Genomic DNA, 57,671 nt, shown 5'->3' with positions numbered 1-57,671 from the left:
AGACCTTTATTGGCAATATTGTATTCAGTATCAAATGAACCAAAGGTTGAGTAGTTCGAAATTGGATCTTTATTATCAATCTTGAGCTGCCCACCAGTAAGTGTAATCCCTAAATTCTGATAATTAATGGTATTGAATAAAGACCATGCTTTTCGACTACCATCTTGATTGTTCCGCTTGTTATCAATAGATGAATACCAATAGCTTCCCCCAACTGCCATTTTTAAATCATCATTGTTTATAAAATCGAGATCTTGTATTACTCGCGCTACAAACATATTTTTTTCTTTAAGGCTCGTCATCGTTGGATCATCTGTTTTCACAGCATTTGCTGAATAACGCGCTGTATCGTTATCTGCTGTCCCAGTATAGTTACCGCCATCTCGTGCAAAATAGGCTAAGTCAAACTTGGTAGCCGATGGTAATTCTGCATGATAATTAACACCAAGATTAAGCGTATCTTGCAAACCTAGTGTGTAATTCATACCTGCATAGAAACTACTATCCCAAAAACGGCTGGGACCAAATGGAACGGGTTGTAAACCTAGCGTGATATTGTCTGTTTCATTTAAGCGATAGCCTGCATAAGCCGAAACCAAGGTTGAAAAATCACAAAGGTCTGACCATTGATAACAGCGCCATTGAGCACTACCAAAAACTTTAGATGACTCATACCCAAAATTTAAAATAGCAGCATCAAACTTAATACTATTATCTGGATCAATATCTTTTCCATAATCTTTATAATTATATTTAGCACGTAAAGTTGCCGAAACGGTTAATGCTCCTGTATCTGCTTTTGGATTCCCAAATGTAATTCCAGCAAATGAAGGTGCCGCTAAACTGAAGATAAATAAGCCCGTTGCAACATCACGATAAAATTTTGTATTCATTTACAATTCCTTGTTTAAATAAAAGTATTAAGAAACTTCGCCCTGTTTCTTATTGCACTGTTGTATCAAAAACTTTTCCAGCAGATTTTTGACTCGTGTTTGTTGTTGTTTATGTGCAAATTTCTATTTAATTCAACGCAAAACTTGCACACTGCATCAATTTATGATTAAAAAAAATTAAGAAATACCGTGAATTTCTTTCCAATTACCAGGATGTACGACATAACCAAATAATGCATGACCGCCATAAATGAGTTCTGTACCTTCAGGTATCCATAGCATTTGACCTGGATGAACTTCATATTTTTGACCATTTGCAGTTAATTCAAAGCAGCCTTCAATTACAAAAACCACTTCGTCATAAAGCAAAGTCCAAGAAACTTCTGCACCTTCCCAACGAGCAAAACCAATCCCCATATTTGGAGAAACGTCAGCACCTATCGCTCTAGCCACATAAGCCATTAGTGTACGACTGGGAAATTTCCTCATTACTTTGCTGATTATTTATTCAGCTCTATTAGGATTCCTTTTTGTGAATGAACCTTGTTTTGTTAAGATGCTACGAGTTGGGAACGCATTACAACTGCTTTCATTTTGTTGATTCACTTACGACAACCAAGATCGTTATACTTTCCCATTGTTTTATTTGTATTGGCTTTCTAATAAACCAAATACTTTCAAGTTTCATCAATACCTAAGGATTTAACACGCATGAAAAGTGACACAGTTATGGCTGATCTTTCATCTCTTACGCCGATGATGCAGCAATACACCACGGTCAAAATGGATTATCCACATGCACTATTGTTCTACCGTATGGGTGATTTTTATGAATTATTCTTTGATGATGCACACCAAGCAGCAAAACTTTTAGGCATTACTCTCACCCATCGTGGTAAAGCAAATGGTGAGCCTATCCCTATGGCAGGTGTTCCCTATCATGCCGCCGAAGGCTACTTAGCTCGTTTAGTAAAAGCAGGTCGTACCGTTGCAATTTGTGAACAAGTGGGTGAAGTGACTGGAAAAGGTCCAGTTGAACGTAAAGTTGTTCGTATCCTAACACCTGGCACACTCACAGATGATGCCCTGTTAACAAGTTATCAATCATCAAACTTAGTCGCACTTTGCATTCAGCAAAATCAAATCGGTTTTGCACTGCTTGATCTCAGTGCAGGTATTTTTAAAGTTCAACAACAAAACTATAAACCAGAGCAACTTTCGATTGAACTGGCTCGTTTAATGCCGAGCGAAATCTTGATCGATGAAGATTTAGTTGATCAAAATATTATTGAACAAATTAAGAAAAATCTTGATTGCCCTGTAACTAAGCGTCCAAATGTTGATTTCAATTTAAATAATGCTCAAAAAACCTTATGTGATCAGCTCTCTGTGTCAACTTTATCTGGTTTTGGTTTAGACCCTTATCCTTTGGCAAAAGCAGCCGCGGCAGCTTTAATCCATTATGCCAAAGAAACTCAAAAAACGGCATTACCCCATATTCGTTCGATTCAGATTGAGCAAAGCACCGACTTTATTGCACTTGATCCGATTACTCGTCGTAATTTAGAAATTATCGAGCCTTTATTTGAACACGGAACGTCATTATTTCAATTGATTAATGACTGTCAGACTGCGATGGGTGGACGTTTGCTTAGTCGCACACTAATGCAACCTCTTCGTGATACCGCAATTTTAGATGCTCGACTGGATGCTACAGAACAATTATTAAAAGGTTATCATGAAGCACCAGTCCGTCTGGTGCTTAAAGAAATCGGTGATATAGAACGTGTACTCAGCCGAGTTGCATTAGGTAGTGCCCGTCCGCGTGATTTAGTACAACTCCGCCAAGCCTGTGCACAAATTCCATTTTTAAGACATGCTTTAGCACCTGTCTTAAAAACGCAAAACTCTAAGCTATTGATGCAATTAGATCATGAATTAGGTGATTTTAAGAGTTTGCATCAACATCTCATGGATGCAATTGTTGAAAATCCACCTGTATTATTACGTGATGGCAATGTAATTGCAGAAGGCTATGATGACGAATTAGATGAATTAAGAAAAATTCGTGACCATGCTGGACAATTCTTGATTGATTTAGAAATTAAAGAGCGTGAACGTACAGGGATTAATACCTTAAAAATCGGTTACAACCGTGTCAGTGGCTATTATATCGAACTCACTCGCGCACAGGCTGAACAAGCTCCTGCCGACTATATACGCCGTCAAACGCTTAAAAATGCTGAGCGTTATATCACACCCGAACTCAAAAGTTTTGAAGACAAAGTGCTTTCAAGTGAATCTCGTGCCCTCGCCCGTGAGAAACTTTTATTTGAATCACTTCTAGATGAGTTACGCCAAAATATTGCGCATTTACAAATGATGAGCGCAGCTATTGCAAATATCGACATATTAGCCAACTTCGCACATCAAGCTCGACTCAACAATTGGGCACGACCAGAATTCACGCCAGAGACAGGGATTAAAATTCAAGCTGGTCGCCATCCTGTAGTTGAAGCTTTGAATAAAGCACCATTCACCCCAAATGATACGTTCTTAGATAGTCAGCATCGTATGGCGATTATCACTGGCCCCAATATGGGCGGTAAATCAACCTTTATGCGTCAAACTGCATTGATCAGTTTACTTGCTTATTGCGGAAGCTTTGTTCCTGCAAAATCAGCCAAGCTTGGTTCAATTGACCGAATCTTTACTCGTATTGGTTCAGCCGATGATTTATCTACAGGTAAATCAACTTTTATGGTGGAAATGACTGAAACCTCTCAAATTCTTCATCATGCAACCAGTCAGTCTCTGGTACTGATGGATGAAGTTGGACGTGGTACCAGTACTTATGACGGTCTTTCTTTAGCTTGGGCATGTGTTGTTGATCTAACAAAGCGTGTGAAATGCTTATGTCTATTTGCGACGCATTATTTTGAGCTGACAGAGCTTGGAAGTGAAGCCGGAATTGATAACTATCATGTGACTGCACAAGAGTTAAATGGCAATCTAATTCTACTACATAAGGTTCAACATGGGCCTGCAAGTCAAAGTCATGGTTTGCAAGTTGCTAAGTTGGCAGGTATTCCAGCCAATGTCATTAAAGAGGCGCAGAAACGGTTAAAAATTCTAGAAAAGCAGCAACACCAGCATTTACAGAGTAGTGTTCAAAATGATTTATTCAGTGCCGTTGAACATGAAATTGAAACACAAGTTGTTGAACGAATAGTTGAAATAGAGGCTCAATCACCTGCTCTTGAATTATTGCAGCAAATTGATGTCGATGATTTAACACCACGCCAAGCCTTAGAACAGCTTTACTCGTTAAAAGCTGCACTAAAATCTTAAATCTTATTTTTATTAGGACAAGTCGATGTATTCGGCTTGTTCTGAATTTCACTAGACTAACTCTTAATGAAAATAAATATCAATAAAATCACTAGACAGCACATTTAAGGAATATAGACATCAAGCTCCAATTTAAAAAATTAGAAATCACAGAACTCGATTTAATTTGGCAACACATCAGTCGGCGCGAACTAATCACACAAATGTACCGACAACAAAAACAACAATTAGAACTCATCGATTGTTTTTATGATGTCAAAAATTGGGATGCATATCATTTAGAAAATGATCCGCCATTATTAAAAATGCTGCATCAACATGGCGCTTTATGTGTCGGCGCATTTGATAGTTCACATCAGTTGATTGCGATTCAAGTCGTCTCAAACCAATATATTGCTGATTATCCAGAAGCCAAACTACTTCAATATTTTTATGTGGATGCCAACCATCAAAACTTAGGGATTGGCATACAGCTGATGCAATCCTCAATCATTTCAGCGAAGCAACTTGGTGCTAAGCAACTGTATATTTCAGCAACACCAAGTAAACGTACTGTTGATTTTTATCTTAAACAAGGTGCGACACTTTTAGAAAAACCTGACCAGCATTTATTTGAATTAGAACCAGAGGATATCCATATGCTCTATACCTTATAGTTGCTTAGCTATCTAAAAAATTAAACATTTATGATTTAACCTAGCTCATCCTATTAACTTCAGCACATATATGAATATACAGTTTTAACTGAAAATAGAAATAAGATTCACTTTCAACTATTTGCCTAATTGACGATCTAACTTATTTATTTTTCTGGCAAAATCTAACCAAGCAAGACAACATCTGCTTTATTATCAAGAAATTAACTTATTTTTCACATGTATAAATAAACAATATCAATAAAAGCAATTGTTTGTTTACCCCTTTTTTGCCTACAATAGCTCATTCCAAACAAAAAACCGTATTTTTAGGTAGCTGTCGCCATGACCTTCGTTGTCACTGAAAATTGTATTAAATGTAAATATCAAGATTGTGTTGAAGTTTGCCCTGTAGACTGTTTCTATGAAGGTCCTAATTTCCTTGTGATCAATCCAGATGAATGTATCGACTGTGCATTGTGTGAACCTGAATGCCCAGCAAATGCAATTTTCTCTGAAGATGAGTTACCTGAGGGCCAAGAAGTCTTTATCGAACTCAATGCTGAGTTATCTGAAAAGTGGGCTGGCAACAACATCACACAAATTGGCGAACAACCTGCTGATCGTGAAGAATGGAACGGCAAGCCAAACAAATTACAATATTTAGAAAAATAATATTGTGTAAAAAAGGCCAGTTTTTACTGGTCTTTTTTATACCTGAATCACACATTTCTTTGCAATTGCATCATTATTAGTGCGTTATTTTGCATTAAAATAAGACGCCTCCAAATCAAGAACTGCCTTTTTATGATGCGAAACAAATTACAGGGTCTATTATCATTATTTATCATCCCTGTGATGATAGTGGGTTGTACCAGTTCGTCAACTAAAATGAATCAAAATCAAGGTAAAAGAATCTACATCCCACAAGAACAAGTAACCTTTACCCGCCCTATTCCAAACAAAGTAGAGCCCGCATCTTATCGTCAATGGTTAGGGCAAGGTGAAAACTACGCACGCGTCCGCGAATACGAACAATTTTTAATGCGCAATAATGTTGCACATATCATCCCAAGTTTTGAACTTTTAAGATCGGCAAGAGATTGGCAAAAATGTGGTCGGTCAGAATACATGGTGCCAAATCGTGAGTTATGGGGTAATTCTCTATCAACTTTACGTGTTTTTAAATATCTAATTGCAGCAAAGATTTTGACTGATTTTGAAGTCACCTCAGTTTATCGTGACTTACCTCTTAATCAATGTGCAGGCGGTGCAAGTTCATCTAAGCACTTATTTAACTCAGCAATTGACTTCCGTATTGGGCCTGAGTACCCACAACCTCAGGACTATGCATATATTGAACAAACCAAATTCAAGCTATGCCAATTCTGGATACAACATGGTCAAAGTTTAGATTTAGGTATTGGCTTATATAGTTCAGGTCAAATTCATCTAGACACTCAGGGCTATCGTACTTGGGGTCCTGATTTGACCCGTAACAGTTCAATGTGTAACTTCTAAAGCGTAGCGTGTAGAAAACTTATCTAAAAAGAGATCATCGAGATCTCTTTTTTGTTTCGATGAACATGAATAATTGGTCAATCAAATTGCACTCTGATTATAAATGTTTAAAATGCAGCTAACAGATTCATAGGTAAACTTGATTATGCAACAAATGTGGACCGACATTGATGAATATATCAATTCACATTTAATTCCCACAGATCCAAGACTTCAACATGCGTTAGACAATACCGATACCCAAGGTTTTTCTAACCATCTGGCTGTTGCGCCTAATCAAGGCATGTTCTTACAAATGTTGATTCAGATGAATCAATGTAAACGTGTATTGGAACTTGGAACTTTTGGTGCTTACAGCACAATTTGGTTAGCCAAAGCACTTCCTAGAGATGGTTATCTTTTGACAGTTGAAGGTCGTGATACCCATGTGATCATTGCTCAAGAAAATATTGACTATGCCAATATGCCAACTAATATCGAGCTTAAAAAAGGTCGTGGCGCAGATATCATGAAGCAATTGATCGCTGATGGCGCTGAACCATTCGATCTGATTTTTATTGATGCGGATAAACAAAGTTATCGTGAATATTTTGAGTTGAGTTTAAAACTTACACACTCAGGCAGCATTATTGTCCTTGATAATGTGATTCGTGCTGGTGCAATTTTGGATGAAAATAATAAAAAACCAAGTATTGAAGGTATTCGCGATGCTTTCAGTGCACTTAAAGATCATCCACAACTTTTGTCATGTACTGCACTGCAAACAGTCGGCTCAAAGGGTCATGATGGCTTTGCAATTGCCATTGTAAAATAGCGATCAAAAAATAATCTTTTATTTTTAGTCTTTTAATATCAAATAATTATATATATCTGCATTGCTTTTCCATATAGTTATCCACAGTTATTGCGGATAACTATATGGAATAAAATGAATCACTTAGCGACTAATAATGGAACATTTGCATTCCTGAAGATTGTAGTCGTAATACTGCCTAAGAAAAATTGATGAATCTTACTATGGCTAAATGCACCAAGTACAATCAACTGAATATCATGTTCCCTTTGATATTCAAGAATATTTTGAGCGACATCACCGTAACGATAAATCGTCACGACCTCTAGTCCTGCATCTTTTAAGTACTTTTCTGGTTCAGTCAACATTTCAGGATGATCACCAACATAGAGCAAATGACATTGCAATTGTTTTAGCAAATCACTTTGGGTAATCCGTTGCAGCATCTTTTGGCAGGTTGGAGAATACTCATAAGCGAAGATAAATCGTCTAGGAGGAGAGAAATGCTCACCAACCGTAATCACAGTACAGTTTGCACCTCGAATAAAGTTTTCTACATTACTCCCAATCGGTTTATTCTTTTCAGCAGCGCGCTCCCCTACACGCCCAATAATCACAACATCATTTTCATTTAGAATATTAAAGCTTTGTTCAAGAAAATCCCCTTTTTCTTGGATTTTGGTACTTGTTAAACCGTACTGCTTTTCAATTTGCTCTGAAATATGCTTCAGTAAATTATTACTATAATCTAGTGCTAACTCACTTTGCTTCTGCTCTAGCTCTGCTAACTCTTTGAGTAGCATTGCATTACTCTCAAAGCCAATCACACCACTAATTTCACCTAAATGATAACTTGCAGGGTAATAGTCCAGAATTTGCAACAGTACTAATTCTCTTTGAGTTTGCCTTGCCACCCATACAGCAGCCTCGGCCACTGCATCAATACAGGGTGAAGAATCAATACATGCAATTACGCGGTTCATATTCGCCTCTCTTTAGGTTTAATACCTTAGGTCTTCTACTTATTTTTAACTTAACACAGATAAAAGCATGGTGGGTTAAATTTATGTATAGAATCTCTTGAGACTTTTTTAATGATTATTCCTATTTACGATAACGAATTAATCGTGCTGGATTTCCAGCAACAATAGAATATTCTTCAACATTTTTTGTGACCATACTATTCATTCCAACAACCGCATGATCACCAACCTTCACACCATCCTTAATGCCCACATGAGCGCCTAACCATACATCACGCCCAATCTCAATTCCTTTAGAGGTGACGGGTTGTTGGTAAATCGGGCGATCTAGTTCCACACCATGATCAAATGCATATAAATGACTATATGCAGCTATACGAACTTGATCATGTAACTTAATTCCAGTCCGTCCACCATCTAAAATACAGTGATGATTAATTGCAACTTCGTTACCAATCTCTAAAGGGCCATGTAAGGTACAATCGGCAGCAATAAAGGTATTATCACCAATCGTTATTTTTCTCCCACGTTCAGCAAAAATATGTGCGAGCGGTGAGATAAAACAGTTATGACCAATTTCTACTGTTTCCATTTCCATTAAATAGGCTTGATACTCGGCTTGCCAAGCTTCTGCCCATTCACGATGTTTGGGTTTTAAGGTCCAATACAACCACGGCATATAATTCAAGCGGTGTTTATGCTGTTCACGATATTTTAAAAGTGGATCATGCGTCATGTGTTTGATCCTCTACAACTTTGATTTCTTCTCGTCCGCGAGTCACATCTTGAAGTTTCAATTTCAAAGGATCAATTTGATGTACCTGAACCCTTGCCTCAACCATAACACCAGTCTCTGTATAATGTTCTTGAAACTCAATTTGTTGCTGCGTAAGCTCGTATTGGATAATCGCCCACTCATTAAATAAGCAGCTAAATACAATTTCCTTTTTCTGAATCAGTTCAATTTTTTCAGCCAACATTAAACATTGACCTGCACAACCACCATAGGCACGAACCAGTCCACCAGTGCCGAGCTTTACACCACCATACCACCGATTAACCAACACAATTACATTAGTCAGTTCATTGCCTTCGATCGTCGCTAGAATTGGTCTTCCTGCTGTTCCAGAGGGTTCACCATCATCATTAAAACGAACATGATGGCCAATCTTCCATGCCCAGCACTGATGCGTAGTCGAGATATCTTTGGTTTTTTCTAAAAAAGCTTTCACTTGTTGTTCATTTTCAACAATCTCAGCAATTGCCTGAAAACGACTCTTTTTAATTTCTTCTTCAAAGGTAACCGTGTTCGCTATGGTGAAAGGCATAAAATAAAAAAATAAGTATAAAAAGATAATTATAACTTTATCGACTGAAATAAAAAATCCTCGCATCATGCGAGGATTTTTTTCATAAGCAAAATTAACGCTCTCGGAGTGCTTCTTTCGCCTTATTAAATGGTTTAAGTAAATAATCCATCACGGTTTTTTCACCAGTACGAATATCAACTGTAGCAACCATACCCGGTGTAATACCGAATGCTTTACCTGATTTATTAAACAATTTATCAGAGTCTGTACGGATATATACACGGTAATAAAACTGATCTTGCTTTACTTCATCTCGAATCGTATCTGGGGATATAACCGTTACCTTCCCGTTTAAACCACCATAAATCGAATAGTCATAAGCAGTTACTTTCACTAAGGCTTCTTGACCCGGACGAATGAATGCAATATCACGCGGAGAAATTCGTGCCTCAATAAGTAGCTTGTCTTCTAGCGGTACAATGGTCATTAACTTACCATTTTGGGGAATTACACCACCAAGGGTTGTTACATCAATTTCCTTAATAACCCCTCTTACAGGCGCTTTGAAAACTGCACGTTGTAGACTGTCACTACGCCCCATAACCACTTGTTGTTGCGTTTGAATATCTGTATTCGCCTTAGACAATTCTTCACGAGCTTTTACATAATATTGGTTACGCGTGTCGTTCATTTTATTTTGTAAATCATTTGCTTCACGTTTTAAACGTAAAACTTCAACTTCACTCGCAGCACCTTTAGCAACAAGAGGTTCTGTCATCACTAACTCTTGTTGAACCAATTGCAAAGCTTGTCGATAACCTTCTAATGATTGCTCTAAATTTTCACGGCGTGAGTGATAAAGTGCCGTTTCTTCTTTAACCAATTTTGGTTCTTTTAATACATCATCAGGAAAAACCAAAGGTGTTCCATTCACTTCTGCACGTAAACGAGCTGCTGTAGCTTGTGCTGAAACCAATAAAGACTTCGACTCACCGACATTAGAAGCAAAACGCGTTTGATCGAGCTGAGCTAAAACTTGACCTTTCTGAACAATATCGCCTTCCTGCACATCGAGCTTTGTTAAAATACCACCTTCTAAAGACTGAATAATCTGTTCTTTGGAAGATGGAATCACCTTCCCTGTACCTGTAGAAACTTCTTCTAAATTAAAAAACCATGCCCATGCCAAGAAAATTGCCAAACCAATACACACAATCCAAATGACAAGTGTTGCACGCGGTAAAGCAGGTTCTCTATAGGTCACATTCATTGAACGGTTATTGACTGGTTGTTCGCTCATGAATCTTCCCCTTTAATAATTTGTTTTTGTTGACCTGCTGATTGATTTAATACTTGTTCACGCGGTCCATCCATGACGACTTTCCCGTCATTCATTACAATAATGCGATCAACTAACTCTAAAACGGCACGACGATGTGTTGCCACAACCAACGTACGATGAGATAACCAACCTTTTAAATGATCAATTAATTGTTTTTCGGCAATATCATCAATTGCAGCAGTAGGCTCATCCAATAACAAAATATTTGGTTGACGAATCAAAAGACGTGCTAAAAGTAATGCTTGCTTTTGACCACCAGAAAAACCAACACCCCCTTCAAGTACTAAGTGGTCTAAGCCCTCTTTTTTCTCCTGTACAAATCCTAAAGCACCTGTCACTTTCAACGCTTTTAAAATATCTTCGTCACGCGCGAGCGGAGCGCCTAAGGTTAGGTTTTCACGAATTGTGCCATAGAACATATGCGCATTTTGGTTTAACAAAGCCGCATCACGACGTACATCCGCAGGATCAATTAAACTAATATCTAAATTATCTAAATGTACAGAACCATTTGCTGGTGATTGCATACCTGCCAAGAGCTGCAACAAGGTTGACTTACCTGCTCCATTACGCCCTAAGATTGCTATTTTCTCACCAGCTTTAATTTTCAGCTGACGAATTGCCAAGATCGGACGAGAGTCCTCTTCCGTATATTGGAACATCACATTCTTAAGTTCATAGTCGCCATTGAGGACTTCTTTATGTACGAGATGTGCTTGATCGGGTTGATCAACTGGCTTTTGCATTAACTCATCAAGACTTTTCTTCGCGACCTTCGCTTGCTGTAAACGTCCTAAAATCCCAGTGATTTGAGAAATCGGCGATAACATACGTGATGACAAAATCGAACAAGCAACTAAAGCACCCGTTGTCATTTCACCTTCCATTACAGCAAAACACCCAACTAAAACGACTGCTGCATAAGTCAAACCTTGAATTTTTTGTGTCCATGCTGTCAATATGCCAACGATCTTACGTTGCTGCATACTAATATCAGCAGATACTTCATTCATGTGATTCCATTGGTTTTGGAAACGAGATTCAGCTCTTAATAACTTAATGTCTTCAATGCCTTGAACAGCTTCAACCAAGATCGCATTACGAATCGAAGATTCGCGCATCCCTTCTTGTGCAAGTTCCGCTAGCTTTTTCTGTACCAAAATACCCGGCAAGATCATGAGTGGTACAACCAGTAACATTACCCAAAATAAGTTGCCGCCAATAATGGCGAATATTACTAAGAATAGGAAGAAGAACGGTAAATCAGCAATTGCACCCATCGTTGTTGAAGTCACAAGATCACGTACACCTTCTAACTCACGGATCTGAGAAATAAAAGTTCCTGTAGACTTTGAACGTTCGCTATTTTTAATTCTCAACGCATGACCAAAAACCCGATCTGAAATTCTTAGATCAGCACGTTTACCAATAATGTCTGAAAGATAAACACGAGCAACACGCAACACGAACTCAAATACAGCTGCAATTAATACACCACCAGCCAGTACCCAAAGCGTCGGTACTGATTGTGAAGGTACAACTCGGTCATACACTTGCATCGAGAAAATAATCGTTGCCAGAGCTAAAATATTTGCCATTAATGAGGCAAACATAATATCGACATAGCGCTTCCAATCTTGTAACACAATTGACCAGAACCAACTCGGTTCATACGGTTTGATGTATTCATCAATACGTGCATCTGGAACTGACTTTTCAGGACGCAGAATATATACATCTTTAACAATATGCTTGAGTGCACCAACCGCAAATTTCTGCGATAAACCCTGATCACCACTTAATTGGACACTAACATTTCCATCTGAGTCAGCTTTATCAATAACACCGACTTGCCCATCTTTAAGCTCGATAATGACTGGCAAACGCCAAGGATTAATCACGTCATTTGTAAACTGAACCTTACAAACATTCAAACCTACCTGCTTGCTCATTAGCAGCAAGATGTCGTCTAAGTTTTGATTTTGATTCCAATCCAACTGTAATCGAACACGTTCTTCTGAAGGTTCTATTCGATAATGTTTGGCAATAGTTAATACCGCTTGTAACCACGGCTGATAGTTTATTTTTGTCATCATGGCTGAACTTCAAACCCCTGAATTGAAATATTATTTAAGTCGTAGGCTTGACGCGAACGTCCTGTGGTCGCAATGTATTGAGCAATACTGTTGTAAATATCATAACGTGCTGATTCTAATTCTGAATTTGCACCGTGAATTGCTTGTTCCGCATTTAATAAATCAACAAGTGAGCGTGTTCCTAATTTATATTGTTCCTGATAAAGCTCTCTCGTTCTTACAGTTGTGGCTTGACGGCTAATCAGCACCTGCATTTGTCGTTGTTTATTTTCGATCTGTTCCCGACTAGTCCGAATCTGATCGAGTACTTGTAAATACACCGCATTTACCTGTGCTTTAGCAGCTTCTTCAGCAAAACTAGCGGCACGAATTTGGGATGATGTTGCTCCTCCTTGATAAAATTGGCTACTTGCTTCAAGCATAATGGCACTATCAAATCCTCCATCTTTATTGTTGTTTGGATTTACACCATGCAATGCCTGACTTAACTCACCTTTAACAGATAATGTTGGATATCGGCTTAATTGAGTCTGTTGTTTTTGTGAACGTGCAACAATGATACCAGCCTGTGCTGCGATCATTTGAGGAATGATATTGAATTGTGGTGCAGCGTAAAGATCTGATTGCTGAACTAAATCCTCAGGAATTGTCCATTTCACATTGCTGGCATCGAACCCAAGCAACGTCGTTAAATGCTGCTGATATTGACCCAGTAAAGATTGTTGAGCAATTAATGCGGATTGTGCAGATTGTAAATAAGATTGAGCTTGTACTGGATCGGCTTGGCTACTAATCCCAGCATTGGCTCGTAAATTGGCCATTTCTTGAATGCGTTTAATCCCAATAATTTGCTGATCTGCAATTTGAATGAGCTTTTTATAACGTTGAATATTAATGATAGTCTGAGCAACATCTAAGGAAATATCATCAATCTTGACTAAAACATTGGCTTGCTCAACTGCCAATTTGGCTTGCTCTGTATTTACCCCAGATTTAACTTTGCCAAAATCATAAAGCATTTGAGTGGCATTTAAGGCGAGAACTTGTTGCCCCCGTGAGGTTTTCTGAGTTAGATCGCCAGTATTTACTCCCCCTGTTATTTGAGGATAATACCCTGCTTTGGCAACATCGATATTGGCATTTTGAGCAGCTAAAGTTGCAAGTGTTTGAGAGATTTCTGGGTTGCGTTGTACAGCAATTTGTACAGCATCTTTCAACAACTTGCGCTGGCTCTGCCATAGTGCAGCAGGAACAACCTCAACTGGACGACCACTTCCAACAACAGGTAAAGCATTCGTTGATGGATTGACCGAAAAATTGCTTAATTGCTGCATATTCGCAGTTTTAAAATCATCACTACTTTTCGGAGCAATCAACTGAGATAAGTTGTTTTTTAAGGAATGGTATTTTTCACTCGGTGTTGCAGCATGTGTGATCGGGACTGAAAACGTTACTGCGTATATCACCCATTTGAAATCTATACATAACTTCCGTGTTCCATCATCTATATCTAAATCTTTTTTAATGCTCATATTCTTTTCAAATTGTTATGTTTTAAAAGCACATTCATTCTACTCATTTTTAAAAGAAAAACACTATGCTCTAAGGACTAATTCCCACTTACTTAACTGTTTGTTTTTTGTAAAATAGTTCACACTTTTTAGTTTATTTTTGATCCAAAATTGAAGTGTTATTTATTTCTAATTAAATTAAAATCAAATAGATAGGTTAAAACCCACTAGTTAAAAAGAATTATAAATCATGTATCTATACGATATCCCATTCATTTGTATAAATAAAAAAAGAACCCGAAGGTTCTTTTAAAAATCATGTCAAAGTTTAGACAACGAAATCATCACCAAGATAAACCTTACGTACTTGCTCATTATCCAAGATCTCTTGAGGCGTCCCTTCTGCAATAACAGAACCTTCACTCACGATGTAAGCCTTTTCACAGATTGCTAATGTTTCACGAACATTGTGATCTGTAATCAAGACACCAATTCCACGATCTTTTAAGGTCTGGATAATATCTTTAATATCGCCGACTGAAATAGGATCGACACCAGCAAAAGGCTCATCAAGCAACATAAACTTAGGGTCTGCCGCTAAAGCGCGTGCAATCTCTGCACGACGACGCTCACCACCAGAAACACTCATGCCTAATGAATCTTTAATATGATTAATTTTAAAATCATTTAATAATTCAGTCAGTCGATCCTGACGTTGTTGCTTATTTAAATCTTTGCGTGTTTCCAAAATCGCCATGATATTTTCAGAAATCGTTAACTTTCTAAAAATAGAAGCTTCTTGAGGTAAATAACCAATCCCCTTGCGTGCACGCTCATGCATCGCAAGGTCAGATAAATCTAAGTTATCTAAATGAATCTCACCCTTGTCCATGCGAACCAGTCCAACGACCATATAGAAACTTGTCGTTTTCCCCGCACCATTAGGACCAAGTAATCCTACAATTTGACCACTTTGCATCGTAAACGAAACGTCTTTAACAACCCAACGTTTACTATAATTTTTCGCTAAATGTTTAATACATAGCGTTTGAGGTTGCTGCGCTGATTGATCCATTAATCACGTGCCCCTGGGAAACTTTTCGAGCTTGATGGTGGAATAATGATTTGAACACGATTTGATGAAGAACCTTGAGCTTCTACATCACCTTTATTCATACTGTATTTCAAACTATTACCACGAATGCTTGATCCATCTTGGGATAAATAAGCTTTCCCAGTCAATGTAATAATGCCTGAATCAGCGTTATAGACGATCGTTTGGGCCTCGCCACGCGCTAAACCTTTATTCGAATCAACTTGTTGCTGGAATTTAGCAAGCTGACCTTTAGCCGTAATCGTCTGAATTTCTTTTTTGCTATTCAACGTTGCAACAATCGAGTCAGCCTGTAGCTTCATCGTCCCTTGTTCAATCACAACATTACCCGTATAAGTCGTTATACCAGTGCGATCATTATATGTTGCACGATCTGCGACTAAAGAAAGCTGTTGGTTACGATCAGACGGTAAAGCGAAGCTAGAAGCAGAAGATAATGCAATCGCTGCAAGGCATGTTGCTTGTTTTAGGAAAGTTAAACGATTTTTAGAATTAAGAATTTGGCGCATACTTTCCTCGAACTTTGAAAAATTCATATTGACCATTATTTAAATTTGCTTTGAGACCTTGGCTCACAAACTCAGAGTTTGGAGACTGAACAGTGACTTGATGCTGTGTTTCGAGTTGACCAGTTTTCGGATAACCCGTTAATTCATAAGTACGAAACTCTAATTTGTTGCCCTGTTCAGATAACTTAGTTGCAATCACATCACCTAAAAGCACAATCTTTGAACTGTCATCATAACCATTTGCTTGCTTAGAATAGAAAGTCGCATCTGGTTTACCTTGCTTATACATCACAGCATTTAATTGATCTAAACGCGAAGTCTTTTGCTGCATGTCTTGCTGTAATTGTTTTATCTCAGCACGGATATATAAATTACCCTGCTCATCAGTTTGTGTAAGATGAACACCCTGAGCCGAATAAGTCATATTTTTTGCTGAATCTACATCCAGTTTTTTTGCTTTGCCACTGTAATAATAATAGCCGCCACTCAACGCAGCGACTAATACAGCGACAACATATAAAACTTTGGTATCCATAAACAGGGTTACCTAACCTTTGGGCAATTTATTCTATATTAATGTGGTGCAGCAACGTATTTTGCAAGTAGCTCTTGGTAAACACCTTTCGCCATTAACAACATATCGCATACTTCTCGGACCGCGCCACGACCACCCATTGCTTGAGTTACTAAATGCGCACGACGACGAACTTCTTCGTGTCCATTTGGTACGGTAATGCTCATACCCGCAATTGCAAAAGCTGAAAGATCAGGCCAATCATCACCCATATATAGGCAGTCTTCAGGCAAAATATTCAACTGTGCGCATGCTTCTTTCAAAGCGACACCTTTGTCTTCACGACCTTGGAAAACGAGGTCTACACCTAAGTCTGACATACGTTTTTCAACAATATTACTTTTACGCCCAGTGATAATAATCACCTTCATACCAGCTCGTTGAGCCAACTTCATGCCCAAACCATCACGAATATCAAATGATTTAATTTCATCACCAGAGTTCGTTAGTGTTACAAAGCCATCGCTTAAGATTCCATCCACATCAAGCACTAAAGCTTGTAAATGACGTGCTTGTTCTTGTAAAGCATATGATGCCATGGCTTAATTTACTCCCGCCTGAATTAGATCATGCATACTAATGACACCAATGACTCTATTGGTCTCATCAACAACAACGAATTGATTAATTTTTCTCTCATGCATTTTTTCCAATGCTTCAACCGCACGGGCTTCAGGAGAAATCGTCAATGGATTTTTAGTCATCACCTCAGAAACAGGCAAGTTCACATCAAAACCTTGCTGATGATCAATCATTCGGCGTAAATCACCATCAGTAAAAATACCCAATAACTGATCTTCATCGTTCACAATCGTCGTTAAACCGAGACGTTTATCAGAAATTTCATATAACACCTTATTCATCGGGGTTTCAGGTTTTACTTTAGGTAACTCTGCCCCTGTATGCATTAAATGCTTCACATGTAAAAGCAAGCGTTTCCCTAATGCACCAGCAGGATGCGAACGAGCAAAATCATCAGCAGTAAATCCACGAGCTTCCAACAAGGAAACAGCAAGTGCATCACCCAGAACTAATGTGGCTGTGGTACTAGAAGTCGGTGCTAAACCTAAAGGGCAAGCTTCATCTGCCGAGCCCAATGTTAATGCAACATCCGCGTTTTGTGGCATTGGCCCTTTATCATCACGACTAATCGTAATTAACGGCACGCCTAAATGCTTAATAAGCGGCATCAACATCATGATTTCATCACTCTTGCCTGAGTTTGAAATTGCAATCAGGACGTCACCACGCACCAGCATACCTAAATCACCATGCCCTGCTTCACCAGGATGCATGAAAAAAGATGGTGTTCCAGTTGAAGCAAATGTAGCCGCCATTTTACGGCCAATATGACCAGATTTGCCCATACCTGTTACAACGACACGACCTTTGCACTGCAATAAAATTTCACATGCACGATCAAACCGCTCATCAATCTGTGTTGCAAGCACTTCTATAGCTTGTTGCTCAATACGCAAAGTTTCCAATGCACTTTTCTGAAAATTTATAGCTTGTGACATGTGAGTTTGACTCAAAATAATGCTCAACCTACTTAAGCGTAGATGATTTTAATCAAAAGAATTGCGGAGATTCTAGCATAAGTGTGCGTTATCCACGTTTCTAAATGTATAAGATTTCGTAGAAAATGGACGAACATTGAGCATCATTAGAAAGGTGAAATTATTCATTGACAACGATTACTCACATCTTTTTTTTATTGATAACTTTATGAAATATGGTGCATACGTTATGATATAACGCTAATTTTGTAGAGTGTTTAAAACCCTTATGCAACCTTTTGTTCTATATAACTCTGAGCAACGAAAAAAAGTTGAATTTGTCCCACGTAAAGAAGGTCAAATCGATATCTATGTCTGTGGTATGACCGTATACGATTACTGTCACATTGGACATGCTCGCGTTATGGTTGCATTTGACTACATTATTCGTTTTTTACGTAGCCAAGGCTGGAAAGTACGTTACATCCGCAACATCACAGATATTGATGACAAAATCATCGCACGTGCAAATGAAAACGGCGAAACGATTCAACAACTCACTGCACGCTTCATTGATGCTATGAATGAAGATGCCTCTAATTTAGGCTGTGTTGCACCAGATGAAGCCCCAAAAGCAACTGAATATATTGATCAAATGCAAAATATGATCAGCACTTTAGTTGATAAAGGCGCTGCATACCCTGCAACAAATGGCGATGTATATTTTGAAGTGACTAAATTTGATAAATATGGTCGCTTATCTGGTCGTAAACTTGACGATATGCAAGCAGGCGCATCTGAGCGTGTTGATGTCGAAGTAGAAAAGAAACATCCTTTTGACTTTGTACTTTGGAAACATGCAAAAGAAAATGAGCCTGCTTGGGCTTCACCTTGGGGTAATGGTCGCCCAGGTTGGCATATTGAATGTTCTGCGATGTCAACTTGCTGCTTAGGTAATCACTTTGACATTCATGGCGGTGGCTCAGATCTTATGTTCCCTCACCATGAAAATGAAATTGCACAAAGTGAGGCATCGACTGGTGAACAGTATGTAAATTACTGGATGCATGTTGGTTTCATCAATGTAGATGGTGAGAAAATGTCTAAATCACTAGGCAACTTCTTCACTATTCGTGATGTGATGGAAAAATTCCATCCTGAAGTCATCCGCTACTTTATTGTTTCATCGCATTACCGTAGTCCTGTGAACTTTTCTGATGTCGCTTTAAAAGAAGCTAAAACTGCATTGAGCCGCTTCTATCATTCATTTAAAGCCTATCAGCAAGTGTACGGACAAAAAACTGTTGAAACTTTAGAGCAGAGTTTTGTTGAACGTTTCAATAACGCAATGCGCGATGATTTTAATACGGCTGAAGCAATGGCTGTGTTATTTGAATTGAACAAAGAATTAAATCGTGCAGTAAAAGAAGAACAAGCTGAGCAGGCAACTGCTCTCTATTCAACTTTACGCCAACTGACTAACATTCTAGGTTTGGTTCAGCATGATGTAGATGAGTTTCTCAAATCAGATATTGGTCAAGAGGCACTCACACTTTCTGATACGGAAATTGAAGATTTCATTCAACAACGTGTTGATGCAAAAAAAGCTAAAGACTTTGCAAAGGCAGACGGTATTCGTCAATCTTTGTTAGACCAAGGTGTGGTTTTAGAAGATACTCGCCAAGGAACAATTTGGAGACGTGCTGATTAATTCAGCATTTAGCATATTAGAGAGTTGACAGTTTTATGAAACTCTCTATAATGCACATCCATATTGCGGGAATAGCTCAGTTGGTAGAGCATAACCTTGCCAAGGTTGGGGTCGCGAGTTCGAGTCTCGTTTCCCGCTCCAAAATTTTAAAAAGCCACTTAAGAAATTAAGTGGCTTTTTATTTTCAAATATTTATAGATCTCTAGTATTCAGCTAGCGCCTCTTTTGCTGTTGCAGGATCATCTACAAACACACCATCTATACCAGCATCAAAAAACATTTTAAGCTGTTTTTTCAATCCCGATGGGCATCTCTCTGAAAGCACGCTGCTACATCTAAATGCCGTAGGTAAATTATTATTTTCAGGTGCAAATGACCACGGCTGCACTTCAAGTCCAACCCCATGCGCTATACTGACAAAGTTGCTCGCCTTCGTTGAATTGTCTCTAAAAATAGCATTCTTGTTCGGCCCAACTACATCAGCATATACTGCATAGGCAGGCAAACTTGCAAGATTTACAGCATCATACAGCGGGCCTAAATCATTAAGTAATTGTAATAACTTCACCCTCTTGAGTGAGCTATGCGTTGTATTAAGTTTAGTACGTACCAATTTCAAACTGATTGGATCAAACGCCTCAATATAAATAGGTGCAATGTCTCTGGTATATTTGTACCTTGCAAGAGTATTTAAAACTTTACTCTCCACTGGAAGTCCCACTGCTGTAAAATACGCAGGAGTTTTCATTTCAATATAAATCCCGGTGATTTTCCCTGTTCTATTATAGTTTTGCTCGGCTATATTAATCACTTCATCCAGTGTAGCTACATTATATAAACCATCATAAGCTGTATTTTCAGGCCGTGTATTTGGGCCACGTTCATGTACTTTTAACATTTTGATTTCACTGAGCGTAAAATCCTCACTAAACCAACCTGTGTAATACTTTGCACCAACGAGCTTACTGGTTTTTCTATTTGCAAATTGGCTAAAGCTGCTCACATTGGTTGTTAAACTTAGCTCATTTTCATGTATGGAAATCAGCGCTCCGTCTTTGGTGGGAACAATATCAGTTTCGATGAAATCAGCCCCATCATTAATGGCTCTTTGATATGAAGGCAATGTATTTGCAATAGCAAATGAAGGCGCACCTGCATGGCCGATCACCGTAATTTCTTTGGCTTGGCTAAATACGCTATACCCACAGAGTACACCTATTAAAAATAGTCGATTTAAAACATTAATACTCATAATTTACCTTCTTTATTTTCTTTATTGAGTAGATAGATTTAGTTCTTTTCAAATACTTCTCGAATATAAAATTACCAAGAAATAATTACAAATGTATGAACATTATTAAGCTAATATTTATATTGATTTTTTCATAATTTACTAAAGATTAAATAACTCTTACATTCCGTCACTACCCTTTTCTTTTTAAATTTCATAACTTAGGAGACGAGTATTTTTTAATAGGTTAAATCCAAAATGAAAAAATCAATTATTGCACTATCTCTCGCTTCTGTATTTTTAGTAGCTTGTAGTAAAACAGACAACAAAAATAATCAAGAGCAAACTCCAACAGCAGCGAGTGAAGCAGTTGCCGTTGATAGCGCTCACACTGCCGAAAACTCTTTAGACTGGAATGGCACTTATAAAGGTGTTCTACCATGTGCAGATTGTGAAGGTATTGAAACAGAGCTTGAACTTAACGCTGATAAAACCTATGAGTTAAAAGAAACATATCTTGGCAAAGGTGACGGTAAAGCATTTGAAAGCAAAGGTAGCTTCCAATTCGATGCGAACAACACATCTGTTATCGAATTAGATAAAACTGGCGATAACCGCAAATATTTCGTTGCTGAAGGTTATTTAAAAGTACTTGATATGGAAGGAAATGAAATTACGGGTGATTTAGCAGATAAATATGAGCTTAAAAAAGAAGCTGAATAAAGTTTAATAGAAAGCTCACCTAAATAAAGGTGAGCTTTTTTATTGCTTAGTAGAAATAAAAAACCCTGCATAAGCAGGGTTTTTTTGAATCAATCGAAGCTTAGTGAGCAGCGAATTGGTTCATTGTGTTTTTAGCATCATCGTGCGCTTTAAGAGCGTTGTCACCAGAGAAGATTTCTTTGTGATCATCACCGATGTCAGAACCAGCCATTGCTTGGTGTTTAACACAAGCGATACCACCGCGGATTTCTTTACGTTGTACGCCAGCAACATAAGCCAACATACCTTCAGAACCGAAGTAACCTTGTGCAAGCTCATGAGTAGAAAGAGCAGCAGTGTGGTAAGTAGGAAGTGTGATCAAGTGATGGAACACACCCGCTTCACGAGAAGCATCTGCTTGGAATGTACGTACTTTCTCATCAGCATCAGCAGCTAATTCAGTGTTGTCATACTCAGCGCTCATTAATTTAGCACGGTCATAAGCAGAAACATCTTTACCTTCAGCAACCCAACGATCGTAAGCTTGTTGACGGAAGTTTAACGTCCAGTTGAATGATGGGCTGTTGTTGTAAACTAGCTTAGCATTTGGAACTGTTTCACGTACACGGTTAACCATGTGAGCGATTTCTTCAACGTTTGGAGTTGCAGTTTCGATCCAAAGAAGATCAGCACCATTTTGAAGGCTAGATACACAGTCAAGTACAACACGGTCAATTTGAGTGTCTGGACGGAACTGATATAAACCAGAAGCTAAACGCTTAGGACGGTGTAATTTACCATTACGTTTGATCAAGATTTCGTCTTCTTGAGCATCAGCAATGTCAATTTCAACTGTGTCTAAGTAGCTGATGTATTGAGAAGCGATGTCACCTGGCTCTTTAACCACTGGGATTTTTTGAGTCAAGTCAGCGCCTTCAGAGTCAGTACGTGCAACGATGATACCGTCGTCAAGACCCATTTCTAAGAATGCATAACGTAATGCATGGATTTTAGCGATGAAGTCTTCGTGCGGAACAGTTACTTTACCAGCTTGGTGACCACATTGCTTCGCGTCAGATACTTGGTTTTCGATTTGAAGCGCACAAGCACCAGCTTCGATCATTTTCTTAGCAAGTAAGTAAGTCGCTTCTTCGTTACCGAAACCAGCGTCGATGTCAGCAATAATTGGCACAACGTGAGTTTGGAAACCATCGATTTGAGCAGTGATTTCAGCAGCTTTAGCAGTATCACCAGCTTCTTGAGCTTTTTTAAGAGCGCGGAATAAATCGTTTAATTCTTTCGCGTCAGCTTGACGTAAGAAAGTATAGATTTCTTCGATTAATGCAGGAACAGAAGTTTTTTCATGCATAGATTGGTCAGGAAGTGGACCAAATTCTGAACGAAGTGCAGCAACCATCCAACCTGAAAGGTAGATATAACGACGTTCAGTAGTACCGAAGTATTTTTTGTTCGCAATCATTTTTTGTTGTGCGATGAAACCGTGCCAGCAACCTAATGATTGAGTATATTTGCTAGAGTCAGCATCATAAGCAGCCATATCACGACGCATAATCGCAGCTGTATATTTAGCAATATCTAAACCAGTTTTGAAACGGTTTTGCATTTGCATACGAGCAGCATCTTCTGGGCTAATATCGCGCCAAGTGTTGCCGAATTTTGCTTTTAATTCGCGAATTGCATCAATCGCTGTTAAATATGTAGACATGATATATTCCTTTTGAGGATTGGCATCGAACGATTGCAATAAAACCATGCTTTTTTATAGGCTAGATTTCAAGCACTTCATCAATATGTTGCACAGCTTAGTCTTTGCCAAGGGATTAATCCAATATCCTAAGGTAATTTTCAGTATTTTTTTTTGAAATACATATAAAAAGATGATGTTATATAAAAAATAAATACCCATAAGATATTGTTACTTATAAACTATTATTAAAAATAAAATCACAACACAGAATCATCCATCAAAGATTTTGTATTAATTTTAAACAGTAAATTCTTTTGTCAGCATCGATGTTAACGATCTAAATTGACACTTTTTGCCATATTCTCACTCATTATTTTTATTGTTTACTGCTGTTCAGATTACGGTTAAGTGCATTCAAAACCAAACGAGTTAGCACAAAACGGAATAGCTTTATTGGTCGGTGTTTTAGGGCTTATTTAATAGGATTTAAGTTATACAAATGCCTTGAGATATGTCATAATTCAACACAATTTAAATATTTTATTTTCGGTATTTTTTTTATGAATCTGGAGCGGGTTGATCTCAATTTATTAATTTATCTTGATGTACTTCTTCGGGAAAAAAATGTCACACGCGCAGCAGAACAATTAGGGGTTACTCAACCCGCGATGAGTAATATCTTACGCCGCTTGCGTAATTTGTTTAATGACCCCCTGCTCATTCGATCATCAGAAGGTATGACGCCAACTGAACGTGCACTTGAATTACAACCTCGTATTCGTGATGCATTGTCAGACCTTTCCATGATTTTGGAACCACGTACCGAATTTAGACCTTATACCAGTACTCGTGTGTTTCGTATCATGACTTCGGATTATGCCGAAGCTACCTTAGTGCCTCGCCTTGTCAAGGCATTGCGCTCGGAAGCACCTAATGTTGTACTCGACTTCCTTACTCCAAGTGACGTGTCATATCGAGATATGGAACAAGGTAAAGTTGATCTCGCCATTAACCGCTTTAATGAAATTCCGCAAAGTTTTCATCAAGTTCTAGTTTGGCGTGATAGCTTTAGTTGTATTTTGAATGACAAACATCCAGCAGTTACTCACTTAAATTTGAAAAGCTATTTAGATGCTCAACACATTTGGGTCTCTAAAACAGGTATGGGTGTTGGATTTGGTGTAAATCCAGATAAACAAGCAGGTTTAGGTTGGATTGATCAAGCACTAGAACGTATTGGTCAACGTCGTAAAATCTCTGTATTTACACGCCATTATCAAATGCCAGCGCTGTTGGCTCAAAATGTTGATTTGATTGCAACATTACCTACCCGAATGGCACGCTTACAAACACAGAATCCAAAACTTGTGATTAAAGATCCTCCATTTTATATTCCAGAATTTGAATTAAAAATGGCATGGTGTCCGTTGCTCCATCATCATCCTGCACATCGTTGGTTAAGACAATTAATCCTCTTTGTTGCAAGACAAATGATCGAAGAAGAGAATCGTGAGTTTTTTATAAATAATTCTCAATTTTCACAATACTAAAATATCCAATTGTAAAAACCCTTAGAATTTGTTGAAATATCAGCAAATTCTACCCCCTTCCGAATAGATTGTTACACTGCGGTAAGGATTTAGTTACCTCCGTACTTTTTTGTGTTACAACATATTCATAATAATGATGAACCACAGGTGATGTGTGAGTCTCTTCCAAAATATTATAGTAATTATTCTGCTGATTTCAGCGGCAGGCTTTTTATCACTTACAGAAATTGCATTAGCTGGCGCTCGTAAAGTTAAATTAAAAATTTTAGCGGAATCTGGTGAAACGCGTGCTCAAAAAGTTTTAGATCTACAAGAGCAATCTGCTGATTTTTTCGCAGCATCTCAAATTGGTTTAAATGCTGTCGCAATCTTGGGTGGTATCCTCGGTGAGGCTGCGTTCCGTCCGTTTTTCGTTGAAATGATCAAACAGTTTTATGCAGGCCCTTGGCTAGAAACCATTGGTTTTGCACTGTCATTTACATTGGTAACATCGCTTTTCATTTTATTTGCTGATCTCATGCCAAAACGCTTGGCAATGATCGCCCCTGAAAAAATTGCTATTAGTGTCATTGAACCTATTCAAGTTTTTATCAAAATTTGTAAGCCCCTTGCATGGGGAATTAATGCAATTGCGAATCTGTTGTTTCGCTTGTTTAAGGTTAATACAATTCGTGATGACAATATTACCTTTGATGATATTTCAGCGGTGATGGATGCAGGTGCTCAAGCTGGTGTTCTGCAAAAACAAGAACATCATTTTATTGAAAATGTATTTGAGCTTGAAGAAAGAACTGTTCCATCTAGTATGACAACACGCGAAAATGTTGTGTTCTTTACCTTGACCGAACCCGAGGAAAGCATCCGTCAAAAGCTTGCCGAATATCCTTATTCAAAGTTTTTAGTCTGTAACGAACATATTGATCAAGTGATTGGCTATGTCGATGCCAAAGATATTTTAATTCGTATTTTAAATAATCAATCATTTACCCAGCTAAATGAATCAACAATTCGCAATGTTCTGATTATTCCAGATACGTTAACTTTATCCGAGTTACTGGATCGTTTCCGTTCAACTAAAGAGAAATTCGCTGTTGTTATCAATGAATACGCTTTAGTTGTCGGTGTAATTACGCTGAGTGACATCATGATTACCGTGATGGGTGACTGGGTCACACCAATGGATGAAGAGCAACAGATCATTAAACGTGATAATCATTCATGGCTAATTGATGGTAGTACACCTATCGAAGATGTAAAACATGTTTTAGAAATCGAAGAATTCCCTGAAAATGAAAACTATGAAACCATCGCAGGTTTTATCATGTATCGTCTTCGCAAAATTCCACGCCCAGCCGATGCTGTAGAATATGCAGGCTTTAAATTTGAAGTTGTCGATATTGATCATTATAAAATTGACCAATTGCTTGTTACTCAGATTTTACCGAGTCAAGAAACCGAAACGACAACCTCATCTGAATAAATAAAAAGCCCAATTTAATTGGGCTTTTTATTACTTCCATATCATCCAAGCGATAATCGCAATCAACAAGAACATAAACACAGCGAACTTAAGCCCACCCCGACTACGTTGCGCCAATTGTTCTTGTAAATGTGATTGTTCATTAGGATGATCATTTAAATATTGATCAACTAAATCTTTTGACTCTTTTAAACCAAGTCCTGTTTTTTCACGAGTTATTTTAATTGCCTCTATCAACTGCCCCGATCGCAATGCTTGTAACGCCTCTTGCGGTAATTCTAATTGTTGATTCATAAAGCCAACATCCTTGTTATTTTAATGATTTGATTTACATCATTCTAAACTTGAATAGAAATTAATTTCCACCATATAAAGCAATAAGCTGATCTAAAGTTGCTTGGTAGTGGATCGAAATGTCTTCAGCCAAGATTTTATAAGCATTGTCAAATTGTACCATCGGCCATCCTTCTTTCCAAAATGGAAAAATATTGTGTAAGCCTTCTGTCACAATTGCATCCTCACGGGTAATTGCCTGTGCAATTTGAGATAATACTTGTGCTGTTTCCGCACCATCAATCGCAAGATAATCAATACCACGTACTTTCAAGATACGAACACGATCTTTCTTATAACGTATTTTTTTCGCCTGCCCCGCATTTAATCCCAAAGCAAGTGTCACAGCTTCAACAAATTTTTCTTCAAAACTTGTATTTAGCGCTACTAAAGCTTGTTTGTGTGATTCTTGACGCCCAGCTTTCCCACCATTACGAATTATCTCTTTTGCTTCACTATCAAGCACATCTTTTTTCATAGACTGTAAAATGTCTAAAACTTCGATATCGCTTAAAGATTCTGGAGAATAATCAGTCATGGGAGTCCAAATACAAAAAATATGAAAGGATATTGTCTCATAAAAGCCATATCAAAGCAGAATAAAAATTTAAAATTGCATCGTTCGCTTACTAATTTTCAATCTGTTCATTTACTCCATCCATCATTAAAAAAATAATATGAATGACACCTATCCTACAGTAAGATTTGCAAAAATATTTTTACCCTGATAATATTGTTTTACCCGTATAAAATTAGTTTTTTAGAATATGAATAGTTCAACAACCTATACCGCTTTTTCAGGTGATCACTATCTTGCAAGTGGTGAAATGATGGAACTCATCTTAAAGATTAAACAACTTCAAGAAACGACTGAGAATATTTTGATTTTTAATGATCAAAATGGCAGGCAAATTGATTTTGATTACACTGGCTCTGAACAAGAAATTCGTGAGCGATATGCTGAACCTGAACCCACTAAAAAAGTTGGACGTCCGAAACTTGGGGTAATTTCTCGAGAAATCACCTTACAGAAAAAGCATTGGGATTGGCTAGACCAGCAGAGTGCCAGTGCTTCTGCGACTATTCGCAAATTGATTGATAAAGAACTGGATGATCCAAACTCTGAAAGCAATAAAATGCTGGCAAAACAGGCAACTGATCGCTTTATGTTAGCGATGTTAGGCAATATGCCAAATTATGAAGAAGCAACTCGTGCTTTGTATCAAGGGGATAAACAAATGCTTATCGCTTTAATCCACAACTATCCAAAAGATATTCAAGAATATATTTTTAAATTATCTAAAAATGCATTCTAAAATGTCTAATTCAAAAATAAAAAACCCGCCTAAGCGGGTTTTTTCAATTGACTCAATCCATTAAAGACGGACCAATTCCACCACTTTTTCAGCGGCTTCATCAACCGTTTCAGCGGTAATTTCCGTATCTGTACCGTCAACAGCCGTAGTGATAATTACAATACCTGTTTCACGTAACAATGCAATTTGCTCAGCCGTTAAATTGGCTTTCGCAATCGCAACCACACCTTGTTGAATCAATAAGCTTTCTAAAGCTTGAGCTTTCTCGATCAACGATGCTGACACACCAATCACCGCAGGCTTTTGCCCTAAACGAGCAGCACGATCTTCCGCGGTCACAGGATTGCTATGCGCTGTCCATTCAACTGCCGCTTCAACCATACCAGCACCGACAGTCACGTTGCTTAAACGATCAATAAAGATAAATGAGCCTGTGTAACGACTGTCTTGATATTGGTCAAAGACCACTGGCGCATCGAACTCAACCACTACATCAGCAATCGCATTCAGCTCAAGCTCTTCAACCTGTGTGTGCTCAAGTGTATTAACATTTACACGGAAATTAATTGCAGTGACTTTGGCAGGAACTGTTTGCGTACCAATTTTTACGTTGTACAACTTCCCTTTTACTAAAGGATGCTCATTCATCCAAACCACTGAAGCACGCACACTACGTGAAATCAAAGGTTGCTCACCAGCACGCACAAGTACGTTGCCGCGAGAAATATCAATTTCATCATTGAGCGTTAAGGTAACAGCTTGACCCGCAGCAGCTTGTTCAAGATTTCCATCAAAAGTAACAATTTCTTTTACTGTTGATTTCTTGCCCGATGGTAATGCAACGATTTCATCGCCAACACGAATTTCGCCTAGTGCAATTGTTCCAGCAAAACCACGGAAATCAAGGTTAGGACGGTTCACATATTGAACAGGGAAACGGAATTCCTGTTTGTTCGATTCACGCTTAATTTCCACTGATTCAAGAATGCTCATCAAGGTTTCACCCTTGTACCACGGCGTACTTGCTGATGGATTAACGACGTTATCACCATTCAGTGCAGAAATTGGAACAAATAAAATATTTTCAGGACGACGATCGCCAAGTTGATTCACAAATGCATCATATTCAACTTGAATTTCATTGAAACGCGCTTCTGAGAACTCGACCAAATCCATTTTATTGATCGCAACAACGATATTTTTAATACCTAACAAGCTTGCAATAAATGAATGACGACGTGTTTGTGTTTGGACACCATAACGCGCATCAATCAAGATAATCGCAAGATCAGCAGTCGATGCGCCTGTTGCCATGTTACGCGTGTACTGCTCATGCCCTGGTGTATCAGCAATAATGAACTTACGTTTTTCAGTTGAGAAATAACGATAAGCAACATCAATGGTAATACCTTGCTCACGTTCAGCTTGTAAACCATCTACAAGTAAAGCAAGGTCAGGTGCATCACCAGTGGTACCGACCTTCTTACTGTCGCGGGTAACCGCTTGCAATTGATCTTCATAAATCAGTTTAGAATCATAAAGAAGACGACCAATTAAAGTACTTTTACCATCATCTACATTACCGCATGTTAAAAAGCGCAATAAGTCTTTATTTTCATGCTGGTTTAAATACGCCAAGATGTCTTGGCTAATAAGATCTGATTGATGAGACATTGCTCAAAACTCCACATATTCTTTAGAAATCGGTTTTCATCTCCCTAAATCCCTCTCTTTAAAGAGGGATTCGCTTAAGGAAATTAGAAATAACCTTCCTGCTTTTTCTTTTCCATTGAGCCAGCCTCATCATGATCAATCATTCGACCCTGACGCTCTGAACTTGTTGCTAAAAGCATTTCTTGGATAATTTCAGGTAATGTATCCGCTTCAGACTCAACTGCACCTGTTAACGGGTAGCAACCAAGTGTACGGAAACGTACTGATTTCATTTGTGGAACTTCACCCTCTTTCAAACGCATACGTTCATCATCTACCATGATCAACGTACCACTACGCTCAACTACTGGACGTACAGCAGAGAAATAAAGAGGAACAATTTGAATATTTTCTAAATAGATATACTGCCAAATATCTAACTCAGTCCAGTTAGACAAAGGGAACACACGAATACTTTCGCCTTTGTTTACTTTACCGTTGTAAAGATTCCAAAGTTCTGGACGCTGATTTTTAGGATCCCAACGGTGTTTGCTATCACGGAATGAATAAACACGTTCTTTAGCACGTGATTTTTCTTCATCACGACGCGCACCACCAAATGCAGCATCAAACTGATATTTGTCCAAAGCTTGCTTTAAGCCTTGTGTTTTCATGATATCTGTATATTTTGAACTACCATGATCAAATGGATTAATACCCGCTTCGCGGCCTTCAACATTTTGATGTACGATCAAATCAAAGCCATGTGTTTTTGCCATGTTGTCACGAAATGCAATCATGTCTTTGAACTTCCAACCTGTATCAACATGCAATAAAGGAAATGGAAGTTTTGCTGGATAGAATGCTTTTAATGCAAGATGTAACATAACCGCAGAATCTTTACCGATTGAGTAAAGCATTACAGGATTTTCAAACTCAGCCGCTACTTCACGAATGATGTGAATACTTTCCGCCTCAAGTTGTTTGAGGTGAGTTAATCTATTTTCAGTCATGTAGGCTTCCTCCTTTATTCATGTTGCCCATAAAATCTATAAGTGGTCTTACACCACCACTTGGAAGACCGTGTGGAGGAACGAGTGCCATAACAACTCCAATTTTTCGTGATATCAAGGTTCTTACTAGAAGTTAATGAATAATCCAGTAAAGGTTATTCATTATAATAATTTAGACGGACTTCTTTAGCTTGTTTTTTCATATAAATATGCAAAATTATGATATGCATCTTTATGATGAGATAAAATTTACATCTTATTTCACATGATTTAAGACAATAAAAAAGAAGCCTTCAGGCTTCTTTTTTATTCATATCTTAGAATCGGAACATATTACGTTCTAATGGAATTTCAACACCGACAGAAACACCGCCATCATTGCCATTTACATCCGAGTCACTTACCCAACCATTAATTTTCAATGGAATCGTAGGTTTTAAATAATGTGTCCACGTAACATCTAAACCTTTAATTGTATCTGCTTGTGGGAATGCAGCATTATTATCTTCAACTCGTTGAGTCTGACTTACTTTTGCATACATCACTCTTCCGCTAAGACGATTCATTACATCAAAACGAATATCACCACCAACAGAATACATCTGACCATCACCACCCATCGCATGTCCTAACGGGAAACCATGCTGATAATAACCATCTTTATAAGTGGTATGGCTATACGAAATCCCTTGAGCTTTTCCGTTAGTACGTGTATCAGCCCACTCAGCATAAAGTTGATATGGCATATTTTTATAGCTAGAAGAAAAATCTGCACCACCAAGATACATATATTTAGCAGGTAATCCACCTGCTTCATCTTCACCTACAAATTGAGTATATAAACTTACAGGAACATCAAATAAAGGCTGTAAGAATAATCGACCATCAAATCCTGCAATTTGATTTGATGGATCAGCTTTACCTGTACCACCGTTATCCTTAGTACCCGTAAATGCATCCCATAACGAGCTTAAGCTTTCAGGACGCCCCTCACCACCCCATTGAATTGCTCGAGAAGCACCTAACTCTAATGCTGGGAACGGACGTGCTGTTAAACGTAAACCTATTAACTTTGTATCAGGAACAGCTTTGTAGTCATCTAATTGACCAGCAAATGCTTGGTACTGCCATGGTCCAATCCAAGACAACCACTTTGTTTCAAAGGCATTTTGTACAGCACGCTGAACTGTCACACCATAAACAGGACGACTTGCATCACCACGAATCAAGCTACCATCATGCCCAGGACCCCAGTAAGTTGGGATTTGACCAGCAACAACCCACTGATTCCAAAGTTTTCCAGCGATATATGAACCTTCAACATTGACATCATGCCCATTGTCAATTAGCGGGTCTTTTTCACCATTGACACGAATCTTAGCATCCCAATTCTCACCACCCGCATTGAATTCAACTGCTGCTTGGTATTGAGATTTTTGATTATCGCCAAATGCTTGAGGTACTGTTTTTAGATCAGTTCCAGCATGTAACCCTACTTTCACAGTTGCGTTATCCGCTTGCAAGGTATTGAGCACTGAATTCACAACCTTTTGTTGCGTGTTATTGCTCACTTGTGCTTGAGACAATGCTCTTTGGATTTCATCACCACTTAAAGGCCAAGTCGAAGTACTGATTTGAATCACACCTTGTTGATTTAACCAGTTTAAATCGGTACGTAAATTTTCATCATTGAGCACTAAACCTTGCGCAAATATCGTCGATGAAAAAGAAGCAAATAATGCGATGCAAAGCGATTTTTTTAGAAACATATCCAAACTGTTCTCAAGTTTATTTATGAGCACATAATCGTTTTTTTGAACATGAATTTCAATCCTCAAACCAAACAATTACATTTCTTAACCTAAGAAACAAAAAAGCCACTTCTAAAAAGTGGCTTTTCAACATTAAACAACGGCAAATTAGTCTTTACGACGCATATGAGGGAATAACAATACATCACGAATACTTGGTGCATTGGCAAAAAGCATCACTAAACGATCAATACCAATACCCTCACCCGCCGTTGGTGGTAAACCATATTCAAGTGCTTCAATAAAGTCAGCATCATAATGCATTGCTTCATCGTCGCCTGCATCTTTTTCTGCGACTTGAGCTTGGAATCGTTCAGCTTGATCAATTGGATCATTTAATTCCGAGAAGCCATTTGCCAACTCACGGCCACCAATGAAGAATTCAAAACGATCCGTAATGTGCGGATTATCATCATTACGACGTGCAAGTGGTGAAGTTTCCGCAGGGTATTCAGTAATGAATGTTGGTTGACGAAGTTTCGTCTCAACTGTTTCTTCAAACACGATCGTTTGTAATTTACCTAAACCAAAGCCCGGCTTAACCTGCTCTTTTAATACGTCTTGAGTAAATTTAGCTAAGAACTCACGATCATTTACATTTTCAGGTGTGAAGTCAGGGTTATGTTCAAGAATTGCATCAAACATCGAGATCTTCTTGAATGGGCCTTTGAAGCTATAAACTTCATCACCATAAGGTACATCTGTTGAACCTAAGATATCTACAGCAAGTTTCTCAAGCATATTTTCAGTCAATGCCATCAAATCTTTATAATCAGCATACGCTTGGTAGAATTCAATCATCGTAAATTCAGGGTTATGGCGCGTTGAAACACCTTCATTACGGAAGTTACGGTTAATTTCAAAAACACGCTCAAAACCACCAACCACTAAACGCTTCAAATAAAGCTCAGGTGCAATACGTAAGTAAAGCTCCATATCTAATGCATTGTGATGGGTTACGAATGGTTTTGCGGAAGCACCACCAGGAATCACATGCATCATTGGCGTTTCAACTTCCATGAAACGTTCATTACTTAAAAATGCACGAATACCTGCAACCACTTGGGCACGAATTTCAAATGTCTTTCTTGTTTCTTCGTTTACGATTAAATCTAAATAACGTTTACGGTACTTCGCTTCAGTATCCGTTAAACCATGAAACTTATCTGGTAAAGGACGTAGAGACTTTGTCAAAAGTTCAAAGCCTTCAAGGTGAACATATAAGTCACCTTTACCTGAACGGCCAATATAACCCTCAGCAGCAATAATATCACCAAGGTCTAAACTTTTGATCGTTTCTAAAACATCTACTGGTAAACCTTTACGGTCTACATAAAGTTGAATACGACCTGTCATATCTTGGATCACAATAAATGACCCGCGGTTTAACATGACACGACCAGCAACTTTTACATAAACTTTTTCAGCACCTTCGATTTGTGCTTTGTCTTGATCTTTAAATTGTTCTTGTAGGTCAGCAGTATAATGCTCACGCTTAAATGTATTTGGCCAAGGACTCTTGCCGTTTTGTTTGGCAGTCTCTTGGATTTGCTTTAATTTGGCATGACGCTGTGCGATTAAATCGTTTTCGGAAAGAGTTTGTTCAGAAGTCGATTGAGCGTTTTGTTGCGTCATCTCTGCCTCGAGCTAAGTAAAAATGAAGTCGCATAGGATAGCAGATAACAACCGATTTTCGTATCGTTTCAGCTAGACAATTGAGAAAAAAACAAATCATTATCAATTCCCAAGCGTGATAGGCTCGTTTTACTCCATCAAAAATTAACAGACTCTTTATTATTTTTCAGCCAAATGCTTAACCATGGCAAGCCCTTGATCAAAGCCTTTATTTATAAATTCTGCATATTCAGGCTGTATATCAACTTCAACATGAAGTTGTGTAATACCATCCAAATCGAATAATAAATACTTTTCCAAAGCTCCTGACCAAGCTTTAACCTCATCACTTTCAGTATCCTCTTTACCGTCTTTGATCATTCCCAAATGTTTGAATATCACTTCTTGTGGTTCGTTTAAGCTTTCTATCGTCGAAATCATCCCATCACCTTCTCCACTATAGAAATAAGTTATTCCACCTTCTTTCCAGTCTGATTGCATCGTCGAGTTACAAGCAAAAAATTTTGTCCAAGTTTGATAACTTTCAGGTGTCCATAAAACATCCCAAACTTTCTGTCTGGAGGCATAGATTTTTATATTAAAAGATAAAGTTTCCATGTATTACTCTCCTTAATTATTCTAATACCCCATGATAATACAGTTTCAAATGTTTATTTTTTATTCATACTATATCTATACGTTTACTGATTTTTTTAAGATATAACAAAAATTATTTTACAAAAAATTAGAGTAATTGCTCAAATAACAAGAGTTTCAGCTGAAATTGCCATATCACTTTTTACATAAATGATTAAACTCTTGCATTTGCTTTACTTAAATGTCGTTCTGCGTAAAAATCTAACTCCTGATCAACACAAGTTAGTTCTATTGCTGCGATCATAACGACATTATGGAATAGTTTTACTGAAAGGCAACTTGAGCATACCTATCAGTTTGGAGAGTCACATGAAAAAATATCAATGTATCGTTTGTGGGTGGATTTACGACGAAGCAGAAGGTTGGCCACAAGACGGCATTGCAGCAGGTACTAAATGGGAAGATATCCCTGATGATTGGACTTGCCCAGATTGCGGCGTTTCAAAAGCTGATTTTGAAATGGTCGAAATCTAAATCATTCTAAAAGGCCATGATAATGATCATGGTCTTTTTTCTTATCATTTGTTTTACTAATGGAAAAATATTGGAGAATATCATGCATCCTATCGTCATTATCGGATCAGGTATGGCTGGTTATACCGTTGCAAGAGAATTTCGCAAACTCAGCCCTGAACAAGAACTTGTTATGATCTGTGCGGATGATGCGGTAAATTATGCAAAACCAACATTATCCAATGCTTTTGCCGGAAATAAAGCGCCTGAACAAATTGCTTTAGGTGACTCAGCAAAAATGGCAACCCAGTTAAATATGCGTATCGAAGCAGAAACGTGGGTAAAAGAAATCAAAGCTGAAAGCCATGAGCTAATATTAGAAAAAAATGGTGAGACAATCACTCAACCCTATTCAAAACTTGTTTTGGCTGTAGGCGCTAACCCAATTCGTCTTGCGATTGCGGGTGATGGCAGTGATGATATTCATGTTGTGAACTCATTGATTGACTATCGTGCTTTCCGAGAAAATCTTGCAAAACGTAAAGATAAGCGTGTCGTTATTTTAGGTGCTGGTTTAATTGGTTGTGAATTTGCCAATGATTTATTGCATAGTGACTATGATGTGACTGTCATTGATCTAGCGCCACAACCATTAGGTCGTTTATTACCAAACCACGTTGCAGAGGCATTTCAAACCAACTTAGAACAAGCAGGCATTAAATTTGCCCTTTCTACAACAGTTGAAAAAGTAACTAAAATTAATGATGGTGAAGACTACGCTGTAACATTGGCAAACGGTCAAACTTTAGTTGCAGATATCGTACTTTCAGCCATTGGTTTACAACCAAATACAGCATTAGCAAAATCAGCAGATATTCAAACTAGCCGCGGCATCATTACTAATACGCTATTAGAAACCAATCAACCTGATATCTATGCAGTTGGTGACTGTGCTGAAGTCAATGGAACATTACTTCCATTTGTGATGCCAATCATGCAACAAGCACGAGCATTAGCAAAAACACTTAGCGGACAAAGTACCGCTGTACACTACCCTGCTATGCCAGTCGCAGTGAAAACACCTGCTGCTCCATTAACCGTTCTACCAGCACCATTAGATGTAGATGTTAGCTGGGAAACTGAAGAATTTGATGATGGTATGATTGCGAAAGCGGCTGATGCTGCTGGCACATTGAGAGGTTTTGTTCTGTTAGGGGCAACGGCAGGGAAACAACGTTTAACGTTGACCAAACTTGTACCTGACTTGATTCCTGCTCAAATTTAAGGTTTAAATACGAGAGTTTATTGTAAAATGACTTCCAATAAACTCTCTAAATATTGTTTATAAAAATAATTCAATTTGGAATGAATGCCATGAACAGTGCCCTACAATTCAACGTGTCACCATATGCTCCATTTATGCAAGAAACTAAAGTTACCTTGGGTAATGGCATTGAATTACATGTAGAAATGGGTGGAAATCCTGAACATCCAACAATCTTATTGATTATGGGTTTAGGTGCTCAGATGCTGTTTTGGCCAGATTTCTTTTGTAAATCCTTAATTGATCAAGGTTTTCGCGTTATTCGATTTGATAACCGTGATATTGGCTTATCTTCAAAAGTTCGCCATAAAGGTCAAAGACTCAATACCATGAAATTAATGAGTCGCTTTATGTTTGGTCTTGCGAATCAAGGTGCACCTTATACACTGTATGACATGGCAGATGATGTTGCCATGTTAATTGATCAGCTTGGCCTAGAAAAAACCTATATTCTAGGTGCTTCAATGGGTGGGATGATTTCTCAAATCGTTGCTGCAAAATATCCAGAAAAAGTAGAAAAAATCGGACTACTATTTACGAGCAACAACCAACCCTTACTCCCTCCTCCGTTTCCTAAGCAGTTATTTAGCTTATTGGGTAAGCCTGAAGCGCATGATGAAGATTCAATTGTAAATCATAGTTTAAAAGTATTTCACATCATTGGCTCTCCTGGTTATGTGAACCAAGTAGAAGCAATTCAAACTATTCGCAAATTATATCGCCGTAGTTTTTATCCAGCGGGTGTACTTCAACAGTTTTTAGCAATATTATGTACAGGTTCATTATTACCATTGAACAAGAATATTATTCAACCGACCTTGGTGGTACATGGCTCTAAAGACCGATTGTTACCGCCGAGTCACGGGAAAGCGGTTGCAAAAGCGATTTCTGGTGCTAAGTTTGAATTAATTCAAGGAATGGGGCATGATATTCCTGCTCATTTCATTCCACAACTTAGCGGTTTGTTTGCTCATCATTTTAGATCATCACACTAGGACACTATGGCTGCATTACCCTCATTAAGACAGCTATCATATTTAGTTACGTTGTCAGAAACTTTACATTTTACTGAAGCAGCGCGCCGTTCATTTGTCACCCAATCGACGTTATCGGGCGGCATTATGGAGTTAGAGCGTCTATTGGGTGGCGTCCTAGTTGAACGTGATCGTCAAAACGTCCGCTTAACCCCACTCGGTGAGCAAGTTGTAGCTCGAGCACGCGTATTACTTGCGGACGCTCAAGACTTAATGCGCTTGAGTCGAGAGATGAGCGAACCTCTCACAGGTGATTTGCATCTTGGGATTATTCCAACGATTGCACCATTTATTCTGACTCAGCTTCTTGATGAAGTTCATCAACAGTTACCTAAAATTCAATTACATCTACATGAAGCACAAAGTGAAAAGATTGTAGAAAAGCTTGAACATGGTAATTTAGATATGATCGTTCTTGCGCTCCCTTTTGATACACGTAGTTTGAAAGTTGAAGAAATTGCCAAAGAACATCTATTTCTTGTTTACAATAAAAAAGACACGAATGCAGCAAATGCCAATTCGCTCGATGATCTTGATTTGACGCGTTTAATGTTACTTGAAGAAGGTCATTGTTTACGTGACCACGCTTTAAGCGCATGTCCTGTTGGCGAACGTAAAAATGATCACCGCTTGAAAGCAAGTTCGCTTCCAACACTCGTTGAAATGGTGTCTTCTGATTTAGGCTTTACCCTACTTCCAGAAATTGCACTAAAAAACAGTATGATTCATTTCAATGAAGATATTGCTGTGAAATCTATTGAAGATGCGCCAAGCCGTACATTGGCATTGGTAACACGGAAAAGTACCCCACTCCAAAGTGAGTTTGATGTGATCCTGCAAATTTTGCAGAAAATTACCTCTCACTTAGAGTAAGAAAAAGCCTGCAATCAAAATTGCAGGCTTTTTTAATGATAAACAAAAATAGATTATTTAATTTCTAATAAGTTGACTTGTTCAACTTGCACATCACTCATACGTTGACCTTGATCAAGCAACTGATCAAAGTAAGCCTCAACAACTTTAGCTTGATCGACTGTGCTCTCAACTTTATACATACTTTGGCGAAACTCATTGCTAGAACGCAAGCCTTTGGTGTACCAAGCAATATGTTTACGTGCAATACGACATCCAGAATATTCACCATAAAACTGATATAACTCAGCCAAATGGCCTAACAAAACATCTTTCACTTCAGCAATATCTGGTGCAGCTAAATGCTCACCTGTTTTCAAATAATGTGCAATTTCTCGGAAAATCCAAGGTCGTCCTTGTGCTGCACGCCCAATCATAATGGCATCTGCACCCGTGTAATCTAAAACATATTTAGCTTTTTCAGGACTATCAATATCGCCATTCGCAATTAAAGGAATATGAATCGTTTCTTTAACTTGTTTGATTAACTCGTAACGCGCGGTATTTAAATACATGTCTTCACGAGTACGACCATGCAAAGCTAATGCGGCAATACCTGCCTGTTCTGCACGCTTTGCGACTCGTAGAATATTTTCATGTCCGTTTAAAAAACCTAACCGCGTTTTTAACGTTACAGGGACATCAACAGCAGCAACAACCGTATCTAAAATTCGAGCGACTAAATCTTCATCTTGTAACAACGCAGATCCTGCAAGCTTATTACAAACTTTCTTGGCAGGACATCCCATATTGATATCAACAATTTGGGCGCCATTTGCAACTTGATAACGTGCGGCTTCAGCAAGTTGTTCAGGATCAGAACCCGCTATTTGTGCTGATATAGGTGCAAGTTCACCATCAAAATTTGCCCGATATAGGCTCTTTTTACTCATACGCAAGGTTTTGTCCGCAGTCATCATTTCACTAACCGCATGACCAGCACCAAAGTATTTACATAACGAGCGAAATGGACGGTCAGTAACACCTGCCATTGGAGCAACAATCAAATTATTTGACAGTTGATATGAACCAATATACATATATTTTCTTACAAATTCTGATCAACATAGTATACTTCATTCGCCCATTCAGCTCATCTTTTTATGCGGTGCTGTCCAGATTATGAATAAACCCTCTTCTGCTCGTCCATTCATCAAAACACTTAGCATGCTTACTGCTTGTATCAGTTTAGTGGCTTGTGGAGATAGTTCATGGTGGTCAAATAATAAAGAACCTGAAATGGAAGCTGAACAAATTCAGAAAGTCATTCCACCTCGCGTTCATGGTCGTCAGTCTTGGTCACAGGACATCTTCGACATTATGGAACAACTCAAAATTCCAAAAACCAAACAAAATGTATGCAGTATTGTTGCTGTGGTTGACCAAGAGTCGAACTTTGTTGCTGATCCAACAGTTCCAGGTTTAGGTGAAAAAGCTGTTCAAGAGATCAACACACGCTTAAATGAAAAGTTTGAAGCAAAATTAGGCGAAATGATTGGGGGAACTGTTGCTGGTTATTTTGAAGATGTTCTCAAAAACCAACCAACACCAGAAAATAATTACATGAGCCAAATGCGTAAAGTAAAAACTGAGCGCGAACTTGATCTACTTTATCGTGAAATTTTTGACTACATGTCTCAGCACTATCATGTGAGTGCACTCACAGGTGCAGCTAAGCTGGTTGGTCAAGACATTGGCGAAAAGATGAATCCAATTACCACTCTGGGTTCTATGCAAGTCCATATTAACTACGCAAAAGAACATAAACGCCAAAGTGGAAACATCGCTGAATTGCGTAATGATCTTTATACCCAATATGGCGGCTTATATTATGGTATTCATCGCTTGATGGAATACCCTGCGGATTATGACAAAGCAATCTATCGTTTTGCTGACTATAACTCAGGCATGTATTCCAGCCGTAACGCTGCGTTTCAGTCTATGTTAAATGCGCTCACGGATACTGAAATTAGTTTGGATGGTGATTTATTACTGTACAACAAAGATGGCGGCATCAAAGCAACACAAAGCCAAACTGAAAAAGAGCTAATCGCTGCATTTGCACAAAATAACGTGCTCGTTACACCAAGACAAATTCGCTCTGACTTGAAAAAAGAAAAGGAAAAGAAATTTGAAGATACGCAAACTTATTTAGCTCTACAAAAACTTTATCAGAATAAAACCAATAAAGAACCAATGTATGCGGTGATGCCGCAAGTCGTCATTTCTGGGCCTAAATTAAGCCGTGACTACAATACAAATTGGTTTGCTAGCCGTGTAAATGGAAGATATGAATCATGCATGCAAAGAGCGAAACGAATAAAACTATAAATCTTGCTTTATTTGATTTCGATGGAACACTTTATCCCAAAGACAGCTTTACTGGGTTTATTTTCTATACCCTTTCAAAACGTCATATTGTAAAAAATGGGCTGAAAATCCTCCCTTGGATTCAAGCCTATTATTTAAAGCTATATCCAGCACATGCAATGAGACCACGTTTATATCAAAGCATGTTTAAAGATATACCTTTAGATTTTGTGGATAAACTAGCCCAAGAATATGCGCAAAAACTAATTAAAAAACTTGATCCTGATTTGCTGCATCAGCTAAAACTCCACCAACAGCGTGGGGATCGAGTTGTGTTAGTTTCAGCCTCAATTGATCTGTATTTAACCTATATCTGCAAGTATTTAAATATTGAATTAATTTGCACTGAAACAGAATATAAAAATGGATTATTAACAGGCTTTTATCGATCAGAAGATTGTAGCTGTGAGCAAAAAAAATTTCGAATTATGCAGCAATATCAACTATCTGATTATCAATTTATCTATGCATATGGCAATAGCGAAGAAGATTTAGAAATGTTATCGATTGCAGATTATGCATATATGGTAGGCGAAGAAAAAGCTTTACCAAAATTAAAACCACAGGCACCCAAGATTTGCGAAAACATGAGTGAAATATAAAAAAAGCTCGCTGAATACGAGCTTTTTTTCTTTTCATCAATTTAATAAATCGCCATATGATCGCGATGAATCATTTCTAAAGAACGTGCTTCACCTAAAACTTGATAGACTTTTTCAGAAGATAAACCTTTGATTCGCTCGGCTGAAGTTGAACTAAAATTAACTCGACCAACAGCGACACGACTGCCACGCTGATCAATACATTCAACCACGTCACCACGCGCAAAATGCCCTTGAATGTCTTTCACACCGACAGGCAATAAACTACGATGTTTGAGCTTAATTGCCTCAACTGCCCCATCGTCGATCACTAAGCGGCCAGCTGTTTGTAGATGTGCTGCTAACCATTGCTGATGCGCTGTGACACGATCATTATCCGTAGTAAATAAAGTGCCTAACATTTCACCCGCCATTAAACGAGCCAAAACATTATCACTTTCACCGCTTGCGATTAGCGTCGGGCAGCCAGACTTTGCAGCCAATCTTGCAGCACGAACTTTGGTTACCATACCGCCACGACCAAGCACACCACCACCACCCGCCATTTCAAACAGAGTGTCATCTAAAGCGCGAACAGCGGAGAACAACTTCGCATTTGGATTACTTCTTGGGTCAGAATCAAACATACCTTGTTGATCAGTTAAGATAATCAACAACTCTGCATGAACTTGACCCGCAACCATGGCTGCTAACGTATCATTATCACCAAATCGAATTTCATCTGTAGAAACAGTATCATTTTCATTTATGACAGGAATAACACGCCAATCAATCAAATTTTGTAAGGCATCACATGAGTTCAGATAACGACGACGATCAGCAAGATCATCGTGCGTCAATAAGACTTGTGCTGTTTGGATACCATGCTGCTCTAATACACTAGACCAAGTATGAATCAAACCCATCTGTCCGATGGCTGCACAAGCTTGCAAACTGGGTAGATCGGTGGGTCGACTCGCAAGCTTCATGCGTACCATCCCTTCTGCTACTGCGCCTGAAGACACTAAAATAATCTCATGTCCAGCATTGTGTAGATCAGCAATTTGTTTCGCCCAATGCGAAATTGCATTTAGATCTAGACCTTGCCCATTTGCAGTAAGTAAAGATGATCCGATTTTAACAACGATTCGTTTACACGCATTGAGCTGACGTTGCCCATCGACCACTTCTATCATTTCTTCCTCGGTTTACTAGTCACGAACGTAGATGCTTTCTACGCCGCCATCATCTTCATCGTCATCAAAGTCTTCATCATCGTCAAAGTCAGCTTCACGCTGAGCTTTACGCATTGCACGATATGCTTCTTTTGCTGCGATGGTTTGTTCACGTGTCTCAGCTTCAAGCTGCTCACGGAATGCTTTAATCTCTGCCGCGTACTCTGGATCTTCAACTTCGCGTTCACGTTGTTGTTCAATTTGATCCATTAAGTAATAAACCACATCCTTGGTTCCTTCTGACATAAGACCAGAAGTTTTGAATACTGGACCAGTCCATTGCAACTCATCAAGAATGTGCTGACACCACTCTTCTCTTGACTCTTCAGGAATTTGATCAAGCTTATTTAATACAAGAACCACAGGAAGTTTTGCCAATGTCGGAGAGAATTTTAATAACTCACCTAAAATTGCTCTTGCATTGTGTGCTGGGTCAGAACCATCAATTGGTTGAACATCAACAATATGCAAAAGAATACGTGTACGAGCCAAGTGTTTAAGGAAACGAATCCCTAGACCTGCACCCTCTGCTGCACCTTCGATCAAGCCTGGAATATCAGCCATTACAAACGAACGATGGCGATCAGCATCGACCACACCTAAGTTTGGCACCATTGTCGTAAATGGATAATCAGCAACTTTCGGTTTTGCTGCACTGACTGCACGAATAAATGTTGATTTACCCGCATTTGGCATACCGAGTAAGCCGACATCAGCAAGTACTTTAAGTTCTAAACGTACTTCACGGTATTCACCTTTGATACCATGGGTACATTTACGTGGAGCACGGTTAGTCGATGATTTAAAGTGTGTGTTTCCTAAACCACCATCACCACCGTTTGCAACTTTCACACGTTGACCATCAGCAACCAAGTCACCAATAATATCGCCTGATTCTGTATCAACAATGGTCGTACCTACAGGTACTTTTAAAATGACATCTTCACCGCCACGACCAGAACAATTCGCACCTGAACCATTTTTACCACGTTCAGCACGGAATCGACGCGTATATCGGTAGTCTACGAGCGTGCTAGTGTCATCATCGGCCTGAATATAAATACTTCCGCCACGTCCACCATCACCACCATCTGGGCCACCAAAAGGGACAAATTTTTCACGGCGAAAACTGGCTACGCCATTGCCACCGTCGCCAGCCTCTACGGTTATGACTGCTTCATCAACAAAGCGCATGTGCCAATCCTCTGAAATCTTAAAAGCGGACTATTTTGCCACATTTTATAAAATTTCTCGAATAGAATAATCAGCAAATACGTATCAAACATTAAAAAAGATTTTTATTTCTATTAAGGTTTCACATTCTTCAATGGCAACTCCATCTGCATATCTAAATTCGCTTTAGTTTGCTGAACTGAGTTAAACATCGTGGCATTAAAAGATGAGATATTACTCATATTCACCGCATCATTCATATAAAAGCTTGGTTTAAACTGATGTTTCACAGGTAAATTTACTGATTCATCAAATCCAAAATGAACAGGGCCACTAAATACGATTTTTACAGGAACGGTATACGTCCGCTTCAATTGAAATGGAATGTCGAGCTTTACGGGTACATCTAGTTTTAATGGAAATTTCGGTAATAGTTTATTTTGGTAAATTAAGTCAGTACTCGTTTCAACAGGCATGACCTGATCAACTTTGAGCATTGTTTCATAGTTAATATTTACGGTAATCGGTGTTTCTACTTCAAAACTTAAATCCGCTAAATATTTACCTTTCAAAGGAAGTTGTAGAGTTCGATCAATATCCAAGGTTGTATTGAGTTGACCCTGTGATTTTACTCGTAAATGATCACCCACCTGAATTTGTGTAGCCAATGATTCAGGCAGGCGGATATCCGCCTGTTGTGCAGAAACAATCAAAGATGCTTGTATATTCAAATACAACCAAAACAAGATCGCAACTAACGTTGTGAGTATTACAAAACTGATCACAAAGCTTTTAATTGATTTGGTGATATCCATTATTCACCTATTTTTACGTCACGTGGTTTTGCAGGCTCATCTACAGGTTGAGTTTTAACACGATCCAAATACATCGTTGAAAGTGGAATTTTCAACTCCCCTTCAGCAATTTTAACTGGAAGCGTATTTTTTACGTCAACCGATGCATTTAGCTCAGATGTAATAGGTACATTTAATTTGCCTTGAATAGGAATATTGGCATTAAGTTGTGCTTTTAATGGAATATTTAAATTTTCTTTTAAAACAGTACGGACTGGCGCATCAAATTTTAAATGAACTTTTTGATTTAAAGGAACTTGGATATTAATCGGCACATCCAGTTGCAAAGGAATAGACCCTTTCAAGGGTAAAGTGACATCTTTACCTAAAATTTTAACTTGAACTTTTGTATCGATTGGCAGACTTTGATTAACCTTAATCGTTTCATTGACAGGAATTGTGGTGCTGATCGGCACCAAATTATCAAAATACACCCGTGGTGTTAATGTTTGTGTCAACGGAACATTGAGTTGCTCATCGATTGGAATTTTTGCATCCACGCGACCATCCACATCTACATTTAATGCATCTTTCACTTTTACACGAACTTGTAATGGCTCTTGTAAATCAATCGCAACATCTTGATTTTTGAGTGGGATATAAATATTAAAATGTTTAAATACCCACATGGCAATATAAACACCACATAGGTTAGCAACAATAATTAGGCCAAAAATCGCCAGCACACGTTTAAACTGCAACAATGAAGTATTCCTAACAAATCATTTCCCTTTGTGGTTATTCTCATCGATTTTTATGTTTTAATCTGCATAGATTCTGTACAGTCAATAAAAAGCCCAGTTTAAACTGGGCTTTTATTGTATAGCTTTGCTAACAAATATTATGCATTTGTTTCAGCAGGGACTTTTGCATAGCTTACGCCACACATTTGTTCAGCGATACGTAATACTTGGCAGCTATAACCAACTTCGTTATCGTACCAAACATACGCAGTTAAACGGTTACCAGAAGTGATTGTTGCTTGTGCATCAAATACACCCGCTGTACGAGAACCGATAAAGTCGCTCGATACAACTTCTGTTGAGTTGGTATAACCAATTTGACCTTGTAACTTAGAGTTAATCGAAATTTGACGAATGTATTCGTTCACTTCTTCACGATCAACTTCTTTGTCTAAAGTTAAGTTCAAGATAGCAAGAGAAACGTTTGGTGTTGGAACACGTACTGAGTTACCAGTTAACTTACCTTTAAGTGCTGGTAATGCTTTTGCAACTGCTTTTGCCGCACCAGTTTCTGTAATAACCATGTTCAATGTTGCAGCACGACCACGACGATCTGCTTTGTGGTAGTTGTCGATTAAGTTCTGGTCATTTGTAAATGAGTGAACTGTTTCAACATGACCATTTAACACTTTGTATTTGTCATCTAAAACTTTTAATACAGGTGTAATTGCATTCGTGGTACAGCTTGCAGCAGAGATGATTTTGTCTTCATCTAAGATGTCAGCTTGGTTCACACCAAATACAACGTTCTTCATGTCACCCTTACCAGGTGCAGTCAACACAACGCGAGCAACGCCAGCACATTGTAAATGCAGAGCTAAACCATCAACATCACGCCATTTACCAGTGTTGTCGATAAGAAGTGCATTATCAATGCCATACGCCGTGTAATCTACTTCGCTTGGGCTAGAAGCGTAAATTACTTTGATGAATTGACCATTTGCGATGATCGCTTCGTTTTCTTCATCAACAGAAATCGTACCGTCGAAAGTACCGTGAATAGAGTCACGACGTAATAACGAAGCACGCTTAGCTAAGTCACCATCAGATGATTTACGCACAACGATTGCTTTAAGGCTTAAACCACGACCCAAACCAGATTGGCTGATGATTAAGCGCGCTAAGATACGACCGATACGACCAAAACCGTAAAGAACAACATCTTTAGGCTCAGCAGCAGTTGAGTTACCTTGGATTGGAGCAACAGCTTGTGCAACAAATGCATCAACATCGCCACCTTGGTTCTTGTATTCAACAGCAAGTTTGCCGATATCAACTTCAGCTGAACCAATGTTTTCAACTTTCATTAACGCTTCTAAAATAGGGAACGTATTTACAACTGAAAGCTCAACATCAAGCATACGAGTACGACGGTGAGTTTTTAAAATTTGGATTACTGAACGGTTAATTAAAGAACGACCGTAAACAGAAACCACGATGTTTTTCTCACGGTACAATTGACCAATTAATGTAATCATACGTTCCGCGATTTCTTCACGGTTTTTCCAACGACCTTGGTGTTCTGCGTGTAGGGCAACGATAGTTTCTTTGCTCACAGTTACGTCCTCTAATTTATATATACTGGGCGTGAATTTTTAAAACGCCATTATTGTAATAGAATTATCATCAAGATTGAATCAAAAGCTGCTAAACGAGCTAAGATTTTGTACTAATTGACTATAAATTCATAAAATACCTATAATTATTTTTATGAATTTTGGTGAATATTCATTTTCATGACCCGCTTGAGTTGATTTTTACTCATACGGATGATGAAGCTACTGATAAATATAGTTATCCTTTACACGATCCTAATAACTACAACAAACAGTAGGATCAAAAATTAAAATCACCAATCGAATAAAACCAACCTAATGAAATATAATAACAAAAATTATATTTCAACTCATTACAACACTTAACTAACTCAAGGTAAAAATGAATTTTAAAATATGGTTATTACTCATTAGCATTCCTCTTGCTTGTGAAGTCTCTATGGGCTTTATCGGATTATTTGGACTGCTACTCACAAATATTGTCTATTTTCCTATTTCTTGGATTGGTGAGCCCTTTTTCAACTGCAACGGTGAGGTTGGCTGTCTGCCTAAGGAATATGGACGTATTTTAATGTTTCTCACCATTAACCGAATGTACTACTTATATGCGAAGCTTAAAGGCCTTTAGTTCAAAACTAGACTCATATTAATCTTGCTCATTGTCACTGAGCCGTTTTGAATATTGTTGTAAATTCAATTCCAAATGTTGTTTACGTAGTCTTTGTTGATACAGATGGATCGCCCCTTCGATCACCAAAACCAAGACGGCTAACCAAATCGGTATATAAGTAAGCCACTCTTCTGTACCTATTTTTTCTCCTAACATCAAAGACACTAATGCTAATAAAACTGGCTCTAAATATCCCAATAACCCAAAAATAATCAATGGTAAGTATCGACTTGCTAAAAGATAACATCCCAAACCAATCGCACTTAATGCGCCTAAGCCCATGACGATAAAGGTTAAACTTGGATGGTCAAAAAACTTCAAATATGGTGTGATACCTGTTTGTGTCAAATAAATTGCAATAGGTAAAATCAATATAAGATCCCACCAAAATCCACCCAAATTATCAGTATTGATTTTTTTTCGAATCACAAAATAAGCTGCATAACCTATTGCGACCAAAGCCGTTTCCCACGCAATACTCCCCAAACGCCACATTTCGTGTCCTACACCAAACACTGCGAGTAACACAGCCAAACACTGTAACTTAGAAAGTTTTTCTCCATATAAAACACTTCCAGCGAGCACCAGTACAAGAGGTAATAGAAAATAACCAAGCGAAACCTGCAATCCTCGACCATGCATCGGCCCCCATAAAAAAAGCCATAATTGCGCAGAGGTTAGAACCGAGGTTAGTATTAACAAGAGGAGTAAACTAGGCTTTGCTAATACTCTTTGGAAAATAGTTTTAATATGACCCAAATCACCACTAAACCACATAAATAGAGTTAAAAATGGCAAGGTCGCAATGATGCGCCAACCAAAGGTTTGCTCACTATCCAATGCACCTAAAAATTGGGTATAAAAATAAAGAACACCAAAGGTCACAGAAGCCAAAACTGAATACGCAATTCCCTTAAACATTTTGACCTCTGGAGAGAAAAGTGGTTCAAGAAAAACTTGATTAATCCACTATATGAGAAATAAAAAACCATGCAAGCGCATGGTTTAAAAATAAAGTGCTGTTTCTAGCGATGTTCAGGGTAAATAATATCATTAATCTCATAGCCAAGGGACTTGGCATAATTTAGATATTCATGAATCACTTCTTTTTTCGGATTTGGTGTTCGTGAAAGCACCCATAAATATTTTCGCTTCGGCTCTCCGACTAATACTGTCTGATAATCTTCATCAAGTTTTAAAATCCAGTAATCCCCTCGCCCAACAGGAATCCAACGAACACCTTCAGGTAGGAAACTTACATTTAATTTAGTATTAAAAGGTGCATTCACCACAAATGCTTCACCAAGACTTTGCTGAAGATTTCCATCAACGTCATAGCATTTATTATCGACAACAATATTGCCATTTTCATTTACGGTATACGTTGCTGAAACGTTATACGCGCACTTACGTTCGAAATACATCGGCTTGCGAGCAACTTCGTACCAAACACCCAAATACTTGTCTAATTCTACTTTTTCAACGGTTGCTAAGGGCCTCGCTTGAGCATAAGAGATTGTTGCTACAGCCAATCCAGTTAAAACAGCTCCACCCACTGCAATTTTTGCTAAACGCCAACTCGCTTTCGGGAAATTTTTAATAAAGGGCATCAGAAATCCTCAAAGCAGAAATTTGTTATAAATAGTCATATACTTAACTTAGAAACATAGCCTAATTTATAAACAAAAACTGTTGCGATATGTATCACTTTTGAGGATTTCTCAACTTATTTAAGACTGCAACATATGTGCTTTTAAACGCACGATTTCATCACGAAGTCGCGCTGCTTGCTCAAATTGTAGCTCTTTCGATGCTTTCAACATTTCCTTTTCCAACTTAGCAATATGTTTTGCAAATAACTTTGGATCAGAAAGCAAATGTTGTTCATCAGCACTAATTGACTGAGCTTGCTCAAGCACTTTTTCATCGATTTCATCATCGGTCAGCACTTCGCCCGTATCAATTTCTTTAATTGTTTGGCGAACTGCACTGCGTGGTGTAATTCCATGAAGTTCATTAAACTCAATTTGCTTATTACGACGGCGCTCAGTCTCATCCATCGCTTTACGCATAGAGTCTGTAATGCGATCAGCATATAAAATGGCCTTACCTTTCACATTACGCGCTGCACGACCAATCGTTTGAATCAATGAACGTTCTGAGCGCAAGAAACCTTCTTTATCCGCATCCAAAATTGCAACTAGAGATACTTCTGGCATGTCCAAACCTTCACGCAGTAAGTTAATCCCTACCAAAACATCATGTACACCTGTACGTAACTCATGAATAATTTTGACACGCTCGACCGTATCAATATCGGAATGTAGATAAGCGACCTTAACGCCATATTCTTTAAGATATGAAGTTAAATCCTCAGCCATACGTTTGGTCAACGTCGTCACAAGAACACGTTCATTCAACTGCTTACGAATATTAATTTCTGATAGCACATCATCGACTTGGGTCAGTACAGGTCTTACTTCAATTTCAGGATCAATCAATCCCGTTGGACGAACCACCTGCTCTACCACTTGCTCTGACTTTTCCAACTCATATTGCGCAGGTGTTGCACTGACAAATACGGTTGTTGGGACAATACGTTCCCACTCTTCAAACTTCATTGGACGGTTATCCAATGCACTTGGTAAACGGAATCCATAATTCACCAAATTTTCTTTACGCGAGCGGTCACCTTTGTACATCGCCCCAATTTGAGGAACGGTTACATGCGATTCATCAATAATCAATAACGCATCTTCAGGAATATAATCAAATAAGGTTGGAGGCGCTTCTCCAGCCGAACGCCCAGATAAATGACGTGAATAGTTTTCAATGCCATTGGTATACCCCAATTGCTGCATCATTTCTAAGTCATAACGGGTACGTTGCTCAATACGCTGTGCTTCGAGCAATTTGTCATTGTCTTTAAAAAATTTAAGTTGATCTTTGAGTTCATCTTTAATGGTATCAATCGCACGAGTCAAATGGTCTTTCGGCGTGACATAGTGGCTTTTTGGATAAATCGTCACACGCGGAACTTTCCGTACTAATTTCCCCGTCAATGGATCAAACCAACGAATCGAATCAACTTCATCGTCAAACAACTCTACCCGAATGGCATCTTTATCCGATTCTGCTGGGAAAATATCAATAATTTCACCACGGATACGATATGTACCACGTAAGAATTCTAATTCATTACGCGTATATTGCATTTCAACGAGACGGCGAATGATCTCATCTCGGCTCACTCGATCGCCTTGTACAATATGCAACAGCATTTGCATATAGGCATTTGGATCACCCAAGCCATAAATCGCTGAAACTGATGCAACGATAATGGCATCTCGACGCTCTAACAACGCACGCGTTGCAGAAAGTCGCATCTGATCAATGTGATCATTGATCGCTGAGTCTTTTTCGATGAAGGTATCTGAAGAAGGTACATAGGCTTCAGGTTGATAATAATCGTAATAACTAACGAAATACTCAACTGCATTGTTCGGGAAAAATGCTTTAAATTCACCATAGAGTTGTGCGGCTAACGTTTTATTATGCGCCATGATAATGGTTGGTCGCTGCGTCTGAGCAATCACATTTGCCATGGTATAGGTCTTCCCCGACCCCGTTACCCCAAGTAGCAACTGATTACGAAAACCTTGGTCAATTCCTTTGACTAATTTTTCAATTGCCTGTGGTTGATCACCCGCAGGTTGGTAATTTGTCACTAAATCGAAAGGTTGATTTTCGCTCACAAGTACACTCTTTGATAAAATTTAAACGATAGTTTAACAAATCAATTTGGGCGAATTGATACTTTTCAAGATTAGTTTCATTTAATTAATACGGTAACAGCTGCCCATCCCAATTTAAAAGCTTTCCATTTTGATGTGCTGTTAAATTCTGCATAATTGTTATCAATCGTTCAGCTGTTTGTTCAGCGCTATACAGTTTTTCTGGGTGAATATTGCGCTGAAATGGCTTGGATAATGCTGAATCCGTCGTTCCAGGATGAACGCTTGCAACAATAATGTTAGATGATTTACGTGACCATTCAATACTTAAATTTTTAATAAACATATTTAATGCTGTTTTGGTCATTCGATAACTGTACCACCCACCTAAGGCATTATCTTCAATACTTCCAACTTTGGCTGATAATGATAGCCATTTTAAATCATAGTTTTTGTTCAAAATAGGTGCTAAGGCTTGCGCTAGATGAACATGTGTCATAACGTTTTGTGATAACGACTTATAAACCCATTCATCATGAATTTGGCTTAAGCTCTTTTCAGGCATATAGCTATTTTCATGTAAAACACCAGCACAACAATAAACCTCAGTGGGTTGAATATGACTTAAAAACTCCTGAATCAATTTGATTTGACTTGCTTCAGATAAGTCAGCCTGTAAATCACAATCCCTTAGACGTTGTCGGCTAATACAAAATACCTTCTTCTGAGCCTGCTTATTTAACAACTCAAAAAGCGCTTGGCCTATTCCACCTGAAGCACCTGCGATAACAATACTCATATGCGTAGACTATATATTCACCACTTGAAAGTTTGAGCTTAAACAACAAGATGTGAATTCCGTGTTAGCTATATTTATTCTCTATGATACAAGTAGTTTTTCAAGCTAAAATTATGCTTAACAAATTGAAATTATTAACATAACAATTAAATATTTTTTTACTTGACCCTAGTACCAATCAATAGCAACATGAGTAGAACGATAACCTAAAATATGAATTCGAATGACTTACCAATACCATGATGAAACCATAGTAACGGAACTCCCAGAAGATACGGTCTTTGTTTTTGGCAGTAATCTTGCTGGCATACACGATAGTGGTGCGGCTCGTGTTGCTGCACAGCATTTTGCTGCGGTGAAAGGTGTCGGTCGTGGTTGGGCTGGACAAAGTTTTGCGATTCCAACACTCAACGAACACATCCAGCAAATGCCCCTCTCGCAAATTGAGCATTATGTTGATGATTTTAAAATATACGCAAAAAACCACCCCAAAATGAAATACTTTTTGACGGCTTTAGGGTGTGGTATTGCAGGCTACAAAGTTTCAGAAATTGCCCCTTTGTTTAAAGGTATTCACAGCAACGTCATTTTCCCAGAATCATTCCGTCCTTATATCGAAGAAGATGCCGTTTCTCAATTTCCAAATTTAACAGCAGCAACAGTACATGCATTTATTAATGATGAAGTTATTTTTTACTTCAATCATGGTTATGAATCATTTGAAGAAGCATTAAACCAAACTCAATTATCTGCAGCTGAAAAAGCCATTGCTCTAATTGTATTAAATGAAGAACTTTATCCGCGTGATCGTTATGGTCGGGGTCGAGAACATGAGATCAAGGATATTCTAGGTAAATTGAATGGTAAGATTTTCAATTTCCAGAGCAATTCTGAGGGTGCAATGATTTTTGTGAGCGTGATTATTGCCTTGATGGAACTCTATGACATTGATGAATATGATTTTATTAAACTTTGGCGTGATGAACTAGAAATACAACATCCTCTAAATCGTCATTAGTAATAAAAAAGCCAATCTTATCGATTGGCTTTTTTATTAACGTTTACCCATAGAACGGCGTGTCCCACGAGGTGGCATCCACGTACGATCAGCATATTGTTCAGGTTTTGGACGAACCTGATTATGCGTTGCATCATCATCGTCATTTTGCGAAGATGGCATCGGGAATGGTAATTTCACCAAAGCTTTCTTCGCTTTAGGATTTTCAGTACTCATTGAAATTCTCACGAAATCTAAATTTCTAGTCGCTATTGTAATAGATTTTTGCGGTATTTATAAAAATAAAAAATGTAAAAAACACCGCTGTGTATTTGGTAACTTTTTATTCAAACACGGTAAGTTTCGACCACTTTTAAGTCTATTTAAGCTAAGATAGCTTGCTTTTATTTTTAATCCCATAAGAAGGAATAATGCCGTGGACGTACGTCTCTCTGATCGTGTCAATGCCATCAAACCGTCCCCTACACTTGCAGTAACAAACAAAGCTGCTGAGCTTAAAGCTGCTGGTAAGAACGTGATTGGTTTAGGTGCAGGCGAACCAGACTTTGATACCCCTCAACACATCAAAGATGCTGCAATTGAAGCGATTAATAATGGCTTTACAAAATACACAGCTGTAGACGGTACTCCAAGTTTAAAAAAAGCAATTATTGCGAAACTCAAACGCGATAACAATTTAGACTATCAAGCAAATCAAATTTTGGTTTCTTGTGGTGGTAAACAAAGTTTCTTTAACTTAGCACTTGCTTTGTTAAATAAAGGTGACGAGGTCATTATCCCTGCTCCATTCTGGGTAAGCTATCCAGATATGGTGATTATTGCTGAAGGTACACCAGTAATCGTGAAATGTGGCGAAGAACAACGCTTCAAAATCACACCAGAACAATTAGAAGCGGCAATCACACCAAACACACGCTTGGTGGTATTAAACAGCCCTTCTAACCCAACAGGCATGATCTATACAAAAGCTGAACTCGAAGCTTTGGCAGAAGTCTTGCGTCGCCACCCACAAGTTTTTGTTGCTTCTGATGACATGTATGAACCAATTCGTTGGGAAGATGAGTTCTACAACATCGCAACTGTTGCGCCTGATTTATATGACCGTACCATCGTTCTCAATGGTGTCTCTAAAGCATATGCAATGACAGGCTGGCGTATCGGTTATGCTGCTGGTCCTGCAAAAATCATTGGTGCAATGAAAAAAATCCAATCGCAATCAACTTCAAACCCGACTTCAATTTCACAAGTCGCTGCTGAAGCTGCATTGAACGGTCCACAAGATGTATTACAGCCAATGATCGAAGCATTCAAACGTCGTCACGATTTAGTGGTAAATGGCTTAAATGAAATCAATGGTATTTCTTGCTTACCAGCTGACGGTGCTTTTTACGCATACGCAAACATTCGTCCGCTTATTCGTGCAAAAGGTTTAAAATCTTGCACAGAGTTTTCTGAATGGTTACTTGAAGAAACAGGCGTTGCTGTTGTTCCTGGTGATGCATTTGGTTTAGGTGGATTTATGCGTATTTCTTATGCAACTGCTGACGAAGTTTTAGTAGATGCTTTAGCGCGCATCAAAAAAGCTGCTGATTCAATTGAAGGTGTTGATGCTGCAATTGCATCAATCGAAGCAGAAAAAACAGCTTAATACCTTATAAAGATGTAAAAAGCCTGTTTCGACAGGCTTTTTTTATTATCAAGAAAGACGCTGCGGACGAGATAAACTTAAGTAATGACAATAAAAGGGAAAACTTTCATTCAAACTTATTTTTTGAATCTTTTGCTCTAGTACATTCCACGCATAAGCATGCGCTTGTTTGAAAAGTCCTTGCTTCTCAAATGCAAATAAGAATAAAGCATTTTCTCTATTCTCTAAGTTTTTATTTGATAATAAATTTCGAGATTTTTCTAGAATTTGTAATTGATGTTCAGTCCACTTATCACCAAACCAAAGCTGTAATAAATCACCTAAATACAGTCGCTCATCACTGAAAGCAGCGAAATGTATATTGGCATTTTCAACAGATTGATAATATTGTGTAGGATTTTGAATGATATCTAAATAATTTTCTTGATAATAAGAAAGATTCGAAAAGATAGATTGAATACTGAGAATAGTCATTTTGACCTCCGATTTAGCCATTTTAGTGCTGGCAAGTAGGGTTAAATCCACACTGCTTAGATAGATATCTAAACGCTTTCTAACTCGAATCTAGCAATAGCATTTCCAAAGTTCAAGCTATTTTTTAAATTTCAAGCTAATTGTGCAAATAAAAACCATACGATATAAAAATGAAGAAAACATGACACTTTTAACTTGACCGATTTCAAAAGCCCCCTATAATGGCATTCAGATTCTCCCATAGCTCAGTCGGTAGAGCGACGGACTGTTAATCCGCAGGTCCCTGGTTCGAGCCCAGGTGGGAGAGCCAAGATTCTAAAAGCCCTTATCATTGATAAGGGCTTTTTTAATGCTCAATTATTTTAATTTTAAGAAATGTCTGCAAATGATGATAAAAAGTACAATTAAATCAATATTTAATTTTTTTCTCATGAATGACTTGACCATCCCCCACTACATGCATAGAATGCATATCCAGATTCTCCCATAGCTCAGTCGGTAGAGCGACGGACTGTTAATCCGCAGGTCCCTGGTTCGAGCCCAGGTGGGAGAGCCAAGATTCTAAAAACCCACTCTTCATGAGTGGGTTTTTTATTCACAGCTTAATAAGAATATGCTTCAATCCAGCCAAATTATTTTCATCCTTATTGGATGTATCAGTACAGCACTTCTTTTATATAGCTGCCTACCCGCTTTCTTTAGAAAACAAAAATTCTTCGCACGACCCGTTATTACCTCATTTGAATCACAAATGTTTCTACGATTACAACAAGCTTTTCCTAATTATCATGTATTGGCTCAGGTTGCATTTAGCGCACTCATAACAAGTGATCATTATAAGTTACGAAGTAAGTTCAATCGGAAAGTGACTGATTTCGTAGTGTTAGATAGAGAGATGAAGGTTATTGCGATTGTTGAATTAGATGACCCAAGTCATATAGGTAAAGAGCTAGAAGACCAGCAGAGAGATCAAATGCTAAAAGAGGCAGGTTATTTCGTACAACGCTATACGCAAATTCCATCTGTAAAGCAGCTACAGATGGATATTCGCTAAATTTAGTCTTTAAGGTTGATTTTCGGCAACTTGCTCAGCATTTTTCTGCTGCTCAAATTTTTTAGCAATTTCGGCATGTTGCTGGTCATATTTACGCTTAGTTTCAGCATCACTTTTTGCAGCCAGAAATGCCATACCCACAATAAAAATCGGAATAAGTAAACCCAAACTCATCAACAACCAAGGAATACGTCTCTTTTCAGCAGCGTTCTGACTCATAAAGGATTCTTTCTCTAATTCGGTCTAAATAGAATGCAACAATATAACAAAAAAAGAGCCTCTATAAAGAGACTCCTTGCTTAAAATTAAAATCACGGTTTTGTGGATTTAAAATATTCCCGTACAGTGAGGACTTTGACTCGCATCTTTTTGCGCATCAGTTAGTACAATACCTGTACCCGCAGACATATTGGCTTGAATAAAATCTACAGCTTTGGCATTTTCACAAATGATTGCTTGAGTATGAGTCGCATTCGGAACAATCTTCAACTCATAACCATTTTCATAACCTGCTTGTGGGAAGAACTGTAAAGCCTTCGCTTTCATGTTGGCAAACATACTTTGTGTCACCACGGGGAGTACAGCTTGATCTTTCTCTCCCTGAAGCATCAATACAGGGGTTTTAATTACCTTTTCAGCTGTGGCATTTGTTGCCGGCTGAGTTGATTTTAAAAACTCTTGCACAACAGGATCTGTTTTAAACTTCGTCAGATCAATACCGTATCCTGACAGTTGATGTGTTGGATCGACTAAGTAAGCAACAATGCCTGCTTTGAATTTCTCATGCAAACCATTTGCAACATCTTCACCAGAATAACTCAAACAAGCCCCATCATCACCATTACGCCCATAAGCTAACTCAGCAATATCAGCCGCACCTGATGTAAAGATTGTTTTCAAATCATAGTTTGGTTGCTCTGCTTTGATCCCAGCACTTGCTAAAGCAGCATAAGCTAACAATTCAGCATAACCATCTGCTATTTCTTCAATTTTTGCTTGACCTTGTGCAGGTGTAAGAAGGTTATTTGCAACTGCATAACGCACTTGTAACAAGCTCTCATCGAGTTTACTTACAGGTTTAGGTTGACCATTCGTATCAAGATTAAATTGCGGATCAATATAAATTTGG

At 38.3% G+C, this 57,671-nt stretch carries 55 protein-coding genes and 3 tRNA genes (2 of these 58 cut by a window edge); 22 read left to right on the top strand and 36 right to left on the bottom strand.

All coding sequences use genetic code 11. The annotated features are described in order from the left end of the window. A protein-coding gene (locus ACF8D3_RS02835; RefSeq protein WP_392470016.1) for a hypothetical protein crosses the window boundary here: on the bottom strand, window positions 1–893 show its 5' portion. It extends 286 nt beyond the left edge of the window; only the first 893 of its 1,179 coding nucleotides appear in the window; the start codon lies at window positions 891–893; the stop codon falls past the left edge of the window. Between the two features lie 177 nt (window positions 894–1,070). Next, window positions 1,071–1,382, bottom strand: a complete 312-nt coding sequence (locus ACF8D3_RS02830) for an ethanolamine utilization protein EutQ (RefSeq protein ID WP_050934463.1) — start codon at window positions 1,380–1,382, stop codon at window positions 1,071–1,073. Between the two features lie 222 nt (window positions 1,383–1,604). Here ACF8D3_RS02830 and mutS point away from each other — a divergent pair, with 222 nt between their 5' ends. The 5 genes from mutS (at window position 1,605) to ACF8D3_RS02805 (ending at window position 7,214) form a co-directional block, all read left to right on the top strand. After that, the gene (mutS, locus tag ACF8D3_RS02825; protein ID WP_392470012.1) at window positions 1,605–4,244 is read left to right on the top strand and encodes a DNA mismatch repair protein MutS; all 2,640 of its coding nucleotides are present in this window, start codon (window positions 1,605–1,607) and stop codon (window positions 4,242–4,244) included. Between the two features lie 113 nt (window positions 4,245–4,357). Further along, window positions 4,358–4,900, top strand: coding sequence for a GNAT family N-acetyltransferase (locus tag ACF8D3_RS02820; RefSeq protein ID WP_392470136.1), 543 nt, complete (start codon window positions 4,358–4,360; stop codon window positions 4,898–4,900). Between the two features lie 324 nt (window positions 4,901–5,224). After that, window positions 5,225–5,554: a ferredoxin FdxA gene (fdxA, locus tag ACF8D3_RS02815; protein ID WP_004639922.1), complete on the top strand. Its 330-nt coding sequence runs from the start codon at window positions 5,225–5,227 to the stop codon at window positions 5,552–5,554. A gap of 132 nt (window positions 5,555–5,686) precedes the next feature. Continuing rightward, entirely contained in the window at window positions 5,687–6,400 is a 714-nt protein-coding gene (locus tag ACF8D3_RS02810; protein ID WP_392470008.1) for a peptidase M15, read from the top strand. A 145-nt stretch (window positions 6,401–6,545) separates the two neighbouring features. Then, complete coding sequence (locus ACF8D3_RS02805; protein WP_061517580.1) at window positions 6,546–7,214, top strand: O-methyltransferase; 669 nt, start codon at window positions 6,546–6,548, stop codon at window positions 7,212–7,214. 119 nt (window positions 7,215–7,333) lie between these two features. Here the strand turns inward: ACF8D3_RS02805 and ACF8D3_RS02800 are convergent, their stop codons facing one another. The 11 genes from ACF8D3_RS02800 to ACF8D3_RS02750 all read right to left on the bottom strand — a co-directional run bounded on the left by ACF8D3_RS02800 (window position 7,334) and on the right by ACF8D3_RS02750 (window position 18,152). Continuing rightward, window positions 7,334–8,176, bottom strand: coding sequence for a universal stress protein (locus ACF8D3_RS02800; RefSeq protein WP_392470005.1), 843 nt, complete (start codon window positions 8,174–8,176; stop codon window positions 7,334–7,336). A gap of 121 nt (window positions 8,177–8,297) precedes the next feature. Then, window positions 8,298–8,912 (bottom strand): acyltransferase, encoded by a 615-nt coding sequence (locus ACF8D3_RS02795; protein WP_392470002.1) that lies wholly within the window; start codon window positions 8,910–8,912, stop codon window positions 8,298–8,300. After that, window positions 8,902–9,504: a YigZ family protein gene (locus ACF8D3_RS02790; RefSeq protein WP_023012383.1), complete on the bottom strand. Its 603-nt coding sequence runs from the start codon at window positions 9,502–9,504 to the stop codon at window positions 8,902–8,904. Before ACF8D3_RS02790 ends, ACF8D3_RS02795 begins: the two co-directional genes overlap by 11 nt. A gap of 94 nt (window positions 9,505–9,598) precedes the next feature. Then, entirely contained in the window at window positions 9,599–10,786 is a 1,188-nt protein-coding gene (locus ACF8D3_RS02785; protein ID WP_007479993.1) for an HlyD family type I secretion periplasmic adaptor subunit, read from the bottom strand. Next, window positions 10,783–12,924, bottom strand: coding sequence for a type I secretion system permease/ATPase (locus ACF8D3_RS02780; RefSeq protein WP_392469998.1), 2,142 nt, complete (start codon window positions 12,922–12,924; stop codon window positions 10,783–10,785). Before ACF8D3_RS02780 ends, ACF8D3_RS02785 begins: the two co-directional genes overlap by 4 nt. Further along, the gene (locus tag ACF8D3_RS02775) at window positions 12,921–14,456 is read right to left on the bottom strand and encodes a TolC family protein (protein WP_007479991.1); all 1,536 of its coding nucleotides are present in this window, start codon (window positions 14,454–14,456) and stop codon (window positions 12,921–12,923) included. Before ACF8D3_RS02775 ends, ACF8D3_RS02780 begins: the two co-directional genes overlap by 4 nt. 307 nt (window positions 14,457–14,763) lie before the next feature. Then, complete coding sequence (gene lptB, locus ACF8D3_RS02770; RefSeq protein WP_004880651.1) at window positions 14,764–15,510, bottom strand: LPS export ABC transporter ATP-binding protein; 747 nt, start codon at window positions 15,508–15,510, stop codon at window positions 14,764–14,766. After that, the gene (gene lptA / locus ACF8D3_RS02765) at window positions 15,510–16,058 is read right to left on the bottom strand and encodes a lipopolysaccharide transport periplasmic protein LptA (protein WP_007479990.1); all 549 of its coding nucleotides are present in this window, start codon (window positions 16,056–16,058) and stop codon (window positions 15,510–15,512) included. The genes lptB and lptA overlap by 1 nt, the downstream gene beginning before the upstream one ends. Then, complete coding sequence (gene lptC / locus ACF8D3_RS02760) at window positions 16,042–16,593, bottom strand: LPS export ABC transporter periplasmic protein LptC (protein ID WP_392469994.1); 552 nt, start codon at window positions 16,591–16,593, stop codon at window positions 16,042–16,044. The genes lptA and lptC overlap by 17 nt, the downstream gene beginning before the upstream one ends. Before the next feature lie 38 nt (window positions 16,594–16,631). Beyond that, window positions 16,632–17,171: an HAD family hydrolase gene (locus ACF8D3_RS02755; RefSeq protein ID WP_004880658.1), complete on the bottom strand. Its 540-nt coding sequence runs from the start codon at window positions 17,169–17,171 to the stop codon at window positions 16,632–16,634. Window positions 17,172–17,174: 3 nt separating this feature from the next. Beyond that, complete coding sequence (locus ACF8D3_RS02750; protein ID WP_004880660.1) at window positions 17,175–18,152, bottom strand: KpsF/GutQ family sugar-phosphate isomerase; 978 nt, start codon at window positions 18,150–18,152, stop codon at window positions 17,175–17,177. 268 nt (window positions 18,153–18,420) lie between these two features. On the opposite strand from ACF8D3_RS02750, the gene cysS reads away from it, so the two are divergent. Both cysS and ACF8D3_RS02740 read left to right on the top strand, forming a co-directional pair. Continuing rightward, window positions 18,421–19,842, top strand: a complete 1,422-nt coding sequence (cysS, locus tag ACF8D3_RS02745; RefSeq protein ID WP_004880663.1) for a cysteine--tRNA ligase — start codon at window positions 18,421–18,423, stop codon at window positions 19,840–19,842. A gap of 65 nt (window positions 19,843–19,907) precedes the next feature. After that, window positions 19,908–19,983, top strand: a tRNA-Gly gene (locus tag ACF8D3_RS02740). A gap of 61 nt (window positions 19,984–20,044) precedes the next feature. On the opposite strand, the gene ACF8D3_RS02735 is transcribed toward ACF8D3_RS02740, so the two are convergent. Continuing rightward, window positions 20,045–21,094: a glycerophosphodiester phosphodiesterase family protein gene (locus ACF8D3_RS02735; RefSeq protein WP_392469989.1), complete on the bottom strand. Its 1,050-nt coding sequence runs from the start codon at window positions 21,092–21,094 to the stop codon at window positions 20,045–20,047. Between the two features lie 237 nt (window positions 21,095–21,331). On the opposite strand from ACF8D3_RS02735, the gene ACF8D3_RS02730 reads away from it, so the two are divergent. After that, window positions 21,332–21,796, top strand: a complete 465-nt coding sequence (locus ACF8D3_RS02730) for a copper resistance protein NlpE (RefSeq protein WP_392469986.1) — start codon at window positions 21,332–21,334, stop codon at window positions 21,794–21,796. Between the two features lie 100 nt (window positions 21,797–21,896). On the opposite strand, the gene ACF8D3_RS02725 is transcribed toward ACF8D3_RS02730, so the two are convergent. Then, window positions 21,897–23,501, bottom strand: a complete 1,605-nt coding sequence (locus ACF8D3_RS02725) for an isocitrate lyase (protein ID WP_004880670.1) — start codon at window positions 23,499–23,501, stop codon at window positions 21,897–21,899. 542 nt (window positions 23,502–24,043) lie between these two features. Between ACF8D3_RS02725 and ACF8D3_RS02720 the strand changes: the two genes are divergently transcribed. Then, on the top strand, window positions 24,044–25,033 hold the full coding sequence (locus ACF8D3_RS02720) for a LysR family transcriptional regulator (protein WP_004880674.1): 990 nt from the start codon (window positions 24,044–24,046) through the stop codon (window positions 25,031–25,033). A gap of 154 nt (window positions 25,034–25,187) precedes the next feature. Beyond that, window positions 25,188–26,513, top strand: a complete 1,326-nt coding sequence (locus ACF8D3_RS02715; RefSeq protein ID WP_061518618.1) for a hemolysin family protein — start codon at window positions 25,188–25,190, stop codon at window positions 26,511–26,513. A 30-nt stretch (window positions 26,514–26,543) separates the two neighbouring features. On the opposite strand, the gene ACF8D3_RS02710 is transcribed toward ACF8D3_RS02715, so the two are convergent. Next, on the bottom strand, window positions 26,544–26,807 hold the full coding sequence (locus ACF8D3_RS02710; RefSeq protein ID WP_004880678.1) for a ribosomal protein L7/L12: 264 nt from the start codon (window positions 26,805–26,807) through the stop codon (window positions 26,544–26,546). 61 nt (window positions 26,808–26,868) lie between these two features. Continuing rightward, window positions 26,869–27,384: a hypothetical protein gene (locus ACF8D3_RS02705; RefSeq protein WP_004880681.1), complete on the bottom strand. Its 516-nt coding sequence runs from the start codon at window positions 27,382–27,384 to the stop codon at window positions 26,869–26,871. Window positions 27,385–27,613: 229 nt separating this feature from the next. Between ACF8D3_RS02705 and ACF8D3_RS02700 the strand changes: the two genes are divergently transcribed. Beyond that, window positions 27,614–28,162 (top strand): DUF2239 family protein, encoded by a 549-nt coding sequence (locus ACF8D3_RS02700; RefSeq protein WP_392469981.1) that lies wholly within the window; start codon window positions 27,614–27,616, stop codon window positions 28,160–28,162. Between the two features lie 60 nt (window positions 28,163–28,222). Here ACF8D3_RS02700 and cysN read toward each other — a convergent pair whose 3' ends face one another. The 5 genes from cysN to ACF8D3_RS02675 all read right to left on the bottom strand — a co-directional run bounded on the left by cysN (window position 28,223) and on the right by ACF8D3_RS02675 (window position 34,871). After that, window positions 28,223–29,836, bottom strand: coding sequence for a sulfate adenylyltransferase subunit CysN (cysN, locus tag ACF8D3_RS02695; protein WP_392469978.1), 1,614 nt, complete (start codon window positions 29,834–29,836; stop codon window positions 28,223–28,225). 83 nt (window positions 29,837–29,919) lie between these two features. Then, window positions 29,920–30,828, bottom strand: a complete 909-nt coding sequence (gene cysD / locus ACF8D3_RS02690) for a sulfate adenylyltransferase subunit CysD (RefSeq protein ID WP_004880687.1) — start codon at window positions 30,826–30,828, stop codon at window positions 29,920–29,922. Between the two features lie 317 nt (window positions 30,829–31,145). Then, window positions 31,146–32,597: a capsule assembly Wzi family protein gene (locus ACF8D3_RS02685; protein WP_019384930.1), complete on the bottom strand. Its 1,452-nt coding sequence runs from the start codon at window positions 32,595–32,597 to the stop codon at window positions 31,146–31,148. A 150-nt stretch (window positions 32,598–32,747) separates the two neighbouring features. Then, window positions 32,748–34,274 (bottom strand): lysine--tRNA ligase, encoded by a 1,527-nt coding sequence (gene lysS, locus ACF8D3_RS02680; RefSeq protein ID WP_004880692.1) that lies wholly within the window; start codon window positions 34,272–34,274, stop codon window positions 32,748–32,750. 159 nt (window positions 34,275–34,433) lie between these two features. Beyond that, window positions 34,434–34,871: an SRPBCC domain-containing protein gene (locus tag ACF8D3_RS02675; RefSeq protein WP_392469973.1), complete on the bottom strand. Its 438-nt coding sequence runs from the start codon at window positions 34,869–34,871 to the stop codon at window positions 34,434–34,436. A 348-nt stretch (window positions 34,872–35,219) separates the two neighbouring features. Between ACF8D3_RS02675 and rubA the strand changes: the two genes are divergently transcribed. The 4 genes from rubA to oxyR all read left to right on the top strand — a co-directional run bounded on the left by rubA (window position 35,220) and on the right by oxyR (window position 38,594). Then, window positions 35,220–35,384, top strand: coding sequence for a rubredoxin RubA (rubA, locus tag ACF8D3_RS02670; RefSeq protein WP_004678010.1), 165 nt, complete (start codon window positions 35,220–35,222; stop codon window positions 35,382–35,384). 82 nt (window positions 35,385–35,466) lie between these two features. Then, window positions 35,467–36,648: a rubredoxin reductase RubB gene (rubB, locus tag ACF8D3_RS02665; protein WP_278596060.1), complete on the top strand. Its 1,182-nt coding sequence runs from the start codon at window positions 35,467–35,469 to the stop codon at window positions 36,646–36,648. A gap of 89 nt (window positions 36,649–36,737) precedes the next feature. Continuing rightward, window positions 36,738–37,682: an esterase EstB gene (estB, locus tag ACF8D3_RS02660; protein WP_004880698.1), complete on the top strand. Its 945-nt coding sequence runs from the start codon at window positions 36,738–36,740 to the stop codon at window positions 37,680–37,682. Between the two features lie 6 nt (window positions 37,683–37,688). Further along, window positions 37,689–38,594, top strand: a complete 906-nt coding sequence (gene oxyR, locus ACF8D3_RS02655) for a LysR family transcriptional regulator OxyR (protein WP_004880701.1) — start codon at window positions 37,689–37,691, stop codon at window positions 38,592–38,594. A gap of 53 nt (window positions 38,595–38,647) precedes the next feature. Here the strand turns inward: oxyR and dusB are convergent, their stop codons facing one another. Next, window positions 38,648–39,673: a tRNA dihydrouridine synthase DusB gene (gene dusB / locus ACF8D3_RS02650; RefSeq protein ID WP_004880703.1), complete on the bottom strand. Its 1,026-nt coding sequence runs from the start codon at window positions 39,671–39,673 to the stop codon at window positions 38,648–38,650. Between the two features lie 82 nt (window positions 39,674–39,755). Here dusB and ACF8D3_RS02645 point away from each other — a divergent pair, with 82 nt between their 5' ends. Both ACF8D3_RS02645 and ACF8D3_RS02640 read left to right on the top strand, forming a co-directional pair. Further along, on the top strand, window positions 39,756–40,964 hold the full coding sequence (locus ACF8D3_RS02645; RefSeq protein ID WP_004880705.1) for a DUF1615 domain-containing protein: 1,209 nt from the start codon (window positions 39,756–39,758) through the stop codon (window positions 40,962–40,964). Then, window positions 40,931–41,605, top strand: coding sequence for an HAD family hydrolase (locus ACF8D3_RS02640; RefSeq protein ID WP_392469969.1), 675 nt, complete (start codon window positions 40,931–40,933; stop codon window positions 41,603–41,605). The genes ACF8D3_RS02645 and ACF8D3_RS02640 overlap by 34 nt, the downstream gene beginning before the upstream one ends. 41 nt (window positions 41,606–41,646) lie before the next feature. Here ACF8D3_RS02640 and proB read toward each other — a convergent pair whose 3' ends face one another. The 9 genes from proB to ACF8D3_RS02595 all read right to left on the bottom strand — a co-directional run bounded on the left by proB (window position 41,647) and on the right by ACF8D3_RS02595 (window position 52,348). After that, entirely contained in the window at window positions 41,647–42,780 is a 1,134-nt protein-coding gene (gene proB, locus ACF8D3_RS02635; protein WP_004880712.1) for a glutamate 5-kinase, read from the bottom strand. Window positions 42,781–42,795: 15 nt separating this feature from the next. Next, window positions 42,796–44,013 carry an Obg family GTPase CgtA gene (gene cgtA, locus ACF8D3_RS02630; protein ID WP_007479946.1) on the bottom strand — a complete coding sequence of 406 codons (1,218 nt, stop codon included), beginning with the start codon at window positions 44,011–44,013 and terminating at the stop codon, window positions 42,796–42,798. Between the two features lie 113 nt (window positions 44,014–44,126). Beyond that, complete coding sequence (locus ACF8D3_RS02625) at window positions 44,127–44,807, bottom strand: hypothetical protein (protein ID WP_007479944.1); 681 nt, start codon at window positions 44,805–44,807, stop codon at window positions 44,127–44,129. Continuing rightward, on the bottom strand, window positions 44,807–45,550 hold the full coding sequence (locus ACF8D3_RS02620) for a hypothetical protein (RefSeq protein ID WP_004880719.1): 744 nt from the start codon (window positions 45,548–45,550) through the stop codon (window positions 44,807–44,809). Before ACF8D3_RS02620 ends, ACF8D3_RS02625 begins: the two co-directional genes overlap by 1 nt. A 137-nt stretch (window positions 45,551–45,687) precedes the next feature. Beyond that, window positions 45,688–47,145 (bottom strand): glyceraldehyde-3-phosphate dehydrogenase, encoded by a 1,458-nt coding sequence (locus ACF8D3_RS02615; protein WP_392469965.1) that lies wholly within the window; start codon window positions 47,143–47,145, stop codon window positions 45,688–45,690. A 646-nt stretch (window positions 47,146–47,791) separates the two neighbouring features. Beyond that, window positions 47,792–48,736 (bottom strand): EamA family transporter RarD, encoded by a 945-nt coding sequence (gene rarD, locus ACF8D3_RS02610; protein ID WP_392469963.1) that lies wholly within the window; start codon window positions 48,734–48,736, stop codon window positions 47,792–47,794. Between the two features lie 104 nt (window positions 48,737–48,840). Continuing rightward, window positions 48,841–49,425: a lipocalin family protein gene (locus ACF8D3_RS02605; protein WP_392469960.1), complete on the bottom strand. Its 585-nt coding sequence runs from the start codon at window positions 49,423–49,425 to the stop codon at window positions 48,841–48,843. Between the two features lie 120 nt (window positions 49,426–49,545). After that, window positions 49,546–51,570, bottom strand: a complete 2,025-nt coding sequence (gene uvrB / locus ACF8D3_RS02600; RefSeq protein WP_023012403.1) for an excinuclease ABC subunit UvrB — start codon at window positions 51,568–51,570, stop codon at window positions 49,546–49,548. A gap of 85 nt (window positions 51,571–51,655) precedes the next feature. After that, on the bottom strand, window positions 51,656–52,348 hold the full coding sequence (locus tag ACF8D3_RS02595) for an SDR family NAD(P)-dependent oxidoreductase (protein WP_392469958.1): 693 nt from the start codon (window positions 52,346–52,348) through the stop codon (window positions 51,656–51,658). 223 nt (window positions 52,349–52,571) lie between these two features. On the opposite strand from ACF8D3_RS02595, the gene ACF8D3_RS02590 reads away from it, so the two are divergent. After that, complete coding sequence (locus ACF8D3_RS02590; RefSeq protein WP_392469955.1) at window positions 52,572–53,366, top strand: hypothetical protein; 795 nt, start codon at window positions 52,572–52,574, stop codon at window positions 53,364–53,366. Between the two features lie 36 nt (window positions 53,367–53,402). Here ACF8D3_RS02590 and ACF8D3_RS02585 read toward each other — a convergent pair whose 3' ends face one another. After that, window positions 53,403–53,582, bottom strand: a complete 180-nt coding sequence (locus ACF8D3_RS02585) for a hypothetical protein (protein WP_392469952.1) — start codon at window positions 53,580–53,582, stop codon at window positions 53,403–53,405. Window positions 53,583–53,781: 199 nt separating this feature from the next. On the opposite strand from ACF8D3_RS02585, the gene ACF8D3_RS02580 reads away from it, so the two are divergent. Then, entirely contained in the window at window positions 53,782–55,014 is a 1,233-nt protein-coding gene (locus tag ACF8D3_RS02580; RefSeq protein WP_007479924.1) for a pyridoxal phosphate-dependent aminotransferase, read from the top strand. 48 nt (window positions 55,015–55,062) lie between these two features. Here the strand turns inward: ACF8D3_RS02580 and ACF8D3_RS02575 are convergent, their stop codons facing one another. Beyond that, on the bottom strand, window positions 55,063–55,488 hold the full coding sequence (locus tag ACF8D3_RS02575) for a hypothetical protein (RefSeq protein WP_004880740.1): 426 nt from the start codon (window positions 55,486–55,488) through the stop codon (window positions 55,063–55,065). Window positions 55,489–55,722: 234 nt separating this feature from the next. Here ACF8D3_RS02575 and ACF8D3_RS02570 point away from each other — a divergent pair. From ACF8D3_RS02570 to ACF8D3_RS02560, 3 genes are all read left to right on the top strand, one after another. Continuing rightward, a tRNA-Asn gene (locus ACF8D3_RS02570) sits at window positions 55,723–55,798 on the top strand. 170 nt (window positions 55,799–55,968) lie between these two features. Beyond that, a tRNA-Asn gene (locus ACF8D3_RS02565) sits at window positions 55,969–56,044 on the top strand. 57 nt (window positions 56,045–56,101) lie between these two features. After that, window positions 56,102–56,542 carry a DUF2726 domain-containing protein gene (locus ACF8D3_RS02560; RefSeq protein WP_392469948.1) on the top strand — a complete coding sequence of 147 codons (441 nt, stop codon included), beginning with the start codon at window positions 56,102–56,104 and terminating at the stop codon, window positions 56,540–56,542. 9 nt (window positions 56,543–56,551) lie between these two features. Here the strand turns inward: ACF8D3_RS02560 and ACF8D3_RS02555 are convergent, their stop codons facing one another. Together ACF8D3_RS02555 and ACF8D3_RS02550 are read right to left on the bottom strand one after the other, a co-directional pair. Continuing rightward, window positions 56,552–56,761: a hypothetical protein gene (locus ACF8D3_RS02555; protein ID WP_007479918.1), complete on the bottom strand. Its 210-nt coding sequence runs from the start codon at window positions 56,759–56,761 to the stop codon at window positions 56,552–56,554. A gap of 108 nt (window positions 56,762–56,869) precedes the next feature. Next, window positions 56,870–57,671, bottom strand: partial view of an alpha/beta hydrolase family protein gene (locus tag ACF8D3_RS02550; protein ID WP_392469946.1) — the 3' portion only. Its footprint extends 644 nt past the window's final position; only the last 802 of its 1,446 coding nucleotides appear in the window; its start codon lies off the right edge, out of view — the gene reads right to left on this strand; it ends in the stop codon at window positions 56,870–56,872.

The organism is Acinetobacter sp. YQ_14, from assembly GCF_043102985.1.
GTDB classification, from domain to species: domain Bacteria; phylum Pseudomonadota; class Gammaproteobacteria; order Pseudomonadales; family Moraxellaceae; genus Acinetobacter; species Acinetobacter venetianus.
The sequence above is the reverse complement of the archived record's forward strand: the minus strand, read 5'-3'. Positions and strand labels throughout refer to the sequence as shown.

Excerpts from the sequence above, each read along its gene's own strand:
- lptC (WP_392469994.1), bottom strand. The coding sequence starts at position 16,593 with ATGGATACCAAAGTTTTATATGTTGTCGCTGTATTAGTCGCTGCGTTG.
- cgtA (WP_007479946.1), bottom strand. The coding sequence starts at position 44,013 with ATGCGCTTTGTTGATGAAGCAGTCATAACCGTAGAGGCTGGCGACGGT.
- ACF8D3_RS02800 (WP_392470005.1), bottom strand. The coding sequence starts at position 8,176 with ATGAACCGCGTAATTGCATGTATTGATTCTTCACCCTGTATTGATGCA.
- ACF8D3_RS02675 (WP_392469973.1), bottom strand. The coding sequence starts at position 34,871 with ATGGAAACTTTATCTTTTAATATAAAAATCTATGCCTCCAGACAGAAA.
- ACF8D3_RS02795 (WP_392470002.1), bottom strand. The coding sequence starts at position 8,912 with ATGACGCATGATCCACTTTTAAAATATCGTGAACAGCATAAACACCGC.
- ACF8D3_RS02705 (WP_004880681.1), bottom strand. The coding sequence starts at position 27,384 with ATGACTGATTATTCTCCAGAATCTTTAAGCGATATCGAAGTTTTAGAC.
- ACF8D3_RS02755 (WP_004880658.1), bottom strand. The coding sequence starts at position 17,171 with ATGGCATCATATGCTTTACAAGAACAAGCACGTCATTTACAAGCTTTA.
- ACF8D3_RS02685 (WP_019384930.1), bottom strand. The coding sequence starts at position 32,597 with ATGTTTCTAAAAAAATCGCTTTGCATCGCATTATTTGCTTCTTTTTCA.
- ACF8D3_RS02720 (WP_004880674.1), top strand. The coding sequence starts at position 24,044 with ATGAATCTGGAGCGGGTTGATCTCAATTTATTAATTTATCTTGATGTA.
- lptA (WP_007479990.1), bottom strand. The coding sequence starts at position 16,058 with ATGCGCCAAATTCTTAATTCTAAAAATCGTTTAACTTTCCTAAAACAA.
- ACF8D3_RS02830 (WP_050934463.1), bottom strand. The coding sequence starts at position 1,382 with ATGAGGAAATTTCCCAGTCGTACACTAATGGCTTATGTGGCTAGAGCG.
- rubB (WP_278596060.1), top strand. The coding sequence starts at position 35,467 with ATGCATCCTATCGTCATTATCGGATCAGGTATGGCTGGTTATACCGTT.
- mutS (WP_392470012.1), top strand. The coding sequence starts at position 1,605 with ATGAAAAGTGACACAGTTATGGCTGATCTTTCATCTCTTACGCCGATG.
- fdxA (WP_004639922.1), top strand. The coding sequence starts at position 5,225 with ATGACCTTCGTTGTCACTGAAAATTGTATTAAATGTAAATATCAAGAT.
- rubA (WP_004678010.1), top strand. The coding sequence starts at position 35,220 with ATGAAAAAATATCAATGTATCGTTTGTGGGTGGATTTACGACGAAGCA.
- lptB (WP_004880651.1), bottom strand. The coding sequence starts at position 15,510 with ATGGATCAATCAGCGCAGCAACCTCAAACGCTATGTATTAAACATTTA.
- ACF8D3_RS02805 (WP_061517580.1), top strand. The coding sequence starts at position 6,546 with ATGCAACAAATGTGGACCGACATTGATGAATATATCAATTCACATTTA.
- ACF8D3_RS02750 (WP_004880660.1), bottom strand. The coding sequence starts at position 18,152 with ATGTCACAAGCTATAAATTTTCAGAAAAGTGCATTGGAAACTTTGCGT.
- ACF8D3_RS02625 (WP_007479944.1), bottom strand. The coding sequence starts at position 44,807 with ATGGATATCACCAAATCAATTAAAAGCTTTGTGATCAGTTTTGTAATA.
- proB (WP_004880712.1), bottom strand. The coding sequence starts at position 42,780 with ATGATAGAAGTGGTCGATGGGCAACGTCAGCTCAATGCGTGTAAACGA.
- ACF8D3_RS02560 (WP_392469948.1), top strand. The coding sequence starts at position 56,102 with ATGCTTCAATCCAGCCAAATTATTTTCATCCTTATTGGATGTATCAGT.
- ACF8D3_RS02780 (WP_392469998.1), bottom strand. The coding sequence starts at position 12,924 with ATGATGACAAAAATAAACTATCAGCCGTGGTTACAAGCGGTATTAACT.
- ACF8D3_RS02775 (WP_007479991.1), bottom strand. The coding sequence starts at position 14,456 with ATGAGCATTAAAAAAGATTTAGATATAGATGATGGAACACGGAAGTTA.
- ACF8D3_RS02590 (WP_392469955.1), top strand. The coding sequence starts at position 52,572 with ATGACTTACCAATACCATGATGAAACCATAGTAACGGAACTCCCAGAA.
- dusB (WP_004880703.1), bottom strand. The coding sequence starts at position 39,673 with ATGTATATTGGTTCATATCAACTGTCAAATAATTTGATTGTTGCTCCA.
- cysD (WP_004880687.1), bottom strand. The coding sequence starts at position 30,828 with ATGACTGAAAATAGATTAACTCACCTCAAACAACTTGAGGCGGAAAGT.
- ACF8D3_RS02730 (WP_392469986.1), top strand. The coding sequence starts at position 21,332 with ATGAAAAAATCAATTATTGCACTATCTCTCGCTTCTGTATTTTTAGTA.
- ACF8D3_RS02725 (WP_004880670.1), bottom strand. The coding sequence starts at position 23,501 with ATGTCTACATATTTAACAGCGATTGATGCAATTCGCGAATTAAAAGCA.
- oxyR (WP_004880701.1), top strand. The coding sequence starts at position 37,689 with ATGGCTGCATTACCCTCATTAAGACAGCTATCATATTTAGTTACGTTG.
- ACF8D3_RS02555 (WP_007479918.1), bottom strand. The coding sequence starts at position 56,761 with ATGAGTCAGAACGCTGCTGAAAAGAGACGTATTCCTTGGTTGTTGATG.
- ACF8D3_RS02710 (WP_004880678.1), bottom strand. The coding sequence starts at position 26,807 with ATGAATCAACAATTAGAATTACCGCAAGAGGCGTTACAAGCATTGCGA.
- ACF8D3_RS02605 (WP_392469960.1), bottom strand. The coding sequence starts at position 49,425 with ATGCCCTTTATTAAAAATTTCCCGAAAGCGAGTTGGCGTTTAGCAAAA.
- rarD (WP_392469963.1), bottom strand. The coding sequence starts at position 48,736 with ATGTTTAAGGGAATTGCGTATTCAGTTTTGGCTTCTGTGACCTTTGGT.
- lysS (WP_004880692.1), bottom strand. The coding sequence starts at position 34,274 with ATGACGCAACAAAACGCTCAATCGACTTCTGAACAAACTCTTTCCGAA.
- estB (WP_004880698.1), top strand. The coding sequence starts at position 36,738 with ATGAACAGTGCCCTACAATTCAACGTGTCACCATATGCTCCATTTATG.
- ACF8D3_RS02640 (WP_392469969.1), top strand. The coding sequence starts at position 40,931 with ATGCATGCAAAGAGCGAAACGAATAAAACTATAAATCTTGCTTTATTT.
- ACF8D3_RS02810 (WP_392470008.1), top strand. The coding sequence starts at position 5,687 with ATGATGCGAAACAAATTACAGGGTCTATTATCATTATTTATCATCCCT.
- ACF8D3_RS02790 (WP_023012383.1), bottom strand. The coding sequence starts at position 9,504 with ATGCCTTTCACCATAGCGAACACGGTTACCTTTGAAGAAGAAATTAAA.
- ACF8D3_RS02735 (WP_392469989.1), bottom strand. The coding sequence starts at position 21,094 with ATGAGTATTAATGTTTTAAATCGACTATTTTTAATAGGTGTACTCTGT.
- ACF8D3_RS02595 (WP_392469958.1), bottom strand. The coding sequence starts at position 52,348 with ATGAGTATTGTTATCGCAGGTGCTTCAGGTGGAATAGGCCAAGCGCTT.
- ACF8D3_RS02575 (WP_004880740.1), bottom strand. The coding sequence starts at position 55,488 with ATGACTATTCTCAGTATTCAATCTATCTTTTCGAATCTTTCTTATTAT.
- ACF8D3_RS02700 (WP_392469981.1), top strand. The coding sequence starts at position 27,614 with ATGAATAGTTCAACAACCTATACCGCTTTTTCAGGTGATCACTATCTT.
- cysN (WP_392469978.1), bottom strand. The coding sequence starts at position 29,836 with ATGTCTCATCAATCAGATCTTATTAGCCAAGACATCTTGGCGTATTTA.
- cysS (WP_004880663.1), top strand. The coding sequence starts at position 18,421 with ATGCAACCTTTTGTTCTATATAACTCTGAGCAACGAAAAAAAGTTGAA.
- ACF8D3_RS02645 (WP_004880705.1), top strand. The coding sequence starts at position 39,756 with ATGAATAAACCCTCTTCTGCTCGTCCATTCATCAAAACACTTAGCATG.
- ACF8D3_RS02785 (WP_007479993.1), bottom strand. The coding sequence starts at position 10,786 with ATGAGCGAACAACCAGTCAATAACCGTTCAATGAATGTGACCTATAGA.
- ACF8D3_RS02585 (WP_392469952.1), bottom strand. The coding sequence starts at position 53,582 with ATGAGTACTGAAAATCCTAAAGCGAAGAAAGCTTTGGTGAAATTACCA.